Source organism: Vreelandella sulfidaeris (assembly GCF_042429665.1).
Taxonomy (GTDB): Bacteria; Pseudomonadota; Gammaproteobacteria; order Pseudomonadales; family Halomonadaceae; genus Vreelandella.
The window spans coordinates 1-55,725 of sequence record NZ_JBHMAC010000009.1 but is presented as its reverse complement, the minus strand read 5'-3'; the positions used below and the strand labels follow the sequence as shown (position 1 = coordinate 55,725).

The 55,725-nt window shown below is 53.2% G+C and carries 56 protein-coding genes and 2 pseudogenes (1 of these 58 only partly in view); 36 read left to right on the top strand and 22 right to left on the bottom strand.

What is annotated here, in order from left to right:
• Positions 1–1,454, top strand: partial view of a complex I subunit 5 family protein gene (locus tag ACFFLD_RS04360; RefSeq protein ID WP_386037106.1) — the 3' portion only. It extends 343 nt beyond the left edge of the window; the window shows 1,454 of its 1,797 coding nt (coding positions 344–1,797); its start codon lies off the left edge, out of view; the stop codon is at positions 1,452–1,454.
• Positions 1,455–1,490: 36 nt separating this feature from the next.
• Positions 1,491–2,471, top strand: a complete 981-nt coding sequence (locus ACFFLD_RS04355; protein WP_386037103.1) for a YihY/virulence factor BrkB family protein — start codon at positions 1,491–1,493, stop codon at positions 2,469–2,471.
• 82 nt (positions 2,472–2,553) lie between these two features.
• Here the strand turns inward: ACFFLD_RS04355 and ACFFLD_RS04350 are convergent, their stop codons facing one another.
• Together ACFFLD_RS04350 and ACFFLD_RS04345 are read right to left on the bottom strand one after the other, a co-directional pair.
• The gene (locus tag ACFFLD_RS04350) at positions 2,554–3,963 is read right to left on the bottom strand and encodes a PhoH family protein (protein ID WP_386037100.1); all 1,410 of its coding nucleotides are present in this window, start codon (positions 3,961–3,963) and stop codon (positions 2,554–2,556) included.
• A 193-nt stretch (positions 3,964–4,156) separates the two neighbouring features.
• Entirely contained in the window at positions 4,157–5,026 is an 870-nt protein-coding gene (locus ACFFLD_RS04345) for a LysR family transcriptional regulator (RefSeq protein ID WP_386037097.1), read from the bottom strand.
• 115 nt (positions 5,027–5,141) lie between these two features.
• On the opposite strand from ACFFLD_RS04345, the gene ACFFLD_RS04340 reads away from it, so the two are divergent.
• Positions 5,142–6,008 (top strand): cation diffusion facilitator family transporter, encoded by an 867-nt coding sequence (locus ACFFLD_RS04340; protein WP_386037094.1) that lies wholly within the window; start codon positions 5,142–5,144, stop codon positions 6,006–6,008.
• A gap of 116 nt (positions 6,009–6,124) precedes the next feature.
• On the top strand, positions 6,125–6,397 hold the full coding sequence (locus ACFFLD_RS04335) for a hypothetical protein (protein ID WP_386037091.1): 273 nt from the start codon (positions 6,125–6,127) through the stop codon (positions 6,395–6,397).
• A gap of 114 nt (positions 6,398–6,511) precedes the next feature.
• On the opposite strand, the gene ACFFLD_RS04330 is transcribed toward ACFFLD_RS04335, so the two are convergent.
• Positions 6,512–6,697: a DUF3008 family protein gene (locus ACFFLD_RS04330; RefSeq protein WP_386037088.1), complete on the bottom strand. Its 186-nt coding sequence runs from the start codon at positions 6,695–6,697 to the stop codon at positions 6,512–6,514.
• Between the two features lie 206 nt (positions 6,698–6,903).
• On the opposite strand from ACFFLD_RS04330, the gene ybaK reads away from it, so the two are divergent.
• From ybaK to ACFFLD_RS04300, 6 genes and pseudogenes are all read left to right on the top strand, one after another.
• Positions 6,904–7,371, top strand: coding sequence for a Cys-tRNA(Pro) deacylase (gene ybaK, locus ACFFLD_RS04325; RefSeq protein ID WP_386037085.1), 468 nt, complete (start codon positions 6,904–6,906; stop codon positions 7,369–7,371).
• A gap of 122 nt (positions 7,372–7,493) precedes the next feature.
• The gene (dbpA, locus tag ACFFLD_RS04320; RefSeq protein ID WP_386037082.1) at positions 7,494–8,891 is read left to right on the top strand and encodes an ATP-dependent RNA helicase DbpA; all 1,398 of its coding nucleotides are present in this window, start codon (positions 7,494–7,496) and stop codon (positions 8,889–8,891) included.
• A gap of 98 nt (positions 8,892–8,989) precedes the next feature.
• Positions 8,990–9,865: a PA4780 family RIO1-like protein kinase gene (locus ACFFLD_RS04315; RefSeq protein WP_386037079.1), complete on the top strand. Its 876-nt coding sequence runs from the start codon at positions 8,990–8,992 to the stop codon at positions 9,863–9,865.
• 195 nt (positions 9,866–10,060) lie between these two features.
• Positions 10,061–10,231: pseudogene (locus ACFFLD_RS04310) on the top strand (AbrB family transcriptional regulator); the annotation flags it as partial.
• A 98-nt stretch (positions 10,232–10,329) separates the two neighbouring features.
• Positions 10,330–12,240, top strand: coding sequence for an ABC transporter ATP-binding protein (locus ACFFLD_RS04305; protein ID WP_386037076.1), 1,911 nt, complete (start codon positions 10,330–10,332; stop codon positions 12,238–12,240).
• Positions 12,241–12,270: 30 nt separating this feature from the next.
• Entirely contained in the window at positions 12,271–13,278 is a 1,008-nt protein-coding gene (locus tag ACFFLD_RS04300) for a zinc-dependent alcohol dehydrogenase family protein (RefSeq protein WP_386037073.1), read from the top strand.
• Positions 13,279–13,420: 142 nt separating this feature from the next.
• Here ACFFLD_RS04300 and ACFFLD_RS04295 read toward each other — a convergent pair whose 3' ends face one another.
• Positions 13,421–13,687 (bottom strand): hypothetical protein, encoded by a 267-nt coding sequence (locus tag ACFFLD_RS04295; protein WP_386037071.1) that lies wholly within the window; start codon positions 13,685–13,687, stop codon positions 13,421–13,423.
• Positions 13,688–13,875: 188 nt separating this feature from the next.
• Here ACFFLD_RS04295 and ACFFLD_RS04290 point away from each other — a divergent pair, with 188 nt between their 5' ends.
• Together ACFFLD_RS04290 and ACFFLD_RS04285 are read left to right on the top strand one after the other, a co-directional pair.
• On the top strand, positions 13,876–15,036 hold the full coding sequence (locus ACFFLD_RS04290) for a hypothetical protein (protein WP_386037068.1): 1,161 nt from the start codon (positions 13,876–13,878) through the stop codon (positions 15,034–15,036).
• Positions 15,037–15,073: 37 nt separating this feature from the next.
• Positions 15,074–15,928: a mechanosensitive ion channel family protein gene (locus tag ACFFLD_RS04285; protein WP_386037065.1), complete on the top strand. Its 855-nt coding sequence runs from the start codon at positions 15,074–15,076 to the stop codon at positions 15,926–15,928.
• A gap of 188 nt (positions 15,929–16,116) precedes the next feature.
• Here the strand turns inward: ACFFLD_RS04285 and ACFFLD_RS04280 are convergent, their stop codons facing one another.
• Positions 16,117–16,851 (bottom strand): YebC/PmpR family DNA-binding transcriptional regulator, encoded by a 735-nt coding sequence (locus ACFFLD_RS04280; RefSeq protein WP_386037062.1) that lies wholly within the window; start codon positions 16,849–16,851, stop codon positions 16,117–16,119.
• A 212-nt stretch (positions 16,852–17,063) separates the two neighbouring features.
• On the opposite strand from ACFFLD_RS04280, the gene ACFFLD_RS04275 reads away from it, so the two are divergent.
• A complete protein-coding gene (locus tag ACFFLD_RS04275) occupies positions 17,064–17,681 on the top strand; it encodes a LysE family translocator (RefSeq protein ID WP_386037059.1) in 618 nt (205 codons plus the stop codon).
• A gap of 60 nt (positions 17,682–17,741) precedes the next feature.
• A complete protein-coding gene (locus ACFFLD_RS04270) occupies positions 17,742–18,233 on the top strand; it encodes a glutathione peroxidase (protein ID WP_386037056.1) in 492 nt (163 codons plus the stop codon).
• A 17-nt stretch (positions 18,234–18,250) separates the two neighbouring features.
• Here the strand turns inward: ACFFLD_RS04270 and ACFFLD_RS04265 are convergent, their stop codons facing one another.
• Positions 18,251–18,637 (bottom strand): DUF7079 family protein, encoded by a 387-nt coding sequence (locus ACFFLD_RS04265; protein ID WP_386037053.1) that lies wholly within the window; start codon positions 18,635–18,637, stop codon positions 18,251–18,253.
• A 189-nt stretch (positions 18,638–18,826) separates the two neighbouring features.
• Here ACFFLD_RS04265 and fabV point away from each other — a divergent pair, with 189 nt between their 5' ends.
• From fabV to ACFFLD_RS04240, 5 genes are all read left to right on the top strand, one after another.
• Positions 18,827–20,023, top strand: a complete 1,197-nt coding sequence (gene fabV / locus ACFFLD_RS04260; RefSeq protein ID WP_386037050.1) for an enoyl-ACP reductase FabV — start codon at positions 18,827–18,829, stop codon at positions 20,021–20,023.
• Positions 20,024–20,075: 52 nt separating this feature from the next.
• Positions 20,076–20,291 carry a hypothetical protein gene (locus ACFFLD_RS04255; protein ID WP_386037047.1) on the top strand — a complete coding sequence of 72 codons (216 nt, stop codon included), beginning with the start codon at positions 20,076–20,078 and terminating at the stop codon, positions 20,289–20,291.
• Between the two features lie 204 nt (positions 20,292–20,495).
• On the top strand, positions 20,496–20,750 hold the full coding sequence (locus tag ACFFLD_RS04250; protein WP_386037044.1) for a hypothetical protein: 255 nt from the start codon (positions 20,496–20,498) through the stop codon (positions 20,748–20,750).
• 227 nt (positions 20,751–20,977) lie between these two features.
• On the top strand, positions 20,978–21,763 hold the full coding sequence (locus ACFFLD_RS04245) for a PRC-barrel domain-containing protein (protein ID WP_386037041.1): 786 nt from the start codon (positions 20,978–20,980) through the stop codon (positions 21,761–21,763).
• Between the two features lie 341 nt (positions 21,764–22,104).
• The gene (locus ACFFLD_RS04240; RefSeq protein ID WP_386037038.1) at positions 22,105–23,082 is read left to right on the top strand and encodes a GlxA family transcriptional regulator; all 978 of its coding nucleotides are present in this window, start codon (positions 22,105–22,107) and stop codon (positions 23,080–23,082) included.
• Between the two features lie 5 nt (positions 23,083–23,087).
• On the opposite strand, the gene ACFFLD_RS04235 is transcribed toward ACFFLD_RS04240, so the two are convergent.
• Positions 23,088–23,882 (bottom strand): SDR family NAD(P)-dependent oxidoreductase, encoded by a 795-nt coding sequence (locus ACFFLD_RS04235; RefSeq protein ID WP_386037035.1) that lies wholly within the window; start codon positions 23,880–23,882, stop codon positions 23,088–23,090.
• 275 nt (positions 23,883–24,157) lie between these two features.
• On the opposite strand from ACFFLD_RS04235, the gene ACFFLD_RS04230 reads away from it, so the two are divergent.
• From ACFFLD_RS04230 to ACFFLD_RS04205, 6 genes are all read left to right on the top strand, one after another.
• A complete protein-coding gene (locus ACFFLD_RS04230; protein ID WP_386037032.1) occupies positions 24,158–25,372 on the top strand; it encodes an aspartate aminotransferase family protein in 1,215 nt (404 codons plus the stop codon).
• Between the two features lie 38 nt (positions 25,373–25,410).
• Positions 25,411–26,475 (top strand): arginine N-succinyltransferase, encoded by a 1,065-nt coding sequence (locus ACFFLD_RS04225; RefSeq protein ID WP_386037029.1) that lies wholly within the window; start codon positions 25,411–25,413, stop codon positions 26,473–26,475.
• Complete coding sequence (gene astA, locus ACFFLD_RS04220) at positions 26,475–27,506, top strand: arginine N-succinyltransferase (protein WP_386037026.1); 1,032 nt, start codon at positions 26,475–26,477, stop codon at positions 27,504–27,506. The genes ACFFLD_RS04225 and astA overlap by 1 nt, the downstream gene beginning before the upstream one ends.
• Positions 27,507–27,574: 68 nt before the next feature.
• Complete coding sequence (gene astD, locus ACFFLD_RS04215) at positions 27,575–29,047, top strand: succinylglutamate-semialdehyde dehydrogenase (RefSeq protein ID WP_386037422.1); 1,473 nt, start codon at positions 27,575–27,577, stop codon at positions 29,045–29,047.
• A complete protein-coding gene (gene astB, locus ACFFLD_RS04210) occupies positions 29,044–30,411 on the top strand; it encodes an N-succinylarginine dihydrolase (RefSeq protein ID WP_386037024.1) in 1,368 nt (455 codons plus the stop codon). Before astD ends, astB begins: the two co-directional genes overlap by 4 nt.
• 200 nt (positions 30,412–30,611) lie before the next feature.
• Entirely contained in the window at positions 30,612–31,037 is a 426-nt protein-coding gene (locus ACFFLD_RS04205) for a GNAT family N-acetyltransferase (protein WP_386037021.1), read from the top strand.
• 78 nt (positions 31,038–31,115) lie between these two features.
• Here ACFFLD_RS04205 and ACFFLD_RS04200 read toward each other — a convergent pair whose 3' ends face one another.
• Positions 31,116–32,054 carry a DMT family transporter gene (locus tag ACFFLD_RS04200; protein WP_386037018.1) on the bottom strand — a complete coding sequence of 313 codons (939 nt, stop codon included), beginning with the start codon at positions 32,052–32,054 and terminating at the stop codon, positions 31,116–31,118.
• A gap of 86 nt (positions 32,055–32,140) precedes the next feature.
• Here ACFFLD_RS04200 and ACFFLD_RS04195 point away from each other — a divergent pair, with 86 nt between their 5' ends.
• Positions 32,141–32,623: a MarR family winged helix-turn-helix transcriptional regulator gene (locus ACFFLD_RS04195; protein WP_386037015.1), complete on the top strand. Its 483-nt coding sequence runs from the start codon at positions 32,141–32,143 to the stop codon at positions 32,621–32,623.
• A 42-nt stretch (positions 32,624–32,665) separates the two neighbouring features.
• Here ACFFLD_RS04195 and ACFFLD_RS04190 read toward each other — a convergent pair whose 3' ends face one another.
• Entirely contained in the window at positions 32,666–33,538 is an 873-nt protein-coding gene (locus ACFFLD_RS04190) for a LysR family transcriptional regulator (RefSeq protein WP_386037012.1), read from the bottom strand.
• A gap of 88 nt (positions 33,539–33,626) precedes the next feature.
• Here ACFFLD_RS04190 and ACFFLD_RS04185 point away from each other — a divergent pair, with 88 nt between their 5' ends.
• Positions 33,627–34,379, top strand: a complete 753-nt coding sequence (locus ACFFLD_RS04185) for an NAD(P)H-dependent oxidoreductase (protein WP_386037009.1) — start codon at positions 33,627–33,629, stop codon at positions 34,377–34,379.
• Positions 34,380–34,475: 96 nt separating this feature from the next.
• On the top strand, positions 34,476–34,931 hold the full coding sequence (locus ACFFLD_RS04180) for a GNAT family N-acetyltransferase (protein WP_386037006.1): 456 nt from the start codon (positions 34,476–34,478) through the stop codon (positions 34,929–34,931).
• 39 nt (positions 34,932–34,970) lie between these two features.
• Here the strand turns inward: ACFFLD_RS04180 and ACFFLD_RS04175 are convergent, their stop codons facing one another.
• Positions 34,971–35,339, bottom strand: coding sequence for a winged helix-turn-helix transcriptional regulator (locus tag ACFFLD_RS04175; RefSeq protein WP_386037003.1), 369 nt, complete (start codon positions 35,337–35,339; stop codon positions 34,971–34,973).
• 150 nt (positions 35,340–35,489) lie between these two features.
• Here ACFFLD_RS04175 and ACFFLD_RS04170 point away from each other — a divergent pair, with 150 nt between their 5' ends.
• The 3 genes from ACFFLD_RS04170 (at position 35,490) to bluB (ending at position 37,486) form a co-directional block, all read left to right on the top strand.
• The gene (locus ACFFLD_RS04170) at positions 35,490–36,101 is read left to right on the top strand and encodes an NAD(P)-dependent oxidoreductase (protein WP_386037000.1); all 612 of its coding nucleotides are present in this window, start codon (positions 35,490–35,492) and stop codon (positions 36,099–36,101) included.
• 13 nt (positions 36,102–36,114) lie between these two features.
• Positions 36,115–36,585: a nuclear transport factor 2 family protein gene (locus ACFFLD_RS04165; RefSeq protein ID WP_386036997.1), complete on the top strand. Its 471-nt coding sequence runs from the start codon at positions 36,115–36,117 to the stop codon at positions 36,583–36,585.
• Positions 36,586–36,811: 226 nt separating this feature from the next.
• Complete coding sequence (gene bluB / locus ACFFLD_RS04160) at positions 36,812–37,486, top strand: 5,6-dimethylbenzimidazole synthase (RefSeq protein ID WP_386036994.1); 675 nt, start codon at positions 36,812–36,814, stop codon at positions 37,484–37,486.
• 70 nt (positions 37,487–37,556) lie between these two features.
• Here the strand turns inward: bluB and ACFFLD_RS04155 are convergent, their stop codons facing one another.
• Complete coding sequence (locus ACFFLD_RS04155) at positions 37,557–38,945, bottom strand: sensor domain-containing diguanylate cyclase (RefSeq protein WP_386036991.1); 1,389 nt, start codon at positions 38,943–38,945, stop codon at positions 37,557–37,559.
• A gap of 266 nt (positions 38,946–39,211) precedes the next feature.
• On the opposite strand from ACFFLD_RS04155, the gene ACFFLD_RS04150 reads away from it, so the two are divergent.
• The 4 genes from ACFFLD_RS04150 (at position 39,212) to ACFFLD_RS04135 (ending at position 42,977) form a co-directional block, all read left to right on the top strand.
• The gene (locus ACFFLD_RS04150) at positions 39,212–39,691 is read left to right on the top strand and encodes a GNAT family N-acetyltransferase (RefSeq protein ID WP_386036988.1); all 480 of its coding nucleotides are present in this window, start codon (positions 39,212–39,214) and stop codon (positions 39,689–39,691) included.
• A gap of 188 nt (positions 39,692–39,879) precedes the next feature.
• Positions 39,880–40,107 carry a hypothetical protein gene (locus tag ACFFLD_RS04145; protein WP_386036985.1) on the top strand — a complete coding sequence of 76 codons (228 nt, stop codon included), beginning with the start codon at positions 39,880–39,882 and terminating at the stop codon, positions 40,105–40,107.
• Entirely contained in the window at positions 40,100–41,593 is a 1,494-nt protein-coding gene (locus ACFFLD_RS04140) for a sodium:solute symporter family protein (RefSeq protein ID WP_386036982.1), read from the top strand. Before ACFFLD_RS04145 ends, ACFFLD_RS04140 begins: the two co-directional genes overlap by 8 nt.
• A 76-nt stretch (positions 41,594–41,669) precedes the next feature.
• Positions 41,670–42,977, top strand: coding sequence for a DUF2252 domain-containing protein (locus ACFFLD_RS04135; RefSeq protein WP_386036979.1), 1,308 nt, complete (start codon positions 41,670–41,672; stop codon positions 42,975–42,977).
• Positions 42,978–43,004: 27 nt separating this feature from the next.
• Here the strand turns inward: ACFFLD_RS04135 and ACFFLD_RS04130 are convergent, their stop codons facing one another.
• The 3 genes from ACFFLD_RS04130 to ACFFLD_RS04120 all read right to left on the bottom strand — a co-directional run bounded on the left by ACFFLD_RS04130 (position 43,005) and on the right by ACFFLD_RS04120 (position 46,578).
• Complete coding sequence (locus ACFFLD_RS04130) at positions 43,005–44,828, bottom strand: GGDEF domain-containing protein (RefSeq protein WP_386036976.1); 1,824 nt, start codon at positions 44,826–44,828, stop codon at positions 43,005–43,007.
• Positions 44,829–45,031: 203 nt separating this feature from the next.
• Positions 45,032–46,081 (bottom strand): SPFH domain-containing protein, encoded by a 1,050-nt coding sequence (locus ACFFLD_RS04125; RefSeq protein WP_386036973.1) that lies wholly within the window; start codon positions 46,079–46,081, stop codon positions 45,032–45,034.
• A gap of 2 nt (positions 46,082–46,083) precedes the next feature.
• Positions 46,084–46,578, bottom strand: coding sequence for a nodulation efficiency, NfeD-like protein (locus tag ACFFLD_RS04120; RefSeq protein WP_386036970.1), 495 nt, complete (start codon positions 46,576–46,578; stop codon positions 46,084–46,086).
• Positions 46,579–46,774: 196 nt separating this feature from the next.
• Here ACFFLD_RS04120 and ACFFLD_RS04115 point away from each other — a divergent pair, with 196 nt between their 5' ends.
• Positions 46,775–47,491: a trimeric intracellular cation channel family protein gene (locus ACFFLD_RS04115; RefSeq protein ID WP_386036967.1), complete on the top strand. Its 717-nt coding sequence runs from the start codon at positions 46,775–46,777 to the stop codon at positions 47,489–47,491.
• 138 nt (positions 47,492–47,629) lie between these two features.
• Here ACFFLD_RS04115 and ACFFLD_RS04110 read toward each other — a convergent pair whose 3' ends face one another.
• The 8 genes and pseudogenes from ACFFLD_RS04110 to ACFFLD_RS04075 form a co-directional block, all read right to left on the bottom strand.
• Positions 47,630–48,700, bottom strand: a complete 1,071-nt coding sequence (locus ACFFLD_RS04110) for a hypothetical protein (protein WP_386036964.1) — start codon at positions 48,698–48,700, stop codon at positions 47,630–47,632.
• 193 nt (positions 48,701–48,893) lie between these two features.
• Entirely contained in the window at positions 48,894–49,964 is a 1,071-nt protein-coding gene (locus ACFFLD_RS04105; protein ID WP_386036961.1) for a hypothetical protein, read from the bottom strand.
• Entirely contained in the window at positions 49,961–50,320 is a 360-nt protein-coding gene (locus ACFFLD_RS04100) for a hypothetical protein (RefSeq protein WP_386036958.1), read from the bottom strand. Before ACFFLD_RS04100 ends, ACFFLD_RS04105 begins: the two co-directional genes overlap by 4 nt.
• A 113-nt stretch (positions 50,321–50,433) precedes the next feature.
• Complete coding sequence (locus ACFFLD_RS04095) at positions 50,434–51,474, bottom strand: tetratricopeptide repeat protein (RefSeq protein WP_386036955.1); 1,041 nt, start codon at positions 51,472–51,474, stop codon at positions 50,434–50,436.
• Complete coding sequence (locus ACFFLD_RS04090; protein WP_386036952.1) at positions 51,464–53,917, bottom strand: hypothetical protein; 2,454 nt, start codon at positions 53,915–53,917, stop codon at positions 51,464–51,466. Before ACFFLD_RS04090 ends, ACFFLD_RS04095 begins: the two co-directional genes overlap by 11 nt.
• A 312-nt stretch (positions 53,918–54,229) precedes the next feature.
• Positions 54,230–54,688: a hypothetical protein gene (locus ACFFLD_RS04085; RefSeq protein WP_386036949.1), complete on the bottom strand. Its 459-nt coding sequence runs from the start codon at positions 54,686–54,688 to the stop codon at positions 54,230–54,232.
• The gene (locus tag ACFFLD_RS04080; RefSeq protein ID WP_386036947.1) at positions 54,675–55,508 is read right to left on the bottom strand and encodes a DUF4123 domain-containing protein; all 834 of its coding nucleotides are present in this window, start codon (positions 55,506–55,508) and stop codon (positions 54,675–54,677) included. The genes ACFFLD_RS04085 and ACFFLD_RS04080 overlap by 14 nt, the downstream gene beginning before the upstream one ends.
• A pseudogene (locus ACFFLD_RS04075) lies at positions 55,493–55,725 on the bottom strand (type VI secretion system tip protein VgrG); the annotation flags it as partial. The gene ACFFLD_RS04080 and the pseudogene ACFFLD_RS04075, both read right to left, overlap by 16 nt.

Sequence of the window (55,725 nt, the reverse complement as noted above, 5' to 3'; positions counted from 1 at the left end):
ATCAGGATGCTCAGCGGCGCCTGCTGCGTTTGGCGCTGTTTTGGCCGCTTACCTTGCTGGGCAATGTGCTGTTGATCATTGCCCAGGATATTGCCAGCTTCTATTTAGGCTTTGCGCTGATGACCTTCGCCGCTTACGCCTTTGTGGTGCATAACGGGACGGCCGAGGCTCAGCAGGGAGCCAAGGTGTATCTGATCATGGCGGTGGTGGGTGAAGGGCTGATCCTTGGCGGTTTTTTATGGGCGGCCGGTGAGGCCAATACTTTAATGCTGCAAGGCGTGCGGGAAAGTATTTTGACCGCTGAGCAAGGCGCCTGGATGGCGGCGTTGCTGTGTTTGGGGTTGGGCGTAAAAGCCGGTGTGATTGGTTTACACGTATGGCTGCCACTGGCGCATCCGGTGGCACCGGCGCCCGCCAGTGCCGTGCTGAGTGGGGTCATGATCAAAGCTGGCCTGCTGGGCTGGATAAGTATTCTGCCCTTAGGAAATGCGCAGGTATCAGGTGACTTGGCTCAGTTTGGCACCATCATGCTGGTGGCAGGCTTGGCCGCTGCCTTTGGCGCCGCCCTGTATGGGGTTTTTCAGCGTCATCCTAAAGCCGTTTTGGCCTACTCAAGTATTAGCCAGATGGGCATGATGACAGCGCTGGTGGCGATGGGGCTGGTAGCGCCAGAGGTATGGCCCATGCTATGGCCTGGCCTGGTGCTATTTGCCGCCCATCACGCGCTGGCGAAAGGCACGCTGTTCATGGGCACCAGCATCAGTGAGCATTTACCCCGCTGGCCGCTTCCGTTGGTATGGGCGCTGCTGGCACTGCCGGGAATCTCGTTAGCGGGTACTATCGGTGCTGGCATGATCAGCAAGTGGTCAGTGAAAAGCCCGCTGCATGAAATACATTACGAAACCCTGATTAAGCTGCTGAGCTGGGCAGCCGTAGGGACGGCGGCGCTGGTGTGCGTAGCCCTTTGGCGTCAGTGGCAGCAGCGCCAGAAAGGGGGCAGTCATCACTGTCAGTGGGGCGCATGGCTGGCAGGCATAGTGTTGGCTCTTACCACACCGTTGTGGTTGCCGCTGCCCGCTGGCAGCATCGAGATGCCGCCGATGAAAGAGTGGCTAAGTCTTATGTGGCCATTGCCGGTGGGTATTTTAGTGACCATGGTGGGCTGGCTGGTAACGCGTCCCCTTAACGCTGAGCCACCGCCTGCAGGTGATGCCTGGTGGCTTTATGCGGGTATCGTAGGCGCTGCACTAGTGCCGATAAAGCACGCAGCCAACCGCTGCGGACAGCTTAAAACAGCCAGTGTGGCCACCGCACAACATGCTGAAGAGAGAATAATGGGCCTTTTAAACCGACTATTGTCTGGTGAGACGTGGTTGCGTCACCATGCTAGTGGTTTGATGATGGTATTGGCCGTACTGCTTGCGGCACTACTTATGTGGGAGGGCCAACAATGAGACGTTTGTTAATAACGGCCTTAACAGGAAAACGCCATGGGTAAACGCGCGCGCGGACGCCACGCACAGATTCCCGGTGATATTCCCAAACGTGGCTGGCACGACATTGTGTGGCGGGTGGTACGAGCTGCGCGGCGTCATCGGATTACGATGCTGGCCGCTGGGGTAGCCTTTTATGCATTACTGGCGCTGTTTCCGACTATTGCGGCGGTCATTTCCCTTTGGGGATTGTTGTTTGATCCCTATGAGGCAGGTCAGCAACTCAATGAAATTAGCCGCTTTATGCCGCCCGATGCTGCCAACCTAATCGATCAACAGGCCCAGCAGGTAGTTGAAGGCGCTAAGTCAGGTAGCTTCCTAGGCGCTTTGGCCGGACTGTTGATCGCCATGTTTATCGCTTCTAAAGGGGTAGGGGTTCTGGTGGTGGGGCTTAACGTGGTGTATGGCGAAAGCGAACAGCGTAAGCTTTTTTACCGCACCCTATTACTAACGGCATTAACCTTTGGGTTGATTTTTATGACCCTGGTCTCGCTAGGGTTCATTGCCATTGTGCCGGTGCTGGTCGAGGCGTTGGCGATTGCCCCACCATTGGATAAAGTGCTTCAGTGGATGAGATGGCCTGCGCTGCTGCTGTTGATGAGCGTTCTGATCGCGCTGCTATACCGCTATGCGCCATATCGGCGTTCTGCTCAGTGGAACTGGCTCAGTTATGGCACGCTGCTGGCGACGGCCATGTGGCTACTTGGCTCTGGTGGGCTTTCTCTCTATGTGCGTTATTTCGCGACCTTTAGTGAACTCTACGGATCATTAGGGGCGGTAGTGGCGCTGATGCTGTGGTTTTGGCTGTCGGCCTTCGTTGTGCTGTTCGGTGCCGAAGTGAACTGCGAGATGGAGCGTCAAACTTATAACGATACGACCATCGGGGAGGAGCGGCCGTTAGGAGAGCGTGAAGCCTTTGCGGCGGACACCATTGGCGCACCGTGGCAGGACCCAACAGAAAGCAAGTCTGACGACTAATTCACTTGCCTGAACTCGCTGATGGTGGGTGATGCTTGGTGATGTGCCTCCCACCACTTGCTGGTAGTGGGAGGCAACAAGGTTAGAGTAGCTCTTCCGCCGCCAGCGCCAGGCGTGATCGCTCAACGCTTTTCAGGGTGATATGCCCGGCATGGGGCCAGTCTCGAAAGCGCTCAACCACCGCCGCCATTCCGCAGGTATTGGCCGTTAGGTAGGGCGTATCAATCTGACCCACGTTCCCCAGGCAGACAATTTTGGTATTGCGCCCCGCCCGAGTGACCAGCGATTTAAGTTGTTTAGGGGTAAAGTTTTGCGCCTCATCAATGATTAAGAAGGTGTCATTCAAGGTTCGTCCACGCATAAAGCTCGGCGCACGAATCTGCACGCGTGACCCTATCAACTGCCGTGTAGCACCGTTGTCCCAGCTGGATTCTCCCTCTTCGTTGCGCAACAGGTTATCCATGTTGTCGTGAAAGGCCCCCATCCAAGGTGACATCTTCTCCTCTTCGGTGCCGGGTAAAAAACCAATATCTTCTCCCATCGGGATCGGGGCGCGGGTAAACACGATTCGCTCAAACAGCTTGGCATCCAACGTTTGTTGAAAGGCCGCTGCCAGGGTCATAAAGGTCTTGCCTGTGCCAGCATTACCGGCAATGGTGACCAAGTCTATGTCTGGGTCCATCAGTAGGTTTAACGTGAAATTTTGCCGACTGTCGTGGGCATGAACGCCCCACACGCCAGCATGATGGCGGTAGTTAGTGAGCAACTGAAGTCTGGCTGACGATGGCCCCAGCTCGCGCACGATCGCCTCGAATTCAGCGCCGTTTTCGCTATCCGAGACCAGCATACCTACGTGCCACTGGCGGGGCATTGAGCCGTTGAGTTGGTAGAACGTATGCTGTCCTACGCGTTCAACGCTGACGTCCACATTTAACGCTTCCCATAGCGATGCCCCATCATGGCCGGCTGAGGCGTATACCTCAGCCCCTTCAATCATGGCATCGCTGTCGGAGAAGGCACGATCGTTGAAGTAATCCTCAACCGGTACTTTCAGGGCGGCCGCTTTAACCCGTAGATTAATATCTTTGGTGATCAGGATGACCGAGGCATCGGGTCGTTCTTCGCGCAGGCGGCAGGTTTCCGCCAGAATACGGTTATCGGGACTGTCGTCGAGTGCATCAAGCAGTTTTAAATCGTTGTAGCATAAAAAGTGCAGGCGTCCTGTTTCGCCACTAAGCCGGGGGATCGGAATTCCTCGTTGAATCTCATCAAACGTCACTTGGCTGGTAAGATCAGAAAGCGTACGGCTGATTTGGCGAGCCGTGCGGGCAATTTCACGAATACCATTTTTGTGTTTATCAAGCTCCTCCAGGACAGTCATGGGGATAACGACGTCGTGCTCATCAAAGTGGTAGAGCGCGGTGGGGTCATGAATGAGGACATTAGTGTCCAACACATACAGCCGAGTGGCTTTCTTATCGAGTCGTACCATCGTTGGAATCACTCCTTGGTTGACGGCAACTTCGACACTGGCAGGTGCGTATGACGCCTGGATGACACTTGCCTGTGTCTCTCACGTGGCGCTTTCGGTCGTCTCCTTATTTAGCCCTTTTTACTAGCGTGGGAGGCTTTGGGGTTTTTTGCCACAAAAAAGATTTCAACGATGTGTCAGTGCCCATCACGACCTAGTGGAGGGTCGCTAAATAGTGAGCCACTTTATTCAACAATGCGGTGGCTACCACGCCGCGATTATCGCTTTCCACGTAACGGTAGTAGTGGCTATCCAGTACCAAGTCATGGTTTAGCGTGCATAAGCTACCTGCATCCAAGGCACTTTTGACCAGCGGGTAGGGCAGTAATGCCCAGCCGGTAGCGTTGATCACTGCGTCGCGAATCACCTCAAACATCGTCAGTCCCAAATAATTACCCGAAAAGAGTGCTTCGCTGACCAGCTTGTCGTCCTGCACATGGGTCAGGCACACCTGGGTGTATTGGGCTAAGTCATCACGGTTGACGCTGGGTAAACGACTAAGCGGGTGATGGGGCGCGGCCACCAAGCGCATACTCACGGGGGCGAGGTTGGTGGCGTGGGTAGTGATACCTTCGGCTGTGTAAAGACCAAAGGCAATATCCACCGTTTGACGCAGAACAAACTGGCTATGTTCTTGAGGGGGAACCAGGTAAACCGAGATGGCCGTTAGCGGGAATTGCTGTTTCAAGTCGTGCATGACGTGGCGCCAAAACGCTTCTGGCAACGCATCATCGCGGGCAATGCCCAACTGGCTTTCTACGCCTTGTAGATGCTGGTGGCAGTGCTTTTTGATGCGACTGACGCTGGTCAACAGGCGATAGCAATCGGGTAGTACGCTATCTCCCACGGCGGTCAGCGTTAGGCTGTTGCCTGAGCGCTCGAATAACGCCACGCCAAGGCTATCCTCCAATGCATTAACGGCAGCACTCAGCGTGCTTCGCTTGACGCCAGCATGCCGCGCAGCCGCTGCAAAGGAGCCATGTTCGGTAACATCGATAAAGGCCTGCACCTGTTCAGCACGCATAGTCATCTCGTCTTATGTCATGAGCGCCATGAAAATTGGCGCTGAGCGATTCGTTATTGTCATAACTCTTCACTATTATGGCCCACAATCAGACTAATGTGATGGAGTTATCCGCGTGACCCCCTTTGTTGCCGAGCGCCGTGCGCTAAGATTTTCAGCTATTTCTGCCAGCCTGTTTGCGTTCACCGGGCTTGTGTTAGGGCTTACCAGTGGTTCTATAACAATACTTTTTGACAGCGGTTATTCGCTGCTGAGTTTGGTGCTGGCGTCGCTATCACTTTTTGCACTGCAGCAGGCAAGAAAGCCAGCTGATGATCACTACCCCTTTGGGCGGCTGACGGTGGAACCGCTTGCTGTGCTGCTCAAAGGCGTGGTGATAGCCATGGTATGTGTCGTATCGCTGGTGTCTGCGCTATGGAGCCTGCTCGACGGTGGGCGACTCGTCACGCTGGATTTAGCGCTGATGTTTGGAGTGGTTAACGTGACCGGCTGTTTGTTGACCTGGTGGTGGCTGGCGCGCTACGCCCGTGTGGCGCGCTCTTCGCTATTGACTGCCGAACTGCGCCAATGGCAGATGGATACTTGGCTAAGCGCTGCCGTCATGCTGGGCTTTGCGCTCACTTGGGCACTCACAAAGTCGCCGTGGGCCAGCTACGCAAGGTTTGCAGATCCGGTGATGGTATTGATTATCGCGGGTTATTTTTTACCTATGCCGATCCGCATGGTACGGGGCGCGCTGCGTGAACTGATGTTTGGTGGCTCAAGCGGTAGCGTACGACGTGACGTGGTGGAGGATGTCGCTGACTTTGATGTCACGTCTGACGATGTTCGGCTGGCCCAGGTAGGCAGTTTCCTAATGGTCGATATCCAACTCGACAAGCAGCAGTTCAATGACGCGCAAGAAATTGTCGATAGTGTAGAAAAACGCTGTAAACGGCTAAATCTTCGCCCCGTTACCAGTCTTACCCTGGTAACCAACTGAACGCTGATAGCTTACCAACGTGAGTAATTAACTTGACGTAGTGATAAAGCCAATGCTATTTAGCGCTACCGACGATTGGCGTCGGCCACTATTGTTTTGTTGAGGGTTGTAAAAACATGCCATTGCGCCGCTGTTTACCCGTACTGCTGCTGACCGCTATGGTCGCTGGCTGTGCAAGCTCTACCGTTGCTCCAAGCTACACTACTGAAAAGCCTGACGTTATGCGTATCGGTGGAGAGCGTCCCGCGAACCGCGACTCAGTCGTTGAAAGCGCTGGCTCATTCTGCCTTGAGACCGCTGAACGCTGGAACGAGCATGGCCGTTCGCCCGATGGACAAGCGCTATGGGCAAAAGACACCCTGCGTAAAGTGGTGCCTTGCAAGCAGTAGCCTCAACCAAGATAGCTTCAACCAAGTAGCCTTAAACATCGCCAGCTATATGCTGGCGATGTTGTTTTGTCAGTACAGGTTTAGTCATCACGGGTTTCGTCGCCACCGGCACGATCAATCGTCTTTCTTCTGTTGCTTGCCTTTGCGTTTCGTACCCGCTATATCCTCAAGCTCGCCCTCGCTCATTGAGTCATACATCTGTTTAGAGGGGCCATAAAGCTCGCTGGGCTTGGTGTCGCCCCGCTTGGCAGAAAGCGCTGCACCGGCGGCTTTTTGTTGTGCTTTAGAGTGGGCTGGCATGGCAGGTCTCCTTGCGGTTAACGTCCTTTGGGTTACTTAACGCTTCAGCTTAGCAAAAGCAAATGGGCTTTCCAGGCGTTAACAAATAACGTGCCTAATGTTCTCGCCAGTTGACTTTCTTTCGACTGTCGCGCTATTAACGTAATAGCACGCAACGTGTTTCGCAGTACCCTCACAGCATCACTGTCGTTAACAAAGAGAGCGATATGACACCGGCGATTAATAGTGCCAAACATGCAGGATTTGCTTTTCAGTTACATGAGTACGAACAAGATGCCACGGCGCCTTCCTATGGGTTAGAAGCGGCGGAGAAACTGGGCGTCACGGCTGGGCAGGTATTTAAAACCTTAGTCGTCAAATTGGATGGTAAACAATTAGCAGTTGGGATTGTGCCGGTAACCCATCAGTTGGGGTTAAAGCAGATCGCCAAGGCCGCCGGGGCGAAGAAAGCCGCCATGGCACAGCCTGATGAGGTGGAGCGCGCTACCGGCTATGTGCTAGGTGGCGTAAGTCCCTTGGGGCAGAAACGGCGACTGGCTACCTTCATCGATCATTCCGCCGAAGACTTCGCCAGTATTTATGTCAGTGCCGGACGACGAGGGCTCGAAATTGAACTGACCCCGAAGGATTTAGCGCTCTTGAGTCAGGCCACTTTTGCACCGCTGGCAACGTGATGGCGGCGCAGGCCACGTCACTTTCTGGTATGGTGCCGTAACGTTTGTGCGTCGCTTGCCCTCCAGGGGCGCACGCTGTGTTTTCGAAGGCCGCCTACTTGTGGCCCAAGCAAGGTAATATCGTGTCTGATTCCTCTTTCTCCTCGTTAGCGTTGCCGCAAGCTTTGCTGAGCAATCTAGCGTCCCTTGGCTATCATGAAATGTCGCCGGTACAGGCGCAGAGCCTGCCACCCATGCTAGCTGGACGCGATGTGCTGGCGCAGGCGAAAACTGGCTCAGGCAAAACGGCAGCCTTTGGGTTGGCGCTACTGGCGCAACTAAAGGTAGAGAGCTTTGCCGTTCAGGGGCTGGTGCTTTGCCCCACCCGGGAACTGGCCGATCAGGTCGCGGAAGAGGTGCGTCGTTTGGCGCGTGGCATGGCGAATGTCAAAGTGTTGACGCTCTGTGGCGGCGCCCCGTTTGGTCCTCAGCTCGGCTCTTTAGAACACGGCGCCCATATCGTGGTGGGTACGCCTGGCCGTATTGATGAACACTTACGTAAGGGCTCGCTCAGCCTGGATTCGCTCTCCATGCTGGTATTGGATGAAGCAGACCGTATGCTGGACATGGGGTTTCAGGCAACCATCGATGACATTATTGCCGACACTCCGAGCGACCGCCAGACGCTGTTGTTTAGCGCAACGTTTCCTGATGAGCAGGCCTCGGGCGGCTTGACTCAGATGACCCGCGGCGTGATGCGCGAACCGGTAACGATAAAAATCGCTGACGTTCACGATGCCAGCACTATTCGCCAGCATTTTTATAGCATTAAGGATGAAGAGGCGCGCTTTGATGCATTACGCCAACTGTTATTGGTCTATCGGCCAGATAGTAGCGTGGTGTTTTGCAACACCAAGCGCGAAACCACGGGGGTAGCGGAGCAGCTAATCGCTGCTGGATTTAGCGCCTTGGCTCTCAATGGTGATTTAGAGCAGAAAGATCGCGACCGCATTCTGATCCTGTTTGCCAACCAGAGTGCGTCTATTCTGGTCGCCACTGATGTTGCTGCTCGCGGCTTGGATATTGCTCAACTGGATGCCGTGTTCAACTATCAAATTGCCCGTGAGCTTGATGTTCACGTGCATCGGGTAGGGCGCACGGGTCGCGCCGGCGCCAGTGGCATCGCTTGCACGTTGGTAACGCCCAAAGAGAGCTATCGACTTGAGCGTTTGGAAGGATTGCTGGAACAGACAATCGCCACTGAGCCCTTGCCCAGCTCAAAGGAGGCGATCCCCTTCGAACCGCTGATGGCGACGCTGCAATTAGCTGGCGGCAAGAAAGATAAATTGCGCCCTGGCGATATTCTTGGTGCGCTGACCAGTGAAGGCGGACTGCGCGGCGATCAAGTCGGCAAGATCAAGGTGCTGGCGCGCAGCGCCTATGTGGCTGTCGAGCGGGGAGTGATCCAGCAAGCTCAGGCCAAGCTTGAACGTGATAAATTAAAAGGGCGGACTTTCCGCGTTCGCCGTATTCGGTATTGAGCCGTTGTATATTTAGTCATCGTTTATTGAGCCAATGTGTATTGAGCTTAGATAGCAATGATAAAAGAGTCAGTAAAGAGGAGCCGACGCAGCTAACCATGAAAATCCCTAAACGATTACAGCCCCTGGTCGATGATGGAATGATCGACGAGGTGCTGGTGCAGCTAATGAGCGGTAAGGAAGCTCAGGTCTACGTGGTGCGCTGCGGCGAAGATGTACGTTGCGCGAAGGTGTTTAAAGAGGCAAAGCAGCGGAGTTTTAAACAGGCCGTTCAATATCAGGAAGGGCGTAAAGAACGTAACTCTCGGCGAGCCCGAGCCATGGCTAAAAAAACCCGTTATGGCCAAAAAGAGCAAGAGCAGGCGTGGCTCAACGCGGAAGTCGATGCACTCTATCGACTAGCCTCGGCCGGGGTTCGTGTGCCTGAACCCCATGGCTTTGTAGATGGCGTGCTGCTGATGGAAATGATCAGCGACGCTGAGGGTAACGTGGCGCCGCGCCTTGATGAAGTAACCCTGACCCAGGAGCAGGCGATACGCTATCACGCCAAGGTCATTCAAGACGTAGTGCGCATGCTTTGCGCCGGCCTGATTCACGGTGATCTGTCAGAGTTCAACGTGCTGGTCGATGCCGACGGCCCCGTCATCATTGACTTGCCCCAAGCCGTGGATGCTGCCGGAAATAACAGCGCGGCGGCCATGCTTTATCGCGATGTCGATAATATGCGGGCTTACTTTGGTCACTATGCACCGGAATTGCTTAACACCCATTACGGGAAAGAAATGTGGGCGCTGTATGAGTCTGGCGAGCTACATCCCGACAGCAAGCTCACCGGCCACTTCGACTTCGACACGCATATTGCTAACGTGGATGAGTTGATGGAAGTGATCGATGACGCGAAAGAAGAAGAAGCCGAACGTCAGGCCCGCATGCGCGATGACGACGATGATGGCGAGATCCCCCAGCCATATTGAGCGTTGCCCGATAGCGTTTGTCTTCGTGAATCTATATCGTTAGCAGGTTAACTGCCTTTGTCAGCCGGGCGTTTATTCAGCCCGGAAGTAGACAAACAGGGGAGCAGCAACGGGGATTAAGTCGCGGGACAGATGTGACGGCTAGGATGGCGAGACGAGCGTCAGTCTATAGTAAAGCCTTGACAACATCGCTGACTGGCGATGCTGGCACTTTCGCCCGGAGGGATAGGTGAAATGGCCATTTTGGCAGTGACGCTCAACATTGACCCGGTGTTCGTCGCTTTTCATCACCTACAGCGCATGGTCACGCGCATGATGGTTGCACCTTTTTGGGCACGCTGGCTTGTTCGACGGGCGCCGGCTTGATCTGATGATGCCAATCGTTTCGGCTCTTCCAGCAACCTTCTTTCTCCAGCCGCCTAGTCTATCGTTCATTCCAATGCCAGTAACGCAAGGAAACTCACATGCTCTCGCGTGTTTTACAGCCGCTATTTCGTTACTTTGAAACGCGGATCAATCCCTATCCTGAAGGTGAGGTTGCAACGCCACCCCGAGGCTTGGTGCCGTTTATTGTGCATTTCTCTCGGCCCATGCTGCCGTTGTTGTTGCTGATGACGCTCTTCACGGGGCTTGTGTCGGCCGCTGAAGTGGTGTTTTTCAACTACATGGGCCAGCTAGTTGATTGGCTGGGCAACGTTGAACGGGCAGGGTTTTGGGACGAAAACGGTCTATGGCTTTCAGGCCTTGGGCTATTGGTGCTGGTTGGCCTGCCGCTCTTGGTATTGCTCCAGTCACTGGTGACGCATCAAAGTATTTTCGGCAATTACCCCATGATTGGCCGGTGGCTATCGCATCGGCACATGCTGAGTCAAAGCCTGGCCTTTTATCAGGATGAGTTTGCCGGACGGGTCTCGCAAAAAGTGATGCAAACGGCGCTAGCGATCCGTGAAACCGTCACCAAGGTAATGGGGCTGCTGGTATATGCGCTTGTCTATTTTACCGGTGCCGCTTTTTTGCTGGGGCGGGCGGATATGCTGCTGCTTATCCCGCTGGCGCTATGGCTAGTGGGTTATTTAGCCATTATGCGCTTTTTCGTGCCGCGCCTGCGTGATGTCTCCATGGCTCAGGCGGATGCACGGGCGCAAATGACCGGTCGTGTGGTCGATAGCTACAGCAATATCCAGACCATCAAGCTATTTGCCGATACTGAGCGCGAACAGCGTTATGCCCGTGACGCTATGGAGGGGTTCTTGGACACCGTCCATCGTCAAATGCGCTTAGTCACGGTGATGAGCGTGGGACTCACGTTGCTGAATACCGCACTGTTGGTGGGTACGGCGGCAATGGCGATTAGCGCCTGGTATTTGGAAGCTATTTCGCTGGGGGTGCTGACGATCGCCATCGCATTAGTCATGCGTATTCGCTTTATGTCCGATTGGATTTTATGGGAAGTGGCGGGGCTGTTTGAAAACATCGGGACTGTTCAGGACGGCATGAATACCATCGCCCGCGACCCCACCGTGCGTGATGCACCAAACGCACCACCGCTGGAAGTGCCCCACGGTGAGATTCACTTTGACGCCATGCGGTTTGGCTACGAACAGGCCAAAGGCGAAAGTAAAACCGTGTTTGATGGTTTAAACCTGACAATTGCGCCCGGCGAGAAAATTGGCCTGATCGGGCGCTCTGGGGCGGGTAAATCGACACTGGCCAATCTATTGCTGCGTTTTTACGATGTGAAGGGTGGGCGGATTCTGATCGATGGGCAAAACATTGCCGAGGTCACGCAAACCTCCTTGCGTCACCAGATCGGCATGGTGACCCAGGATACGTCACTGCTACACCGCTCTCTGCGCGACAACATCCGTTACGGTAGTCCGCATGCGAGCGATGAAGACGTCTGGAACGCAGTATGTCGTGCCCACGCCGATACGTTTATCAATGAGCTGGTCGACCCAAAAGGACGCCGGGGCCTGGAAGCACATGTGGGCGAGCGGGGCGTGAAGCTGTCGGGCGGGCAGCGTCAGCGGATCGCGATTGCCAGAGTGTTGCTCAAGAATGCGCCGATTCTGGTGTTGGATGAGGCTACCTCTGCGCTGGACTCTGAAGTGGAAGCGGCGATCCAGGAGCAGCTCGATACGCTAATGGAAGGCAAGACGGTGATTGCCATTGCCCATCGCCTTTCTACCATTGCCATGCTCGACCGACTGATTGTGGTGGACGAAGGGCGCATTGTCGAAACCGGCACGCACCAGGAGCTTCTGGCGAAAGAGGGTATTTATGCCAGTTTGTGGCAGCGTCAGTCGGGCGGTTTCTTGGGGCTGGACGTGTCAGAAGAAGCATCGTCTGCTAACGTTACTTCCACATACACTTAGTAAAAAACACTGCTTCATAGGAGGTAATCAATGCAAGTCATTACATTGCAGCAGCCAGGCGGGCTAGACAACCTCAAGGTACAGCAGGTAGACGAACCCGGCGAGCCTGGCGCGGGCGAAATTCGCGTGCGTCTGCACGCAAGCTCGCTGAACTTTCATGACTATGCCGTGGCCGCTGGCATGATCCCGACCGAAGAGCATCGTATCCCCATGGCGGACGGTGCCGGGGTGGTTGAAGCCGTCGGTGAGGGCGTCAGTGAGTTCGCGGTAGGCGATCATGTGGTTTCGACCTTTTTCCCTCACTGGCTTGAAGGCCCCGCTCGGGTGGCCGATTTTCGCACGACTCCAGGCGACGGGGTGGATGGCTATGCACGTGAGCAGGTCATTCGTCCCTTCGAGTGGTTTACTCACCAGCCTAAAGGCTATAGCCATGCAGAATCGGCCACGCTGACCACGGCGGGCTTGACCGCTTGGCGTGCATTGGTGGTTGATGGCGGCATTAAAGCGGGTGATCGTGTGCTGGTCTTGGGTACCGGTGGGGTGTCCATTTTTGCCCTGCAGTTTGCCCGTATGATGGGAGCCACGGTCATTGCGACGTCGTCGTCCAATGAAAAATTGGCGAGGCTGCGCGAAATGGGCGCTGAGCATACCATCAACTACAAGGAGACGCCGGAGTGGGGTAAGCGAGTCAAAGAGTTAACCAATGGTGAAGGCGTCGACCACATAGTGGAAGTAGGTGGCCCCGCGACGCTGCCCCAGTCTATCGATGCCATTAAAATTGGCGGTCATATCGCGCTTATTGGCATACTCACTGGGCGTGAAGGCGATATCCCCACCGCCAAGTTGATGGCTAAACAGGCGACCTTGAAAGGCCTCATTGTGGGAAGCCGTCGCCACCAGATCGAAATGGTTCGGGCGCTCGAAACCCTTGATATGCATCCGGTTATTGATCGTGAATTCCCGCTTGCTGACATTGCCGATGCATTTCGCCATCAGGAAGGCGGCAATCACTTTGGCAAGATTTGCCTGACGTTTTAAGTATAGAGGCCAGCAAAGAAAAGAGCAGCCTTGGCTCATGCCTACCCAGTGATAATGGTTCTTATACTGGATCTAGATATGAGTGAATGACGTGAGTTAGCGACCTGCACGCCTTGTAGACCAAGGCGTGCAGGAAGCAGCATCAATCTGGCAAGCGGCTATAAACCACTCCTTTTACTTCAAGCTCCAGTATTTCAGCGTAAGGCACAGTGACCCCTTCAACGTCGCCCGGCGTGCGTTGGCTGTTCTTTATGTCGGTTTCCGGGATCACTTTAACGCCGAGTAGCCCCACGTGCTGGATTCTGGCACTAAAGCGATTGCCCTCATGCTCAATCAGTAGCCGCTCTCCGGCAATACACTTTTCAAGCTTTTCGTGCAGCTCTTCTTCGCTTACATGAACGACACTCATCGCTTTCTCCTTTAGCGCTGGCGATAGCGTTTGCTATAAAACAATTTTGCTGTAAGACAATAGTCGATTCAGTGCACTATCCACTATCCATGAAGACTTTATTTTAGACCATAAGTTCGTTTAAGGGGGTAGCCGCAAGGCGGCCCGTGATAAAGTAAATATTTAATGTAAGCCATAGGAAATGATTTATGGGGGCAACGCCATCATCAGACGATACGCCGTTGTGGCGGGTCGTTGAGCTCGATCAATTTCATACCCCCGAACAGACCGAAGCAAGCCAGTGGCGACGTTCGCTGCGTTCGGCATCGACGTGGTTGGCAGGCAAAAAAGACACCGAACAGCAGGTGAAAACAGAGAGCGAATTACGAGCGCTGCCGGAAGTGAAGCTCGAACATTTAGTCCCTCCCATCGATTGGACACTGGCAGCGAAAGCCTTAGCGCATGCGCACAATGACGTGGATGAAGACGTACCGGTAACCTTTTTTATTTCACCACCTTATGGCGGCCATGCGTCGGTGGTGAGTCATTGGGCCAAAGCGCATCAAGCGGCGGTTTTGCCAACCCCTACGCTTAATGAACTCGGCGAAGGTAGCACCGAATGGGTAGAGCGCTACGCTAGCCAGCGAACGTGGGCTGTCCCTGCTCTTGAGCGCCACTTTTTACGCCATACCCAAGGCATTCAAGGCGTACGTGAATTTCTTGAGCGTGCCTTAAGCGGTCGGTTGGGGAGAGGTGTCATTGGCTGTAATAGCTGGACCTATGCTTATCTTCAGCAGGTGATAGGCATCGATGGCGCGCCGATATTTACACTGCAGTCGATGGAGGGGGAGCAGCTTGCCCGCTACTTCGCTGCGATTGCACACCATAACGGCGAGCGTCCGCGGGTTTATAGCACTCGGACCGGCAATCAAGTGCTCGACGGGTCAGCGCCCAAGTCCGATAAGAAGGATAAAAACCCCTATCAAGAGTTACAGCGCTTGGCCGCTCATTGTCGTGGTCATGTGGGCATCGCTTGGCACTATTGGCGCGAGAGACTGCGTGAGCCAAAGGCTGACAGCGACGAGGGATTGTGGATGGTGGATGCGCATGCTGAAGCAGAGCTCTCTCCCAATACCGGTGATATAGCGACGTTGGTGCTGCATGCACTATTGATTCACGGGGGGCTGGATGATCATTCCCTGGGGGAGGTGTTACCGTTCTCGCACCATGAGGCGCTTAATGCAAGATTAGCCTTGCAACGCAAAGGGGTTGTTGCAAGCTATGACGGGCGGTGGCAGGTCGCGCCACTAAGCCACGCAAGTGTTCGCCAATTATTAGCATCGCGCAATTATCTAATAGATCCTCTTTAACTAGCCTGCTTTATGTGACTGGCCTGCGGAGGCACTCATGGAAGAAAAATCTAAATACGCGAAACTGTTTAACGATTTTGACAGTCAAGCGCTGATCAGCCTGGGAAGCGTGCTGTTGATAGCCGTGGTGCTGATTATTTTCAGTCAACGGGGGCTTAACTGGATCGCCACTCGGTTACATGGTCAGCTGCGCTTTCGCATTTTCGCCCTGGTACCACTGACGCGCTTGCTAATTTTGATTACCGCGCTGGCGATTATTGTACCCATTGTCATCGAGCCGTCGCTTCAGAATATGGTGACCCTGCTGGGGGCATTAGGCTTAGCCATTGGCTTTGCGATGAAGGACTACGTCAGCAGTCTCATTGCCGGTGTCGTATCGGCAATCGAGCTTCCCTATCGTCCGGGGGATTGGGTCGATATTGAAGGCACCTATGGCGAGGTGAAGCATGTGGGTTTACGCACCGTCGATATCCAAACCCCCGACGATGATTTAGTGGCTGTGCCCCATTTGAAGATTTGGGAGCATGCCATCTATAACGCCAATAATGGTGGCACCAGCCTGCAGTGCGTGACTAGCTTTTATCTACATCCAGAACATGAGGCTGGTTGGGTTCGCAAAGCGTTGCGCGACGTAGCGTTGACCAGCGCCTATCTCAAGTTCGACCAACCCATCATTGTGATAGCCGAAGAGAAACCCTGGGGGACGCACTACCGAATACGCGCCTATCCGGTAGACCCCCGCCAGCAGTTTCTGTTTATTACCGACCTCACCGTGCGTGGTAAAAGAGTACTGTCTGAGGCGGGGGTGCAATCAGCTATGTTGCCACCGGATGCAGCGTTGGATGCTAACAACGAGGCGGGATCCTCTTACTCAAGGAGCAGTGAGTACTAGGCTTTGTCTGAAAAGCCGGCGAGCGAAGGCCAGACAAGACAAAAATCGGCGAAAAGACGAATCGGACTCGCGCACGAGTTTACAGGTTGTAAATGAGTACTTTGATCGGACTCGCGCACGAGCCGATTTTTAACGCCGTATGATCGAGCACAGCCAGTTTTCGAACAGAGCCAGTTTTCGAACAGAGCCTAGTGGTCGCTGGATTCCGGAAGCTCACCGCTGTGAAAGACGTTTTGCACATCGTCTAGCTCGTTGAGCATGCCCAAAAACTTTTCAAACATAGCGACGTCATCACCTTCCAGTGGTGTCGTGGTTTGAGGCAGAAACTGAATTTCGTCAGCCTCAAAGTCAACCTCACCGAACGTATCCAGCAGCGCCTGCTTGGCTTTAGCGTAATCGGTGTGGGGCGCGAAAACTGTAATGCGCTCGGCTTCCTGCTCAATGTCGGTGACATCGACATCTGCTTCCATCAAGGCTTCTAACACGGCCTCTTCATCGCTGCCCGCGAAGGAGAAAATGGCGCAGTGATCAAACATATGGCTGACACTGCCGGGCGTACCAATTTTGCTCTTGGTTTTGGTGAAGCAGCCGCGAACGTCGCCAAAGGTGCGGTTGGGATTATCAGTAAGGCAGTCGACAATCACCATGACATTACCGGGGCCAAACCCCTCGTAACGCGCGGCAGCAAAGTCTTCGCCGCCCGCACCGCTGGCTTTGTCGAGTGCTTTATCAATCACGTGAGAGGGCACCTGATCTTTCTTGGCCCGCTCCATTAAACCGCGCAGTGCTAGGTTGCCGTTGGGGTCGGTACCGCCCGCTTTCGCGCAAACGTAAATTTCCCGTCCATATTTGCTATAGACCTTGGTTTTCGCATCGGCCGTTTTGGCCATCGATTCCTTACGGTTCTGAAAAGCCCTACCCATGTTGCCGTCCTATGTTAACCATACCCTCTCGCCGATAACGGGGTGGCTGAGGGTTTTTGAAAAAGAGAAAAGAGTGAAAACAACAAATTTTACCCAACAGCGTACCATGCTAACAGCGTTATTTATGATGCAGGTCCCAGCCTTACTTAGCTTGGCGTATACTGGCCGCCAGTTCACTGTTGTTAATATCGACCCTGTAAGGAGAAACAGGCATGCCGCTGTCACACTGGCTATCCCTGGCCGCTATCTGTGCGATGGGCGCGATGTCGCCCGGGCCAAGTTTGGCACTTGTGTTGCGCCATACACTAGGTGGAGGACGCTTTGTCGGCATGATCGCGGCGGTATGTCACGCCTTGGGCGTGGGGCTTTATGCACTTCTTACCGTGTGGGGACTAGGCGCGTTAATCGCCGGATATCCACTGCTGTTCCAACTGATTACCTGGGGCGGTGCCGCTTACTTGGCGTGGCTTGGTGTGAAAGCACTAAGAGCGGGAAGAACGGGCGCCTTGCACCCGCAGGCGGTAGTGACTAATCGCCAGCAGGCCGCCAAAGAGGGCATACTGGTCGCACTGGGCAATCCGAAGCTCATCCTGTTTTTTGTCGCGTTGCTGAGTCAGTTCGTCACGCCGGAGATGGGCGTGTTGGCCAAAGCCATCATTGTATTGACGGCGATGATCATCGACGGAGGATGGTACGTGTTGGTAGCGGTGGCGCTCTCGCATTCCAGCGTTCTGCCATGGTTGCAACAGCATGTCGCCTGGATTAACCGTATCACAGGGATACTGCTGATCGCGTTGGCACTTAGAGTGGTTGCCGGGCCGCTGGTGTAAAATGGTTCGCCGTGGCATGGTAATACGCATGCCGTTTAGGGTTTTGTGGGGCTAAGAGTGATGCAAATTTACGACCAAGACTGCCGTACACACCAAGGGCTGCCGTTTAACCTGCGCGCACTTCGCGGTCAGGTGCTGTTAGTCGTCAACGTTGCCAGTCAGTGTGGTTTTACCCCGCAGCTAGGTGAGCTTGAAGCCCTTTATCAGCGTTACCGAGACCGGGGGTTCACCGTCATTGGCTTTCCATGTAATCAGTTTGGGCGCCAGTCGCCGGAAAGTGCTCAGGCGTTCTGCCAGTTTGGCGAACAGACGTTTGGCGTCAGTTTTCCGCTAATGGAAAAAGTTAACGTGAACGGCAGTCGTGCCCATCCCTTGTTTGTCTGGCTCAAGAAAGAAGCGCCCGGCGTGATGGGGACGCAGCTTATTAAGTGGAACTTTACTAAATTTCTGGTGGGGCGCGATGGTAACGTGATTGGCCGCTTTGGCCCCCGTGATCACGGGCGTCCACTGCGTCTGGCGCTGGAACAAGCCCTCGACCAATCTTATCCATAACGCTTTCTACTAACGGTTTATAGCTGCTCACCTCGCGCTACCGCTACACGGCTCATTAATGCATTCCAGCGGTGGCGCACCATCATGGTAGTCAACCCTGAAAACAGCGCCCAGCTTTTACGCCGCCAGCCTTTTAAGCGTAGGTTGTGGTTCACTAATTGCTGCATTAGCTTGCGGTCATCGAATTGTCGCCACTCACTGGCAATCGACAGCTGATGGCGTGACATGACGGGCGCCATTTCTAGCCGAAACATCCACTCCAGTTCGTTAAGGGTCAATTCGTGGCGCTGCACCTCTTCGACCATACGTGCGTAGTCTCGCTCGCTGGGCTCACGGTCAAGCCACAGCGGCGCCAGCGCTAGCCATAGATCTCCGCGTTCATCTACTAGCTGCTGTGCATTCATGGTCGCCTCATTAGGGAAGTTAGTGCTCAAACCGTTATCGTGACGCGAAAGCCTTCGTATCTCAAGCGTGAACAATAGCCCAAGAGCGGACAGGGCGCACGGAGACAGCTAGAATGGCCCCACTGAGCCATGACACTGTCTTGCTAAGGCAGTGTGAATAACCAAATCAATCCGATAACGAGGTTCGCTGTGATTATTAAACCCAAAGTACGCGGCTTTATTTGCACCACCACTCACCCTGTTGGCTGTGAGCAGAACGTTCTTGATCAGATCGAAGCTACCCGCGCCCGTGGTCTGAATAAGCAGGCAGGGCCGAAGAAAGTACTCGTGATTGGGTCTTCAAGCGGCTACGGTCTGGCGGCACGTATTACCGCTGCGTTTGGCTATGGTGCCGATACGCTCGGTGTGTTTTTTGAAAAGCCAGCCACCGATAAAAAGCCTGGCACCGCAGGATGGTACAACAGTGCGGCCTTCGACAAGTTTGCCAAGCAGGAAGGGCTGTATAGCAAGTCGATCAACGGCGATGCGTTTTCCCATGAAGCACGCCAGAAAGCCATCGAGCTCATTAAGCAAGACATGGGCGAAATTGATCTAGTGGTCTACTCGCTAGCTTCGCCTGTGCGTAAGTTGCCTGACAGTGGGGAACTGAAGCGTTCTAGTCTGAAGCCGATTGGCGAGACCTACCGCGCGACCGCTATCGATACCAATAAAGATGTCATTATCGAAGCGGAAGTAGAGCCTGCCACCCAGCAAGAAATCGACGACACTATTACCGTGATGGGTGGTGAAGACTGGGAGCTTTGGATGGCGGCGCTTGACCAAGCGGGCGTGCTGGCGAAAGGCGCACGTAGCGTGGCGTTTAGCTACATTGGCACTGAAATCACGTGGCCAATCTACTGGCATGGCGCGCTAGGCAAGGCTAAAGAGGATCTGGACCGTGCTGCAACGGCCATCGACAATAACTTAAAAACCGCCGGTGGTGGCGCCAATGTAGCAGTGCTGAAATCCGTCGTTACTCAGGCCAGCGCGGCTATTCCTGTGATGCCGCTCTATATCGCCATGGTGTATCGTATTATGAAAGAGCAAGGGTTGCATGAGGGCACCATCGACCAGCTAAACCGCTTATTTGGTGAGCGACTGTATGGTGGCGACATGACGACCGATGACGCAGGCCGTCTGCGTTTGGATGACTGGGAATTGCGTGATGACGTCCAAAACGCGTGCCAGGCGCTCTGGCCAAAAGTAACCAGTGAGAACCTATTTGAAATTACCGACTATGCTGGTTATAAGCACGAATTCCTGAAGCTGTTTGGCTTCGAACGTGATGACGTAGATTATGATGCCGATGTTGACCCTATGGTTGAGTTTGACGTCGTGGATCTTTAAACCTTACTTAGGCGGTGCTCCCGTCTGATCGACCGGAACGCAGGAGGTGTTTATGGATACTAAGGAGAGCAAAACCCCGGAAGAGAAGAGAGATCATATTATTGGTGAGCGTATACCTGAAGATTTTGAAAACTCTGAACCCCATCTTCAGCCCGAAGCCAAAGAGCCACCCAGCAAGATGTATAAGCTACTCCCGCTGGTGATTGTGGTGCTGGGTATTATTTTGATTGGTTTCATCGTTTTAGGCATTATCAACGCGGGTAATTAGCGATATTAACCTTTCAGTATTTTATGCCGGGCCTGGAGCCCGGCATTTTTATTTAGCGACGTGAGATAAGCACGTTGGTTCGTGAAGAGAGCGTTTAGCCATAACAACCGTTGTTAAATTTAGCGTCTATATTGGTAAGTGAAGCGATGTTTTGCTAAACCGCAATCTTATAAGCAATGAACGTATTACTCATTAGGAGGAAGCATGACACGGATAGCCAAAGTGGAGCCTGTCAGTAAGCAGCAGGACAACAGCATTATTGTCTCGGGGTGGCGTGTCGTCGATGTGACATTGGCTGATGCCCCTCGCGAAATCTCTCAGCATGAGACTGAACCTGAAGCCATCGAGGCAGCTCGCCGCTTTGAAGCTGAAAGCTCTCAGGAGCCTGGTTCTCAGCCTGATGATACCCAGGATTACGATGCATCAGACGCTCAAGCGGGTAAGCGTTTTCCTTCATAATTGCTTGCTTGCCATACTCGTTATATAGCTCATTAAATATATAGTTCATTAAAATGAGCAACAGCCCAGACCATAAACACCGTTTTAATAAGATATCGTGGCTCATCATTTCGTGTTGATTTTGATGTTTGTTAACTTTTGCTAAAGATCGGTTCTATTTTTGGGTTTGTACGCTTTATTGAACTAGCTTTTGGTATGTACGCCAACGCAAGGAAAGGAGAAGTAATATGAAACGGACAGCATTAGCGATTGCTATTGGTGCAGTTAGCATTGGTTTAAGCAGCCATGTTCTAGCTCAAGAAGTGGATCAGCAAGATTCTGAGCGTAATGCTCAAGTAACAACACAGCAGCAGGACATGGGGTCGCAAGAGCAGCAGTCCAGCACCGACAACACGCGGGATATAACGGTTCAGCAAGAACCTGCCGAAGTGGAAGTGCAGCAAGATAAGCCCGATATCACGGTCGAGCAGTCTCAGCCGGAAGTAACTATTGAACAGCCTGAGCCAAACGTCATTGTTGAAGACGCAGAGCCAAACGTCACTGTTAAGCAAACGGGCGAGCCTGACGTGACTGTTGAGCAGGCGGAAGATGCTGAGGTTGACGTCAATCAGGATGAGCAAGAGCAAGATCGTCAGCAAAGCGATCAAACCCAGCAAGATAACCAGACTGATCAAAACAACCAGGAAAACTCACTGATGTCACATCAGGTCAGCGATCTGGAAGGCATGACAGTGATCAATCAGGAAGACGATGAGATCGGTGATGTTCAACACATCGCTAAGCATGATCAATCTGGCGAACTATTTGCTATCGTTTCGGTAGGCGGTATCTGGGGGTTCGGCGCAACAGACATTGCCTTGCCTTTAAATAACATGCAGCTTGAAAACGATCAGCTCGTTGTTAACACCGACTATGGCGAAGATGAGATCGAAGATTCGTCTAACGATTATCAGGAAGACGAGTACAGCCCTGTTGATGGCAACATGATGCTATCCGAGGCACAGCAGCAGTAATCAACATGCCATTATTAATAGAGCAAGATAACTAGGCGCCGCTTAGTTAACCGTTCTGTGTGGTATGACTGACGAGGGCAAGGCGAATACGCCTTGCCCTTTTTGTCGGTGCCATTTTTTCTACCTTTGTCGTTTCTAGACTCTCTCCCTTCGCGACGGCTGACGTTCCCCCTAGAACTTTTCCTCCTAGAACTTTCCCCTTGGATTAGTACTTAAATTAGTACCACTGCGACGTGTTTTTTTACCTATGGCTAACAAGCACTGCCTTCATGGTGGCATTTAGGTAAGATGGGTATTTATTTACGCCGATGGCGGTTTTTCATGCAGCTCAGTCAGTTATCATGCAGCACAACCCTTTAGTAACGCCAACAGCACCCCTCCGGCGGCGGATAGCCTTTCTGCTGTTGCCTGGGTTTTCGTTATTGACCCACGCCAGTGCTCTTGAGCCGCTGCAAATGGCAAACCAGCTTAGTGGGCACATGCTGTACCAAACCGTCACGCTAAGCCTGAACGACGAACCCGTACGCAGTGGTGCTCAGCTCTCCTTGATCGCTGAGCATGAACTCAGTGCCGCGTTAAGCCCGCTTGACCTGCTGTTCGTTTGTGCCCCTTCACCGCTGCCATACACGCTTCCTGCAAAGCTCAATGAGTGGCTGCGTGGGCATCATGGACGCGGAGTCGCGTTGGGTGGTTTAGCCGGGGGGACTGAAGTGTTAGCCCGCTGTGGGTTGCTGGAAGGCTACCGTGCGACATTGCCATGGCAGCGCTTCGATGCCTTTGCCCAAGCCTACCCACAAGTGACGCTTTCCCAGCAACTGTTCGAGATCGATCGCGACAGGTTGACCTGTGCTGGCGGGACTGCCGCAATGGATCTGATGCTGACCTTGATTGGCCAACATCATGGCGCACGCTTGGCGGAGCAAGTCTCAGAGCTGTTTGTGTGTGACCGCATCCGCTTGGCAGACGAGCGTCAACATGTGCCGCTGCGCAGCCGTTTAGGCCACGCACCACAAAGCCTGGTTGATGCTGTCACGCTTATGGAGGCCAATATAGAAGAGCCGCTCTCGACGCTTGAGCTTGCTGAACACCTGGGAATTTCCAGGCGTCAGTTGGAGCGGCTATTTAAGAAGTACCTGCAGGCGGTGCCTAGCCGATACTATCTCGACTTACGTTTGCAGGAGGCGCGTAAGCAATTGCGTGATAGTGACCGGCCAGTAGGCGATATTGCATTTGCGACGGGGTTTTCTTCCGGCGCGCATTTTTCTACCGCCTATCGCCATCATTTTGGTATGACACCTCGAGAAGAGCGTCTAGCTTAGATAGATCAGGTTAACGTATCCACAATACCGCCTTCTACTCGCAGAGCAGCACCGGTAGTCGCGCTGGCTTGAGGGGAGGCGGCATATACGCACATATGGGCCACTTCGTCGGGCGTCGCTAAGCGCTGAATGATGGATGTCGGACGGTTCTCTTTGACAAAGCGTACTTCCATCTCTTGTTGTGAGATGCCTTGTTTATTAGCCATCTCGCTGATCATGCTGAGCACGCCTTCTGAGCGTGTTGGCCCCGGCAAAATCGCATTGACCGTTACTTGGGTGCCGCTGAGTGATTTGGCCAGCCCCCGTGAAATGGATAACAGCGCTGACTTGGTCATGCCGTAATGCACCATCTCGGTGGGAATGTTGATACCTGATTCGCTGGATATAAACTGAATACGGCCCCAGTCGCGCTCACGCATTCCTTGGGCGTAATGGCGAGAAAGGCGCACCGCACTCATGATATTAATGTCAAAAAACTGCTGCCAGGTGGCATCGTCGACCTCAAAAAAGTCTTTCGGCTCAAAAATACCCACGTTATTAATCAGTATATCGGCATTCGGTTGCTGCTCTATTAAAGTTTGGCAACCGTCGGCGGTTCCTAGATCTGCCGCGACTCCTTGCACCTTGGCGTGGGCGGTCTCTTTTTTAATGGCCGCGATGGCGTCGTCAACCCGTGCCTGAGTGCGTCCAGTGACCACCACGCTGGCCCCGGCGTCGGCCAGGCCCTGAGCAATAGCGAAGCCAATACCTGCGGTTGAGCCTGTAATAATGGCGTGTTTACCGCTCAGATCAATCTGCATCGGTGGGTCTCCTCTTTGCTATGTATCAATATCTCGTTAAGTATCAATATTTCGTTAAGTATCAGTACCTGGCGATAGGTTGTGTCGGCAATATTAGTGACGTCAGGTTTTATCGCTTGCTAACAAGTATGGGGGCCTTCTAGCCTTCTTCAAGGCGTTAGCGCGGCTGGCTAGACGCCGCTATTCATAATTTACCGTCCCATTGCTGAAAGCGGGTGAGCTGGTTAGCCCTTTATACTGTTTTCATTACTTCCTTTTACTGGAGATAGCGTCCCATGACCCATACCCCAAGCCGTCAGGATTTTGACCACTACATGACGCCTAACTACTCCCCGCAACAGGTTATTCCCGTGCGCGGAGAGGGGAGCCGCTTGTGGGATCAGCAGGGGCGCGAATACATCGATTTCGCTGGTGGAATTGCGGTTAACTCCTTGGGTCATTGCCATCCGGTACTGGTCAATGCGCTAAAGGAGCAAGGCGAAAAGTTGTGGCATCTATCCAACGTTTATACCAACGAGCCAGCATTGGCGTTGGCTAAAACGCTGGTCGAGCGCACCTTCGCTGATAAGGCTTACCTTTGCTCATCCGGTGGTGAAGCCAATGAAGCCGCGTTAAAGCTTGCCCGTCGTTTTGCGGTAGATCACTACGGTGAGCAGAAGGACAAGATCATTTCCTTCAATCAGTCCTTCCATGGTCGCACGCTGTTTACGGTTAGCGTAGGCGGTCAGCCTAAGTACTCTCAGGGCTTTGGCCCGGTACCGGGCGGCATTTTACATGCTGATTACAACGATCTGGACAGTGTTCGCAACCTGATGGGGGACGACACATGCGCGGTTATGGTGGAGCCGATGCAGGGTGAGGGCGGTATCGTGCCCGCTACTCAAGAATTCCTTCAAGGGCTGCGTGATCTGTGTGATCACCACAACGCGCTGCTGATATTTGACGAAGTACAGACAGGGGTTGGCAGAAGCGGTGAACTTTACGCGTATAAAAACTATGGGATTACGCCGGATATTCTGACCAGTGCCAAATCTCTGGGCGGCGGTTTTCCCATTGGCGCCATGCTGGCCACCGATGCGGTTGCCAAATCGTTAACGGTTGGCACTCACGGTTCCACCTACGGCGGTAACGCGCTCGGCTCAGCTGTCGCGTTAGCCGCGGTCGAGTTTATCGATACACCGGAGGTGCTGGCGGGGGTTCAAAAACGTCATGAGTTATTCCGCGAACATCTTGAAACGATCAACCGCAAGCACGGTGTGTTCAAGGAAATACGCGGTATGGGACTACTGATCGGCGCCCAGATGTCGGATGCGTTCGAGGGCCGTGCCAAAGACATTCTGCCGCTGGCCATTGAAGAAGGGCTGATGGCACTGATTGCCGGGCCCAATGTGCTACGAATGGCGCCTTCTCTGGTGATTCCTGAGGCGGATATTGCCGAAGGGATGGCCCGCCTGGAACGCGCCATTGAGCGGCTCGTTGCACAAGCATGAGTGAGCAACACGCTGCATCACCAAAGGGAGCATCTAGAATGCTGGTAATTCGACCGGTTGATGTCGCTGATCTGCCAGCGCTGGAACAGCTAGCGGAGCATGCGGTGCCCAGGCTGACCAATCTCCCTGCTAACCGGGCGCGGCTGGAAGAGCGCATTGCGCGCTCTCAAGAGGCGTTTAATGGTCAGATAGAGTACCCCGGTCACGAGCATTATACCTTCGTGCTGGCGGACGATAGCAGCAAGGAAGTCCTGGGCACCGCGACGATCCGTGCCCAGGCGGGCGCCAATGAGGCCTACTATACCTATCGCCAGGAAACGCTGATTCACGCTTCCCAGCAGTTGAATGTACGCCGCGAAGTACAAACATTGGCGCTTTCCCATGAGGTGTCGGATGCCACGCTGCTGTGCGCATTTTCTCTGAATCCCCGTTATAAAGGCACCAGCGCCGAAAACCTGCTACGTCGGGCACGCTTGATGTTTATTGCCCAATACCCTGAGCGTTTTTCGCGAATCCTGGCGGTGGCGTTCCCCGGCTATTTGGATACCCGCGGTGAGTCGCCGTTTTGGGAAAGCGTAGGGCGGCATTTTTTTGCCCGCAGCTTTCAGGATATCAACCACATTGCGGGGGTACGCTCGAAAAGCTTTATCGCTGAAGTGATGCCCCAGTTTCCGCTTTATTTACCGCTATTGACGCCTCATGCGCGCGCCGCGATTGGCCGTGAACATCCCGCCCACGAAGCGGCGCTGGACGAAATGCTGGCAGAGGGCTTCGTGCGTTCTCGACACGTCGACATTTTTGACGCCGGGCCAATTGTCAAAGCAGAGCGTGAGCGGCTGGAAACCTTTCGTCGTGCGGCCTGGCATCCGGTACGCATTCGGCCGGAGCATGCCTTGCCCGATGCTGAACCGGCCATGATCGCCAATCAAAAAGTCGCCGATTTTCGCTGTATCGTCGCGCGTTACGCGTTGTCTCCGACTGGCCAGCTGATGCTGTCTGCAGAGCACGCAAAGCAGCTGGGCGTATCTGAAGGGCGGGCCGTGCTCGCCGCACCGCTAACGTTACCTACCGCGTTAGATACGCTCGATGAAGGAGAAATGTAATGCGCATTCGACCCATTGCTCGCGGTGATTTGGACGGGCTCCAGGCGCTTGCGCAGCAGGCAGGGGTAGGATTTACCTCGCTGCCTGACAACCGTGAATTTCTGGCTGGAAAGATTGAAGCGGCGGCGAGTGCCTTTGAAGAACGTACCCCGGTGGATGACCGGCTCTACTTCTTTGTGCTGGAAGATGAAACGAGTGGCGATCTCGCTGGTTGTTGCGCTATCGAAGGCCAAGTGGGGCGCGAAGTGCCGTTTTATAACTACCGGCTGGGCACGCTGGCGCACTCTTCCATCCAACTGGATTTGCACCGCACGATCGATACGCTGTTTTTAAGCTCCGATCATACGGGGGATGCTGAAGTCTGTTCGCTGTTTTTGCGTCCTGAGTACCGGGGGGAAGCCAACCGCCATTTGCGCAATGGGGCGCTGCTTTCCAAGGCACGCTGGCTGTTCATCGCCCAGTTCAGGGATCGCTTTCCGGCCAAGGTATTGGCCGAAATGCGTGGCGTTTTTGATGACAATAACGTCAGTCCCTTCTGGGAAAGCCTCGGCAAACACTTTTTTCCCATGGATTTCAGTGAAGCGGACCGCCTTACCGGCCTGGGGCAAAAGAGTTTTATCGGTGAGCTAATGCCTAAGTTCCCGATCTACACCACCTTTATGGCGGAAGAGGCGCGAGCCTGCATCGGTCAGGTACATCGCCATACGCGTCCGGCCTTGGAAATGCTTAAAAAAGAAGGGCTGCGCTGGGAAGGTTATATCGATATTTTCGACGGCGGACCCACCGTGGAAGCCTATATCGACGATGTGCGTGCCATACGCAACTCACGGCTCTGCCAAGTGGAAGTGTCCTCCACTGCCAGCCAGGAGAGCGTCAGCCGCTGGCTGGCCGCCACCACTCACATGCTGAATTTTACCGCCAGTTGGGTAGGCCGAGCGCCCAGCAATGACAACACCATCGTGCTTAGCGAACAGGAAGCAAAGCGCCTGAACGTCGCCACCGGTGACTACCTGCGCCTGCTGGAAACCTAAGCGCCGGTACTAAGTCTACGGTGCTAGGTCTACGGTACTGAGCCTACGGATAAGGAAAGGAGATGATGATGCACGCCCAACAGCAGCAACTGATTAACGGTGCCTGGGTAACGGGCGACGCCGAGCCGCTGAGCAAGCACGATCCTGTTTCTGGCCAGCCACTATGGCAGGCAGCGACTGCTAGCGAAGAGCAGGTCGCAGCAGCTGTCCAGGCCGCCCGGAACGCCTTTCCAGGCTGGGCGCGCACGCCTTTTACCGAACGTCAGGCGCTGGTTGAGCGGTTTGTCGAGGTACTAAAAGCAAACAGTGAGGCGTTGGCCGTCGCGATTGCCTCAGAAACGGGCAAACCGTTATGGGAAGCGCGCACCGAGGCCGGCGCGATGGTGGGCAAGGTAGCGCTCTCTGTAAAAGCGTATAACGAACGAACCGGCGAGCGGGAAAAGGCCGTAGGCAGCGCCCATGCCGTCTTGCGTCATCGCCCTCATGGCGTCATGGCGGTCTTTGGTCCCTATAACTTTCCTGGCCACCTGCCCAATGGGCACATGGTGCCCGCGTTACTGGCGGGCAATACAGTGGTGTTCAAGCCCAGCGATCAAACGCCCCTGACGGCTGATTTAACGCTGCAGTGTTGGCTGGAAGCGGGGCTGCCCGCTGGCGTTATCAACTTGGTGCAAGGCGGTGTGGCTGTCGGCCAAGCGCTGGCAGGCAACCCCGATATTGATGGCTTGCTGTTTACCGGCAGTGCCAAAGTGGGCGGTATGCTGCACCAGCAGTTTGCCGGTCAGATGAATAAAGTCCTGGCACTTGAATTGGGCGGCAACAACCCGCTGGTGGTCAAGGATGTCGACGATCAACGCGCCGCTGTGCTGACGATACTGCAGTCAGCGTTGCTCTCCGGTGGTCAGCGCTGCACCTGCGCCCGCCGCTTGATGGTTCCCCAGGGGGACGTGGGCGATCGGTTAATCGAGGCGCTCTCGGAGGCCATTGCCAAACTGCATGTGGCCGGACAATTCGAAGAAGCGCCTGCGCCGTTTTATGGCGGGCTGGTGAGTGTGGCTGCCGCGGATGGCCTGCTTAATGCCCAGGACGCGTTAGAATCCATGGGTGGCACAGTGATTAACCGTATGCAGCGGTTGAAAGAGCACACCAGCCTATTAAGCCCTGCGCTGATCGATGTTACCGGGTTGGACGTGCCCGATGAGGAGCATTTCGGCCCACTGCTGAAAATTCATCGTTATAGCGACTGGGATGAAGCCTTGGCGCTTGCCAATAACACCCGCTATGGGCTTTCTGCAGGGCTGATTGGTGGCGATCGCGCCGATTGGGACGATTTTTTGCTGAAAATTCGGGCGGGTATTGTCAACTGGAATCGCCAAACCACCGGCGCCTCTGGCGATGCCCCCTTCGGAGGTGTGGGTGATAGCGGCAATCATCGCCCCAGTGCGTATTACGCGGCGGACTACTGCGCTTATCCAGTGGCTTCCATGGAGGCCGACACTCTTGAAATGCCTGAGACGCTACCGCCAGGGGTGAGCTTATGAGCAATGAGCGTCTTGGCAGCATTCAGGAAGTCAATTTCGACGGCCTGGTCGGTCCGACCCATAACTACTCAGGGCTGGCCGTGGGCAACGTGGCCTCGATGAGCCACAGCGGCTTGGTATCTAATCCCAAAGAAGGCGCGCTTCAGGGCCTTTTAAAGATGAAGTCGTTAATGGAGGCGGGTTACGCCCAAGGCGTACTGCCGCCTCAGCAGCGCCCGGACATCGGTGCGCTGCGCGATTTGGGCTTTCGCGGTAGCAATAGCGAGGTTCTGGCTCGCGCCGCACTACAGGCGCCACAATTGCTGCGCGCGGTGTGTTCCGCGTCCAGCATGTGGACGGCGAACGCCGGTACGGTGACACCCAGCATAGATGCGCCGGATGGTCGCGTTCATTTCACCCCGGCCAATTTGCAGTCGAGCTTCCACCGGTTTCTTGAACCGCAAACGACTGGCCGGGTGCTCCAGTCGATTTTCCGGGATGAACATCACTTTGCCCATCACCCGGTACTGCCTGCCACGCCCGCGTTTTCTGATGAAGGTGCAGCCAACCATACCCGCCTGGGTGGTGAATATGGTGAACTGGGTGTGCATTTGTTTGTATATGGCCGTCAGGCATTTGGTGACGTGCGTAGCGGCGAGCGTGAGCCCCAGCGCTATCCCGCCCGCCAGACTCTGGAAGCCAGCCAAGCGGTAGCTCGCCAACACGGGCTTACCGATGCGCAAACCGTCTTCGCCCAGCAGCACCCGGACGCGATTGATGCGGGCGTGTTTCATAACGACGTGATTGCGGTCGGCAACGGCCCCGTGCTGCTCTACCACGCAATGGCGTTTCTCGATGAAGAGGGCACGCTCGATGAATTGCGTGCCAAAATGACCACACCGCTGATCCCCGTGCGCGTACCGGTCGAGGCGGTGAGCATGGAAGACGCGGTCGCATCGTATCTCTTCAACTCCCAGCTGCTCTCCAATCCTGATGGCACCATGACACTGGTGGTGCCCGGCGAATGCCAGGAGCGCGAAGCAGTATGGCGGACTATCCAGGATCTCATCCTGGCGGGCAATAACCCCATCGGCGAGGTGATGGTCAAGGACGTTAAGCAGAGTATGCGCAACGGCGGCGGCCCTGCCTGCCTGCGCCTGCGGGTCGTGCTGACGGATGCTGAGCGCGAAGCACTCACCGGCCGCGTGCTGCTTAATGATGCGCTATACAACGATCTAACTGCCTGGGTGAATCGCCACTACCGCGACCGCCTTGCTCCCGACGATCTGGCTGATCCACAGCTGGCAGAGGAGTCGCTGGCCGCACTGGATGAACTTACCCAGCTTTTGAAGATTGGCTCGGTGTATCCGTTTCAGTTGGGGTAGGGAATATCTTAAGCAGTAAAATAAAACGCCAAGGCAATGCCTTGGCGTTTTGCATTCACGTATAGATAGGTAATCGTTATAGTGCTCGTATGAGGCCTGAATTCAACCTATAAGTGCATTACTCGCGATGACGACCCGGTGTAAATGCACTGCGAAAGCAATGCCGTGCACAGAAGCAAGGCAGCACTAGGAAGAGGGGTATGCAACTAACCATTAGACCGACGAGTGATAAAACATTTGCCGAAAGAATAATTCGTCAAAATATGTCTACTTACTATGAAAAGTTGGATATGCGCTGGGAGACAGCCCTGTTTGATAAACAGTGGGGTGCGCTAGATGGTTACGAATTAGTTATTAACGCTAGCCCAGTAGGGCTGTTATGCATCAATCACGATGAAACTGCTTACTATATTCGAGAACTACAAATTGATCAGAAGTGGCAGCGCCAAGGCTTAGGCTCAGCAGCCATTCGCTACACTGAGGAAACCGCCCAGCAGGCGGGAATCCACTTACTTCGCCTGCGTGTGTTTTGTATCAATCCTGCAATAGCGCTCTACGAGCGCATGGGGTTTAGCATCTTTAAAACTGAAGATAATACGCATTACATGCAGCGACGCCTTCTCTAACCATCAAAATAAGGTTGGTTAGCGGCTCCAGATGAGCCTCTCTACGTAGCGTCTTACTATGATCGTCGCTCCCTTCGTTTAGGCGGTTTTAGTAGGCGCCTGCTTTGCTTTACCAATATTGAGTAGGGCAATGCCTGCACCAATGAATAGGGTGCCGAGCAGTAAGCCCTCGGGGGCGGTTTCTCCTTGTAATAATATGGCGACTGGCACACCTACCACGGCGCCGACCGAACCTAATAGGCTCAGAAACACCGGGCCGCCGCTTTTCTGCAGCAGGAAAAGAAGTAGGAACTGGCCTGCGAAGACCACCGCCTGGACACCAATCAGCAAAAACGGAAGGGAGCTTTCTGCTGGAACGCTTAGTGAGAAACTCGGCAATAAACCCACGCTGAAAAGAATGATGGCTGCGGCGATGAGCATGCCCGGCGCCAGCGCATCGCTGGATACACCTTCTGGCCAGCGCAGGGTTCGGTAGAGGTTGCCGATGGCTAGCAGAACGGGGCCAATCAAAGCGAGGAGAATCCAGAGATAATCCGCATCTGGTGCGGAGAATTTATGGAAGGCCAAGGTCACCGCGCCTGCAAGTGCTGAAATAACCCCTGCTGCGCGCATCATCTGGAACCGCTCCATGTTTAACGTAAGCGCACCGACGTAGGTGAGTAGCGGAGGCAGCGTAATGATCAGTGCCACGAACCCGGCCCCTACATGAGGTATGGCTGAGAAAAAAAGCAGGTTGGCCCCCGCCACGCCCAGGAACGCTGAGATAGCGTAATACTCGATGGTGCGCACGTTAATCGGCGGTAGATTGCGGCGCAAGGCGGCGAGAACGAACAGAATAAGCGACGCCCCTGAAATTGACCAAAACAGAAACGCGAGCGCCGAGAGCTGCATTTCGCCCGCCAGTTTTGCCAAATTAGTCGATAGGCCGAGCAGGGCGCCACCGCATAACAGGTAGATCAACGGAGCAAGCCAGGCACGGCTATGCGAACGCGAAGAAGACATATCGGATAACGACATTAGCGGATTCTCATTGATGTATCTTGATGTCAAGGTATATAGCAGGAACCTTGACGTCAAGATAAAAAAACACGAGCATGCCTGTTATGGATCATGTCGATAGAATACTCACGCAGTGGCAGCAGCAGCGCCCGGACCTGAACGTGGCGCCGATGGGTACGCTTGGCCGTCTCAAGCGGCTTAACCACGTGCTTATGCGCGCCATGGAGAAGACCTGGGCAGAGTATGGGTTGAATGACTCAAGCTTTGACGTGCTGGCCACGCTGCGCCGGGAAGGGCCACCCTATGCGCTTTCGCCAAGCGATCTGATGGCTTCTACCATGGTGACCTCGGGCACCATGACACATCGGCTCCAGCAGCTGGAAAAAGCCGGATTGATTGAGCGCGTCAAGAATCCCGCTGACGGCCGAGGATTTCTGATTTCACTTTCCGACAAAGGGTTTGCACTGATCGATGAAGCGGTGGCCGCGCATGTGCAAACCCAGGCGCAGCTGATAAGTAGCCTTAGCCCGACCCAGCGAGAGCAACTCGATGGGCTGCTTAAGCAGTTCCTGGCAGGATTTGAATAGGTGTGAAGATTTCCAGCGCTACGACAACAGGCGAATAAACCATTACTGTTGTTGAATGCCTTCTGTTACTGCGGCCAAAAACGCGCGCACTCGGGCGACACGGCGTAAATCCGGGTGTGTCAGCAGCCAAAGCTGCGTCGTGAGTTCTTCAATCGGTTGACTCAGCCTCACCAGCGTTTTATCGGCATCACCAAGATAGCAGGGCAGTACTGCAATTCCCGCCCCGTGGCGCACCGCTAACTGCATTCCCAGCATACTGTCCAGCCGGTAGGTGGCGTTTTTATCCATCATCCACTTTTCAAGCGCTGCGTCGCCCATGTGTACATCCGGGCCTATCCAGTTTTCCGTTAACAAGGAGGCGGGTGCCTGCGGCAGTATTGTGGTTTTCCAGCGTTCCTGTTGGCCATAAACCGCTAGAGAGATTTCGCCTATTTGGCGGCCCACCAGGGTTTCGGGCGGCTTAAGAGTTGGGCGAATCGCGATGTCTGCGTCTCTTCGCGATAAGCTTTGCAGCTGATTTGAAATGACCACTTCCAGCGTAATATTAGGATACTGCTGGCGAAACGTGGTGAAGACAGGACACAGTAACCCGGCGAAAAGCGTGTCGGTGGTGGTGACGCGAAGGTTACCCGACAGCTTCAAATCCTGCCCAATGATTCGACGCTCAGCACTGTGAATCTCTTTCTGCACTCGTTCGCCCGTGGCTGCCAAGTCCTCTCCGGCAAATGTTGGAGTATAGCCATGGCGGTGGCGTTCAAATAGGGCGACGTCCAGGCGCTTTTCAAGCGCATTTAAGCGACGAAATACGGTGGCGTGGCTGATGTTTAAGTGCCGACTGGCGCCGGACAACGACCCTGTTTGAGCAATGGCGAGAACAACCTGTAGGTCATCCCATTTAACGAGCTGTTCATTCATGCAAAGCTGGTTCTCAAATTTTTAGAATATTGGCGCAGATATGAACAGAGTAGCCTGTTGTTAAACACACCGACAGGCAAGGTTAAATATGAATGTATTGATAGTAGTGGCTCATCCAGAGCGAGCTTCGTTCAACGGTGGGCTGGTCGATATCGCGGTAAGCCAGCTGAAAAGTGCAGGGCATTCGGTCGAGCTAGATGACCTGTATGCCGAACGGTTCGACCCGGTGGAGCGCGGGGAGCACTACGTACAACGTAGCAACAAAGACTATTTTGCCCCGCTTGATGAGCAGCGCCACCACTACAATGAAAAGGCGCTACCCGCTGATATCCAGCGCGAACTGGCAAGGCTTGAGTGGGCAGACCTGGTGATCTTCCAGTTTCCGTTATGGTGGCACGCCCAGCCCGCCATACTAAAAGGGTGGCTCGACCGCGTCCTGGTCTATGGCGGCCGTTACTCCAGCCGCATGCGTTACGACCGTGGCTACTTTCGTGGCAAACGGGCCATGCTCTCAGTCACCGCTGGCTCTCCTGAAAAAACATTTCAGCCCTTTGGCCGTGCGGGGAATATGACCGCCTGGCTATGGCCGATGCATTCATCGCTTTACTATGTTGGCTTTGATGTTTTGGCTCCACAGGTAAGCTATGGCGTGCAGGGTGGCGGCATTGAGTATCAGAAAGAGGATGTGCTGCGCGAACACCTTGAAGCCTGCAAACAGCGCTGGGCTGCGCGTTTACTGCAATGCGAGCGCGAAAAGCCGATACCGTTTGCCGGATGGGAGGATTGGGATAGTGAAGGCTTGCTGGTTGAAACAAGCCCCTGGCGCTGGCGGCTAGGCTAAGCGCTTGTCCTTTTGGCGTCTTGATAAAGGCTCGGCTATTCAATCTTCTGTACACTTGGCGGTCTTAAAATAACGCCACAGGTAGGAGGTGCCGGTATGTCCTTGAATTTTCGCTGGTCGCGATTCGATGAGCTTAGCACGCGCGATTTCTATGAGATTGTCAAAGCGCGCGAATCGGTATTTGTGGTGGAACAGCAGTGTGCTTATCAGGAAGTGGACGCGCTGGACCCGCTCGCCTGGCATCTATTGGCCACCGAAGACGGACAGCTGGCCGCGTATATCCGCCTGGTGGGGCCCGGCGACAAATTCGCAGAGCCCTCGATCGGCCGGGTAATGACCCTTAAAGCCTATCGCGGCCGTCAGTATGGGCAGGCGCTGATGCGCGAAGCGATTCGTTTTACCGAACAGACCTATCCGGGCCTGGGCATCCAGATTGGTGCGCAGGTCTATCTAACTACCTTCTATGAGTCTTTTGGGTTTGCAGCTGTTAGTGCCCCCTATGATGAAGATGGCATACCCCATATTGATATGCGCAAACCCGCCGTCGTGTAGCCGTTTATATCGACTCATGAAGTTTGCTGGCTTGCCGGGTCAAGACTTTCGATAAAACGTACGCGCTTCACAAATTGCTCGATGGTGAGTATCTGCCCAGGCGACCAACTGCTGCATTGGCTCAAGAAACGAACGGCCAAGCGGCGTCAGTTGATACTCCACCCGAGGGGGAACCTCCGCATAAAGCGTTCGCTGAATAAACCCATCCTGCTCCAGGTGCTTCAGCGTTTTCGAGAGCATCTGCTTTGATATATCGCCAATCACCCGGCCAAGTTCATTAAAACGCAGTGTGCCAGGCTCCAAAGCTTCGAGTACCAGCAAGCTCCACTGGTCGCCAATCCTATCCAGTACATCGCGAATGGGGCAGGGTTGCTCGAATATGAAGTTGTCAGTAACTTTTTTTTCCATTGGCTTATGCCCTCTTTTCCACGTTAGTCACTTCATACTGACCTAGTCGGTGAAAAGTGACTTCTTGTGCGGCTGTTCAACAGTGAATTATGCTCCAATTACGGTCTTGATTGTAGACCTGGTGTGCTTAACAAACCAGAGGGTTTTACCATGGCTAACATCGCGCTTGTTGGCGCTTCCGGCAATGCCGGTGCGTGTATTCTGAAAGAACTTGCTGATCGCGGACATAAAGTCACTGCGATCGCTCGTCACCCGGAAAAGATTAGTGAATTACCAGGCAGTTGTGCTGTTAAGGGTGATGCCCACGACCCAGTGGCACTTGCAGAGGTGTTAAAAGGCCACGATGCCGTCATCAGCGCAGTGCCTTTCTCGACCAGCGATCCCGATAAGCTGATTGGTGCCGTCCAGCACGCTGGCGTGAAACGCTACCTAGTCGTGGGCGGTGCGGGTAGCTTGCTAGTAGCACCAGGAGAGCGTGTTATCGACCAGCCCGATTTCCCCGAAGAGTACAAGCCGGAAGCCTCTAAGGGAGGCGTATTTCTTGAGAAGTTGCAGCAGGCTAATGACCTGGAATGGTCGTTTCTATCGCCCTCTGCCGAGTTTGAACCTGGCGAGCGTACCGGTGTATTTCGTTTAGGCAAAGATGAGCTGCTGGTCAGTGACCAGGGAAGCCGTATTTCCTTCGAAGATTACGCGATTGCCTTGGTGGATGAGCTTGAGAAGCCTCAGCATATTCGTGAACGTTTTACCGTTGGTTATTAACAGGAGCCTACCCATGTTTAAGAAAACTATTTTATCAGTGTCAGCATTGCTACTCTCTGCCTCGCTCTCGAGTGGCGTCTTGGCCCAAGCCAACGAGCGCGATGTCGCGGCCGAAGAAGCCAATAGAGAACTGGTAGTGACCTTTTATGAGCGTTTTTTCAATGCGCATGAAACCGAAGAAGCGGCAGAGGTGATTGCTGAAGATTATATTCAGCACAACCCCGATGTGCCGGATGGCAAAGAACCGTTTGTCTCTTACTTTACCGGTTTCTATGCCGATAACCCGGAATCTCAAGCCCGTATCGTACGTAGCGCAGCGGATGGTGACTTGGTCTGGCTGCACGTTCACTCTACCAATGGTGAAGATGACGCTGGTGAAGCCGTGGTGGATATTTTCCGCGTTGAAGATGGCATGATTGTCGAGCACTGGGATGTCATTCAGGCCGTGCCGGCACCTTTCGCCAACAACAATACTATGTTTTAAACAACACCAGGTTTTAAACAACACCAGGTTTTAAATCGGCGCCATGCTTTTGTGACAAGAGGACGTTCTAAGACAACATGAAGTTCTGAGAAAGCACCCTGTGCTTAGAAAGCGATTGAGTTTTATCAATCGAGCCGATGTAGGATATGTTGATGTGTTTTGTCTGCCTGCCTGGACCTCCCAGGCGGGCGAATACATGCCCTCATGACAAGGCTTGGCCTGCATAATGACGACTGGTAATAACGCTTTTTCCGAGACAGAACGACGCGGCGTCTACCGCGCCATTCATGAGCGACGCGATGTGCGCTCGCAATTTCTTCCCGACCCGATTCCGTTGGATGTGCTTGAGCGTCTTCTTCAGGCGGCCCATCACGCTCCTTCAGTCGGGTTTATGCAGCCCTGGGACTTCATCGTCATTGAAAGCCGAGAGGTGAGGGCGTCGATCCTGGCATTGTTCGAGCAAGAAAACGATAAGGCCGCCGAGCGTTATACTGGCGAGCGTAAGAATCTTTATCGTGGACTCAAGCTTCAAGGCATTTTGGAAAGCCCTCTCAATCTCTGCATTACCTGTGATCGCCGTCGGGGCGGCCCCCACGTGCTGGGGCGCAACAGCATCATGGAGACCGACCTGTTCAGTACCTGCTTGGCGGTCCAAAATCTATGGTTAGCGGCTCGCGCTGAAGGCGTCGGGGTTGGCTGGGTAAGCATTCTTGATCAAGCGCAGCTAAGTAAAGCTCTGAACCTGCCGGAGCATGTTTATCCGGTTGCCTATCTCTGCCTGGGTTATGTGAGCGAGTTTCTGGGCCAGCCTGAGCTTGAAGCCAAAGGTTGGCGTGAACGGCTACCTTTGCACGAGCTGCTGCATGGTGATACCTGGGGGAGGCCACTGAACCCTAGTTGATAGGAAGACGTCTATATCGCGGCCTTGCTCTTTATGCCTAGCCCTTTATGCCTTGCTCTTTATGTATAGCTCATTTGCGTCTTGGGTTGCTGCGCTGGCTCTTATCTTTGTACATGCGCTCGTCTGCCAGCGCAAACACCTGCAGAGGAGGCGCCTCGCTGGAACTGGCGAATCCCAAGCTCAAATGAAGCGCTAGCTCTACGCGTTCATCAATAGCGGTGTCAATGGTGCAATGCTGGTCGGGCAGGTTTTCCCTGATCCGGTTAGCCATGCGCTTGGCTGCTGTCAGGTCGGCAGAGGGAAACAGAATGACGAACTCGTCGCCGCCGTAGCGCGCCAGGATGTCACTGTCTCTGCAGTGAAGTTGCAGATAATGGGCAACGCTCGAAATTAGTTGATCGCCTGCCACATGCCCATAATGGTCATTCACTTCTTTGAGCCTGTCGACATCCATCATCAGTACAGCGAAATCCAGGCTCGGCGTCTTCTCCTTGCCCTGAATACTCATTTGCAGGGCCGATTCAAAGAAGCCTCGGTTATACACACCGGTGAGCCCGTCACGCTCAGCGGTTTTTTTCAATTCCAGATGTAGCAATTTATTTTCGGTAGCGGCCGCCAGTTGGTCGGCAAATAGGGAAAGTATTTGCTCCAAGGCATCGTCTCGGTTGGGAGCTTTCATTATTAGCCAACCTTCATACAAAATGAGACGGCCCTCCATGGACATAACATATAGATTTTCGCCTTCATCTATGGGTGGCAACGTGTCTGGCTGATCCTTTTGTCCGTGAACGCTGGCAAATAGCTGCTTTATGCGTTGTTCATCTTTTAGCGTTAGCCCCGCAGTAGCTGCATAACGTGTCACTTCACAACGTTGCCGTTCTTGTAAAAAGATAGCAAAGCCGTAGTCGGGGAAATGAGCATTTAGATTACTTAAGGAGCCATCCAACAGGTGATCGATAGTGGTCGCGCGATTGGCCACTGTCCCAAGCTCAAGTAGAGCGTGAAAGACTCGGTTCTGAAACTTGATTTCGCCAATGCTACGGCCGATCTGGCGATTCTGACTGTACGTGACACGACCTATGGTTAAAAAATAGACGACTGCTCCTGCCCATTGGTAGATGTCTAAGGTGTTGCTGACATAGGGACGGAAATTGAAACCCGTTAGAGCGCTTCCAATGAAGGCGGCGGCAGTAAAAAGTACGGCTGAAACAAGCATCTTTCGTACACCGCCGACCACTAAATTGTTCATCAAGCAGGCAAGCCCAATGGTGATGGTGGCTAAAACGTAAAAATCCAGCACGCTGCACCAAAATCCAAATAGCAGGCTGTCGTAGAGGAGATTTCTGAATTCGGCACGCTTAGAGTTCTGGGCATTTGCCGCAAGTGCATAGGCGACTGCGGGCCATAGAAGCAGCAGCAACCCAGGCAGGATAAGTGTCCAGCCGCTGCCTTCTACCACGGCAATCCATACGGTTAACCCGAAGGTATGGCAAAAGGCAAAAATTCGCGGCGCAATGGTTGCCATTGCAAGACGATGTGTGCGTCTTAATGAAGGTTGCATTCGTGAGTCTTTATTCAAAGTTATTTAATTTACACTAGCACTTAAGAGGTTAAGAATCCTGTATTCAAATGACTTGCGGAGTGTGTATACATTATCAACGCTGGCCTGCCTTACCCTATATCGCTACTATATTTGCTTGTGCTAATAAAGATAGGGCCCTATTCATGCCAATCGGTATCACCCTCCAGCGGCTAAGAGCCGACGATCCTAATGCTGACGTAGTGGCAGGCTGGACATTCGCAGCCTGGGGAAATTTGTATCCAGGCAACACGCTGGCCCAGGCCATTAAGGATACCCGACACCAGTGTGGTGAAAGCGGCGTACCTTCTCTTTTTGTTGCGATTCATGGAGAAACCCCGGTAGGCACTGCCTGCCTGATTGCCAATGACATGAGCACGCGCCCGGCATTGACCCCCTGGCTTGCCTCGTTGTTTGTCGTGCCTGAATGGCGCGGCCAGGGTATTGCCTCTGCGCTGGTTCGACGAGTGGAGGCTGAGGCCCAGGCCTGCGGTCTAGAGCATTTCTACCTGTACACTCCTGACCAGCAGGCGCTCTATCAGCGATTAGGCTGGCAAGCGGTCGAGGATGTTGAGTATCGTGGCGAGCATGTGACGATCATGCGGCGCCAGCTAGTCAGTACATGAGCACCTGGTGAGTTAAGGCTACACAAAATAGCGGGCATGCAACGGCGTGCCCATGGCAGGTAGGCTTTATAGTCGATACTGGCCTGCCCGCTATACAAACTCATTGCGCTTCCTTGCGCTGGCGCCTTCTTTCACGTTCCTCTCTAACGTTCTGTAAAATGAAACAATAAAACGATTGGAGAATCTTTATGCATCGCTTTCTGGTACTGCCTACCACCCGGGCGGGGTGGGGGCTGATGATTGCTTTTGTGGCACTGGTGGCGATGGGAATCTGGCCGGTAATTGGTTGGGTCAACCGGGCGACCTTGGTCTTGGGCCTGCCGCTAATGGTGGTGTGGAGCTATCTAATTATTTTTGCCTGCGTCGTCGTGATGCTAATCGGCAACCGCATTGTGGAGCGCGACGACCATGAATAGTCCTTGGCCACTGATAATTACCTTGACCTATGTCGCCATCGCCATGTTGATAGGACTGCGCGCTAGACGACGGGGCACCAATATGAACAGCCTGGAGGAGTGGGGCGTGGCCGGACGTAGTATGGGCCCGGTGACGCTTTACCTGCTCATTGCCGCCGGTAGTGTCAGCGCCTATACCTTTATGGGCGCCCCGGGCTGGGCTTACTCAAAGGGTGTGGCAGTCTTTTATGTGGCCACTTATCTCGCTTACCTTGCGCTGATCGCCTGGTACTTTGGCCCCAAGGTTTGGCAGTTCGGCGCCGAATTTGGTCACGTTACCCAGGCAAGCGCGATAGCCGACCGCTACCAGAGTCCGGTGCTTGGTGGGCTAGCTGCCCTGGTAATGGCCATTGGCTCTATTGCCTATGCGGTGCTACAAACTATTGGCTCGGCGTATATTCTGTTTGTCATGAGCGGCGGTTTGATTCCGGTTTGGGTGGGCGTGGTGCTGGTGCTGGCCTGTATCGCTGTTTATCTGTATGCCAGCGGGCAACGGGCGATTGGCCGTACCAATGCGTTCCAGGGGGTGCTGATGCTGGTGGTTGCCTGGGCGGTAGGCCTGTGGGCGGTGCACAATGCCACCGGCGGGTTGAACTTTACGGGCGTGTTTGGGCGCATCCAGGCTGAGCATCCTGAGTTCTTGACCCTGCCTGGGGCAGGGGACGACATGAGCTACCGCTTCTGGACCACCTCAATCATCGTCTCGATGTTCTCGTTCATGCCGCCGGTATGGACCCAGTGGATGAGCGCTTCTTCGGCACGCACCATCCGCCGCAGCGCGACCTGGCTACCCACTTATTACGTGGTGATATTGCCCATGGTGATTGTCGGCTTTATCGGGATTTTTTCGCTGCCTGAGCTGGCCCGGGCCGATACCGTGGTACTCGAATACGCCATGCAGCAACTACCGGTGGTGCTGGTGGGGTTACTCGGCGCCGGTACACTGGCGGCCGCCATGTCTTCCAGCGAGCCGTTTATCCACTCCGTATCGCTGTCATTAAGCAAAGACGTGCTTCAACCGCTGCTTACGCTTTCAAACGCGACGACCGGCAAACTGGCGCGGCTGATGATTCTGCCCATCATGGCGTTGGTCATCGCCCCGTTAGCCATTGCCGAGCCGGGCAGCTTGGTGATGATTCTGTTGGTGGGGCTGGGATTTGCTTCACAAGTGCTGCCAGCGTTTATCGGTATGTTCTTCTGGCCCCGTGCATCACGGTTAGGCGTCATGGCAGGCATCGTGGCGGGCTTTCTGGTCACCGTTGCGTTTACCACGCTGTGGCCGCATCCGCTGGGGATCCATGCCGGTTTCTGGGGGCTAATGATCAACCTGCCGGTCTTTATAGCGGTGACGCTGATAACGCCTGCCACTCAGGCTGAGGTGGTTGAGCGCTTCTTTCGTATCGCGGCCCCGCGTGGCTTGACGCGTCTAGGCAAGCCGTTGTCTTAATCTTTTAATGTTTATCGTTTACGCTGGCTGAAGACAGTTTTCACGCATCAACACTTGTATCAACAAAGGCAACGCGATGAGCCATGCACTGACTGGACACAACCGCCCTCAGCAAGTGATTGAGGCTATTGATCAGGCTAATAAGGCGTTGGCCACGGCAACACGCCAAGCTAAGTACGCCAAGATGGCGGCATCTCCCTATCGGTTTTTCCGTGGCAGTAACCATCTTTACTGGCATGACGTTTGGCACGATTGGCGTTTTGCGCTTTTTGGTGGCTGGCCTGAAACCCAAACATGGCTACAAGGAGATGCGCACGTCTATAATTTTGGCGCCTATGGTCACCACGATGACCAAGTGCGCTATGGCATGGATGACTTTGATGATGCGTTGATTGGCGACTATCAATACGATGTGTGGCGCCTGGCCATTAGCGTCGTGTTGGATGGCCGCGAGAATGCTGAGCTGGATACCAAATCGATCAATAAAGCGTTGAAGGCGTTGATAGAGGGTTACTATAAAACGCATGTTGAAGATAAACCCATTCATGCTGTAACGCTCGACAGCGCCAGTGGTCCATTAAAGCCCTTCATGAATAAAGTGGCCGATAAGCAAAACCGCGCGCGTATGCTCGAAAAATGGACGGTTCTGGATGAGCATAAAGGCCGTCAGTTCGCCGAGCGGCCTGGCAAACTCGCCAACTTGCCAGCCGATGTGGCCAGCCAATTGCGTCGCTTAATTGAACAGGAGTACCAACAAACGCTTCAACACGCCATCAAAGAGAGCGATCCTCACCATTTTCGTGTCAAGGACACCGCACGACGCTTAGACGCAGGCACCGGTTCGTTGGGGACAGAGCGCTATTACGTATTGATCGAAGGCGGCGTTGAGCATGAGCATGATGACATCATTTTAGATGTCAAAGAGCAGGTAATGCCGGAAGCATTTCATCTAATGACCAAAGCACAGCAGCAGGCGTGGCGTAAGTTGTTTCCTAATGAAGGCATCCGTCATGCGGCGGCCTTCCATGCCATTGCCGAGCACCCTGATGCCTATCTCGGCTGGTTAACCATGAACGGCAAGGTATTTTCGGTTCGTGAACGCTCACCTTTTAAGAAAGACTTCCCTACGCATAAGCTATCGGGCGCTAAGTCGTATCGAAAGCTGGCCAAGCAGTGGGGAGAGATTCTTGCCCGCGAACACCTGCGCGGAGCGCAGTCGCTTAATCAGGGTGACCCAACGCGGTTTGCTAAAGCCGTTGGTCAGCGATTAAAAGGGCGTGAAGAGCAGTTTGTCGGTGTGATTGCTACCTTGGCGGTAGCGTATGCTGATTGTGTTGAGCAAGATTATGCCGTGTTCATCGATCACTTTCTGGCGACGACGTAAATGCTTCAAGGCGGTCAGTGATGATGGCTATTCCGGTTGCTCGTTGCCTAGGGTAAAACCCTGTGTTTCAACCGACTCAGCCCACATGGCGCAGCGGTTACGGCCGCTGCGTTTTGCGTTGTAAAGCGCTTCATCCGCAAGTTTAAGAAGTTGTTGCGGGTCATGAGTGTGGTCTGGATAGGAAGCCACGCCACAAGAGAGGGTGATTCTCCCCAGTGATTCGCCATGATAATAAAATGACTGCTGCGATACTGATGTTAGTAAAGCATTGGCGTAATTGTCAGCCACGGTTAGCGGAGTCGTTGATAACAGGACGACAAACTCTTCCCCTCCAACACGGCAGATCACGCCCAGGTCTCCAAAATGTTGTTTGAGCATTGAGGCGATGTCTACCAGCACCGCATCACCAGCAGCATGACCAAAGTGGTCGTTGACGTGTTTAAAATAATCGATATCCAGCATTAGCAGCGATAGTTCACTTTTACGCTGTTGGGCTTCATGACACGCTTGTTCGAATAGCAGGTTGAAATGGCGTCGGTTATTCAGACCGGTAAGGTAGTCTTCAAACGAGAGACCTTCTAGCTCTTGAACGAGGCGATCAAGTTCTGCTGTGCGTGCCGCTACTTGATACTCAAGCGTTTCGTTAGCGGTCGAGAGCGCTAGCTGTATACGGCGATAATGGCATAAAGAAATGGCGGCGTTAGCGAGCGTGAACGCCAGTATCCCGTAGCTAAGTGAGATGGGCCGCCACGAAATAAAGCCATGGGCGACAAGCATATCGGCAACCAAAAGTGGCGCGAAAAAGGCAAAACTCAACACCAATAAACGTTGCTCAAGCGTGAGCTTAGGAAAACGCAGCAGCGCGAGCACTACCATAATGGGAAGTGATACAGCCAGCAGGACATCGAACACCGGAAAAGTTATCGAGAGGCTAATCGCACCCATCTGTACCAAGCCAATGGCAAACACGAAATAGGCTAAATGTAGCTTCCAGAGGCGTGTTAGCCACCGCTTGGGAGCGCCTTCCAGCCAATGACTTAACAGTAATGCAAGGGCCACAGGAAGCATATAGTAGCTGCCTGCGCGCAGGGTATCCCAGGCCAGGGCTCCTTCGGCAATTAATTGACGCGCAGGCGTCTCTGCAATCAGCATCAGCCCCGAGGCGTAGGCAAATAGTGCGATCGCTCCAAAGCCGCGCCGTTCAGGCCCTATTACCATAAAAATGGTTGCCAATAGCGCTAAGACCAATACCAGCGCGCTGACGGCTAAATCCTGCGTCGATTCATGGATGACCTGCTTTAGTACATCAAGGCGCTCCATTATTTTTACTTCGCCCCAAAGGCCGATGCTGGTGTAGTAGGAGTAAAGGCGGAAGGTCAGTACTTGACCATTAGCATCTGACGGTAAATTGATAATGTGCCAGGGCCAGCCCGCAAACGCGCCCCGTCCCTGCTCATCAAATTCACCATACTGATAAATCAGTTGATCGTTTAGGTAGGCCTGGCCGATCAGATTAATGCTGGTGATGTAAAGTACAGGATCATTCCATTCCCCAGGAGGCAGCTTGGTTCTTAGCCAAAGATGCTCGTGGTCCCCTCGTCCTGGTGGATTGGAAGGCGACGTGACTGATTGCCAGCCGCTGACATCGCTACGTAGCCAAAGCGGCAGGCCATTCACATCAACGGGAGAGTCTCCCCAGCGATACTCCCAACTATTTAGCGGTTGTTGAGGCGGGGTATGGGCTTGTAGTGTCTCGGAATACATCAGTGTGGCAACGATCACCATTAGCACCATGTAATGGCACAGTGTGTAATCACGTAACCGCATAAGGAGAGGGCTAAATGCTGACAAGCGGTCCTTCCTCTGATGAAAGTATCAACCGATTAAGCCATTTGATTGACCCAGTATGGTGCAAAATACCGAGGGTTAGCCTAGTTTAACTAAAAAATGAAAGAGGTGATTAAGGGTTCTTCAACGCTTGGTCGCGCTTTAAAAACTAGATAAAAACGCTGGGCCACCAGGGCCCAGCGTGCATGAAGATACTGATGCAATGGTTAGTGACCGCTAGAGGCGCCACCGATTATCCCGCTGCGTAAATCGCCTTCATGGGTACGGTTCTTGAGATGGTTCGCTACGGCGTCGTCCGGCGATCCGGCCATTTCACGGAACATACCCATCGAGCCAAGTAGCGCTGAAGATTCATAGGGCACGAATACGCGCTCGCCATCTTTCGCCATATTGGGTAACACTTTGATATAGCTCTGACCGAGCAGATAACCCACCACCGTGCGTTTATTCTCTTCACTGTCGCCAATGGCGTTCAGAACCAGCTTGATAGATTCCTGCTCACCTTGAGCTCGCAGGATCGCTGACTCCTTGTCGCCCTGCGCATTGAGAATGGAAGATTCACGCTGGCCTTGGGCCATGGCAATGGCGGCCGATTTTTCGCCTTCTGCTTCTGTTACCGTGGCGCGTCGCTTCCGTTCAGCGGCCATCTGAAGGCGCATGGCGGTTTCCACCTCTTCAGGCATTGCAATATCCTGCACCTCAACCCGAGAAATCTTGACCCCCCATTTAGACGCAGGCTCTTCCATGGCGGATTGAATCTCGTTATTCACTTCCGCCCGCGATTCAAACAGCTTATCCAGTTCCATTTTGCCGACCACGGAGCGCAAGGTAGTCTTGGCCAACACTTCTACCGCTTGGCTCATGTTCGCGACCTCATACACAGCTCGCTTAGGGTCGATGATCTGGTAGTAGAGCGCGCCATTAATACGCACCGTGACGTTATCGGTGGTCACTACTGGCTGGCCGGGGAAATCCATGACGGTTTCGCGACGATCAATACGGGTTTCGTCAGAAGTGATCGCAGTGTACTCCTCGCCCATTTTGCGATAACGCAGCATGGTAATGGCGCGAGGCTGCTCTATAAACGGAATGATAATATTGATGCCACTTTCAAGAACCCGGTGAAAAGAGCCGAGACGCTCAACGACCATGACTTCGGATTGACGAATAATGATCAAGCCTTTGGAAATGATGATGACCGCAATAACGACGATAATAAGGCTGATTAACAAACCTGGGCTAATGGGTAAATCCATGGTTAAGGTTCCTTGCGGTGAGAGTTATCTTGTTCAGGCATGATATCGGCAGGCTGATGTAGCGTGACCAGGGCAGTGGTACCTTCAAAGCGTCTAAACACGACCGATGTTCCGCTGGGAAGCTCTGTTTTGCCACTTTCCAGTACCCTTATTCGGTAAAAATCGCCATTGATTTTAACCCCGGTGGCGTCATCAAAATCGCGGCGAAGTGTCGTGTAGTGGTTACCTTTCTCCACACCCGTGCCCGTGGTGCCGTAGGCCACGCCGCGAGGGGAGAAACGGGGTCGGATGATCATCACGCAGACAGGCACCAGAACGCCGGTAAAAACGCTCATGCTCAGCAATTGCCAAGGGAGTGTTAACCCCAGCATAGTGACGGTAGCGGTAAGCGCGGCCGCTATCCCCAAGGCAAGTAATACCATTGCACCGGAGGTTAACTCTGCCAAACTCAGCAGCAGAGCAAGTACCAACCAGCTATATGCCGGGCTCCAGTCCATAGCGCCTCCTTTTAAAAAGTTATCTTAACAGCGTACCTGAGAGGGAGGGTTAAGTCTTCTTAATTAGTGGTCGTATAAGCAATAATAATTAACTGCTTTAATGCTATCCTGCTTGCTTCAATAACCGTTGGACGGCTTTTAACTCTATTGATTTGAAAATTCAGTCTGCTAAACGATAGCTCACAAGGAGAAGCAGGTGTCGGGCGTAGTGTATTGGCTGGATATGACAGGTGTTATTGTGTTTGCGCTGTCTGGGGTGATGCTGGCGTGCCGCTCACGTATGGACCCGATAGGTATGCTGGTATTGGCCGCAGTAACCGGCATAGGTGGGGGTACCCTGCGTGATTTAATGCTGGGCATACGGCCGGTTTTTTGGGTAACCGATCCAACCTACTTGTGGGTAATTTTAGCGACGGTAAGCGTATCGCTGGTCGGGTTTCACTATATCCACCGCCTTTCGCGTGGTTTTTTGCCGGTGGCCGATGCTTTCGGACTGGCACTGTTTACCGTGATTGGCACCCATAAAGCGCTATTACTGGGAAACGGGGGGATGGTGGCGGTGTTGATGGGGATGATGACGGGGGTAGCAGGTGGCATGATTCGTGATGTGCTTGCCCAGCGGGTCCCCATGGTGCTGCGCGAGGAGATTTACGCCACGGCAGCCATGGCCGGGGGGATCGTTTATGTGGTGATGCAGGCAGTCGCGGCGCCGCTTATTCTGGCGATTGCGGCTTCCATCAGCGTGACGCTTGGTTTGCGGTTGGCAGCCATTCACTGGCACTTGGCGCTGCCGGTATTTGCCTGGGTCACGGTACCGCCTAAAACACATGACGATATGGCAGCTCCGCTGTCGACCCCAAAAAAAGCCAAAGAGCGCGTCAGGATGATTCGCCGCGAACGAAAACGACGCTAGAAGCGGGCAGGGCGGTTCGCTTCCCGCCAGCGGTCAAACCAGCGGCGTGGTTGAATTGCGCCCTCTTATGGCCCAAATTTCTCGGGAAAATAGGGGAGAGGAGGCTCCAAGTTAAGCCAATCATGCAACAGTAATCACTTATATCGTAGTTGCCGCATTTTTTGCTTGATAAGCCGCCATCTCGATCTTGCCAAGCTGAGGTGTGAGTTTGCAGCGCTGGCGATTCCAAGGGAAATCGACTTGGGCTTGGCGCTTTGCTGCCCCTTCATTTGCTTTCCATGTTTCTAGATCAAGGTCTCGCCAGTATCGAGGATCGCGCCCGGCTTGCCGGTCATGTTCAGCCGTGGTGGGGTCAAGGTGGCGAAAGGGCTCCAATCGCGGAACATCGGGTAATGGCTGGCTGACGTCCATATAGCGTTGCAGCATGTCCCACGTCGCGCGGACTTCATGCTGATGATCCACAATGGCACTGAGCGATGTCTGGTTGAACTGCTTACCCGTGTAGCGGTGCACGAACATCAGCCGGTAAAAGATACCGCCCCGTTGAACCACTCGCTCGACATAAGCATCAAATTCTACAAAGTGCGCAACGAGCGGTGGCTTTTTCTTGCCTTGGGCAAAGCTCATCATACCCGTTTGGCGGTTGAGTTCACTTTGGCGGTTTTCCATATAGCTATGGCCTTGCTTAGCCAGCAGCCCTTTCAAAGGTTTTGCAAGATAAGCGCCGCCTCGAACAAGACCGTTCATAACTGATTGACAAGTATAAGCCCCGATTATTCCAGCGGCTAAAACCCCTCCTCCTAAAATCACTAGTGCGACAAACATTCCAAGAAGACCATTATATTCAAAAATAGGGTTTAGAATCCTAGTAGCCAACCAGTAAGGAAGAGTTAAGAGTAAAAAGAAATATAACACTGGAAAGGCCATTAACAATATGGACAACCCTAACTGGCTCTTTATAAAGAGTATCCGTTGATGGGTCCACCACCAAGCATCTGATTCATAGAATTGCTTATCTTTTTGCTCCATATGCTGAACCAACTCTGCATCTGCACAGGCCTGCTGATAGGGATCGATATAAGCATAATCACCAAAAGGCAAAAGCTCTTCGCCTACGCGTCCTCTTTTCTTAGGCGCTTCCGGCAAGGGGGGGATTGTTTCGCTTTTATAAGCACCTGACGTATAGGTAGAGGAAGCAGCTTTATTCATACTTTAAATTCTCTGGTATACCAATACTGCGGATCCTGCTGATTACTGAAGTAGCGTATTAGAGCGCTAAAGGGGTTATCGACAGTAGAGTCAGCACGTTCGGGAAAAGAGCCATGATCTTCTTCGCTATACGCTTCATATTGATCCAGCATTGGCGTGGGCAGCACCATCTTCCCTAGTCCTCTCTAGTAACTTATGTCGCTGATGCAGCATTTTTTGCCTGATAAGCCGCCATCTCGATTTGGCCAAGTTGAGGCGTGAGCTTGCAACGCTGGCGATTCCAAGGGAAATTGACTTGGGCTTGGCGCTTTGCTGCCCCTTCATTTGCTTTCCATGTTTCTAGATCAAGGTCTCGCCAGTATCGAGGATCGCGCCCGGTTTGCCGGTCATATTCAGCAGTAGTGTGATCAAGGTGGCGAAAGGGCTCCAATCGCGGGATATCTGGTAATGGCTGGCTAACGTCCATATAGCGTTGCAGCATGTCCCACGTCGCGCGGACTTCATGCTGATGATCCACGATGGCACTGAGCGATGTCTGGTTGAACTGCTTACCCGTGTAGCGAAGCACGAACATCAGCCGGTAAAAGATACCGCCCCGTTGAACCACTCGCTCGACATAACCATCAAATTCGATGAAGGGAGCAATGAGTGGCGTCTTTTTCTTACCTTGGGCAAAGCTCACCATACCCGTTTGGCGGTTGAGTTCACTTTGGCGGTTTTCCATATAGCTATTGCCTTGCTTAGCCAACCACCTATTCAAAGGTTTTGCAAGATAAGCGCCGCCTCGAATAATGCCATTCATTACAGACTGGCAGGTGTAGGCACCTATGATTCCAGAAATCAAGACACCGCCACCAAAGATAATTAGCATCGAGATAAATCCTATTACTCCACCATGATCCAATAGGGGGCGCAGTAGGTTAAAGAATAACCATAAAAAAAAAGCTTGTAAAAAAACGAAATATAAAACGGGGAATGCCATTAATAATGCTGATAGCCCTAATTGGCTTTTGATAAAGCGTATTCTTAGATGATCCCACCACCAATCATCTAATTCATAAAATTGCTTATCTTTTTGCTCCATATGCTGAACCAGCTCCGCATCCGCACAGATCTGCAGATAGGGGTCGATATAGGCATAATCACCAAAAGGCAAAAGCTCTTCGCCTACGCGTTCTCTTTTCTTAGGTGCTTCCGGCAACGGGGGGATTGTTTCGCTTTTATAGACACCTGACGTATAGGCAGAGGAAACAGTTTTATTCATACTTGAAACTCCTCTGTATACCAGTACTGCGGCTCCTGATCCTTGCCGAAGTAACGTATGAGGGCTTCAAAAGGATTAGCGACGGTAAGACTATTGCGCTCGGGAAACACCCCATGATCTTCTTCGCTATACGCTTCATATTGATCCAGCATTGGCGTAGGCAGCACCATTTCACTTAACTCCCATTTAACAAGTGCCTGCGGATACCACTCCATCGCCTCCGTGGTCATGCCCAACATATGCTGACGCCGCTCTGACTCTCCCATGTAATACATGGCTTCTACATCGCCAGCTTCAGCGGCTTGACGCAAATAAGGCATGGCGTCTGTAGAATGTCCAATATTGTAAAGACGCATTCCTTCATCTTTAGCGGCCTGAATATTTGCTGGCAGTGCCCAGCTATTGATCGAATATAAGATTAGGGTAAATAAGGAGTATGCCCAACAGCTTGCTTTTGACATGCTTAAACTTAATACCCAAGTCGAGGTGGAAACTTTGATAGTGGGGGCTTTTTACTCAACCATTCTTCTGCAAGCTCTTCTCCTTCGAGCCGTTCATTTTTTGTTAATAAATCGTGTCTCAGATTTAGACTTCTTCTAGAAGCAGTACTATCTAACTCTTGATTAATAGCGTAATAAATTGCCCAGCCTTTTATACGATCCTGTATAATGTTCTCACAAGTGGGGTCTTCACTGGGGTCTATGTAGCAGCTAGCTAAACGCATTCTTCCATTCAGATGACCTTGTTCAGAAGCCGCTATATACCATCCCATCGCCTCTGGATATGCTTCTCTCTTTCTCATTAATCCACCCAGGCTATTCATTGCAGGCACGTAATCTTGTTCCGCCGCTTGGCGAAGCCACCTTTCAGCAGCTGCCAGCCTTCGATTATTGGTAAAGTACCAGCCTCTGCCCTCCATAATTTGGTTACCCAACAGAGTTTGGGCTTCGGGAAGACCTGCTTCGGCGGCACTTTTTAGCCATTTGCTGGCTCGATTTGGAATGCCCAACACATGATAAAACCACGTCAATCGGGAAGAATGGAAACTGGAATAGATGTGGTACATCGCAAGCATTGCTTCGGGGTCACCGTCTTCGGCTTTGGGTAAGGTGGCATCCAGCGCCGCCTCTCTCCAACCTTCATTATCTTCTGGGCATCGATCACCCGCTATACAGGCCCCGCCTCTAAATAGATGAAGCATCGAATAGGGATCGCCTTGCTCAGCGGCTTTGAGATACCATTCCATTGCCTCCGTGGTCATGCCCAACATATTCTGGCGCCGCTCTGACTCTCCCATGTAATACATGGCTTCTACATCGCCAGCTTCAGCGGCTTGACGTAAATAATGCATGGCATCTGTTGAATGTCCAATATTATAAAGACGCATACCCTCATCTTTAGTGGCTTGAACATCCGCTGGTAACGCCCAAGTATTGAATGATAAAATCATCAACGTAACCAACACAATTTTATTGTATAACATATATTTAAATATCCATTTAATTTTCACGATAGCGTATCCGAGTTCCACGCCTTGTTGAATAAGCCTCACGATACTCGTCAATATCGGTACCTAATCGGCTAGAGATCGCAAAGTAACTTTGCTTTGCGTCATTTACTCCATTCTCGCCCTTGCCATCTCTTTGCATAAACGCATCTAACGCTTCGCGATTATGGCAGTAGGCTTCGACCCAAGAGGATTGACTACTGAAGTGGCCTGATTGGGTCATGCGCGCTACCGATCGTTCAAAAAGGTGTTTCGCGGCGTCACGATCAAAGTGGTCATCAGATGTATAGCCCTCCTCCAGCCACTCGAGGCAGTTGGCGATGGCAATTTGCTGTATATCAATCGCCTGTTTGTGTTCATCGGTTAAGCCATAACCCAACCATCCAGGCGAAGTTATCAGTGTATTCAGCAGAGGGCCTAATGCCTCAGGGGGAAGATGTTGCACCCATGAAGAAAGCTCAGAAGCTATCTCAGGGTTACCAGTTGCATCTGAAGCGATCAATCCGGCCCTATCACTCTGAGTCATCAGTTCATAAAGACGGCGAATGCCGTCAACACCCTGAACAGCCAGCAAGCCCACATCCAGAAGCGTGGTAGTTGCCAAGTAAGCGAGATTACTGAACCCTTCGAAGGCATCCTCGTCTACCCAGTCGACAAAGGCGTAATCGTTGTCACGCAAAGCTTGGCTTAACATCATCATCCAGAGGTTGAGCTGCTTGGGGTCCAATTCGATAGCAATTTGCCCTCCAGCACCGACACCCGCGACCAGTTTGGCACGGCAGTAAGCGACGAACTTGCCCTGATGAATGCCGAGACGCATGCCAAGCTCACCGCCAATACCGCCGTTAGCTTCCAGGCCCAGTACCGCTTTCCCTAAAGAGCGCCAACTTTCCAGACTGTTTTGCTGGGCACTGAGCGACAGCCAATCCTGATCGGCCAGTTGAGGCAACTGGCGGGTAAGGTCCATCGGAGGCTTCCAGCGCAGAGAACAGGAGGTTTGCATGCCGAGCGAAGCACCGGCGAACGCCTTGAGCTTCGCGCCCTCTGCCTCGCGCTCAGCCCACTCGGTACCTGTAATCTTGACACCCTTGTGATCGAAACTGAGCCCCGTTTGTGAGATAAGTGCAAGTGAAGCGCCAGCAAATCCTTTAGCCACGGCAGATATCTGCAATGAATAGCAGCCTAGATCACGCCGCTCCCCTTCATTTTCGCTTAATAGTGCGTAAAAAGGTTGTGCGCTGGCTTCCTCGGGCAAATGCAGAGTCCCCAAGCTGATCTCGCCTCGCGCCAGATTGAACTTACCTTTAATGGAAAGCTGCTGATTAACACCACCACTTACTTGGGCTCCTAGGTCACCAGGATTATTATTGACGCTACCCGATGCATCGACCTTGGATGAAGTATCTACTTCTTCCAGCTCAAACACTTTTAAAGTGGTATTGCGGTCAATCAACGTGACGGGCTCTTCAAAATGAATGCCCAACGCTTCGTTTAATTCGGTATGTGGCATTCCCACCAAACGTAACATCTGCGCTTGTGCACTGGCATCGAACAAGCGCAGCTTTTCTCGACTGGGACCAGTAAAGATGATTCTCTCTAAAGTATCTTTCCAGCGCTCTTTGGCATCGTCATCTTCTAGTGATTCAACGGTATGACCTTGCGATGCGATGGTTGAAAAAAGCTGATCCGGCAGGAAAAAGCCCAGCGGCTCTTCAAACCAATCGGCTTGCCGCTCTAGCCGTTCGCAACCTCGCCTCCCAAGCCAACTCGTTAACGCCGTTTCGTTGGCTTCCCATAATGTGGCGGGTAGTACGCCATCCTGCTCTAGGCGCTGTTCTAACCGCGTACGCTCTTCATCAGGCATTTCACGCATCAAGTGCCGCAAACTGACATGGCTCAAGGAGCGCGCGCCTAAAGGAGAACTAAACTCTCTAAGAGGGAAGTCGTTACGTACTAATACATCAATGGACTGACGCTGATATCCAAGCGCATGGCGCTGATCATCTATATCCGCGTTCCAAAAAAGCACCCTCTGTGGATACATTTGCGCTACCTGAGACTCGGCGAGTTCGTAAAGCGCATCCAGTTCGTCAGTCAGCTCTTGAAAGTCTTCCCGCTCTTGACTGAACAAGTGAAGGGGTAACTGCGCATTTCGGGCCGTTGCGGTCGCCCACTCAGATAATTTGTCTTCAACCTCATTGAAGAGATCAGCAGCTTCTTTTAATTTCATGTTGTAATAATCAAACGCATTCAGGCCCGGAGTCAGGCGCCCTTGCATACGCTTGGTGGTTGCATTGGCAAGAGCCCATTCGGGTGTCGCAACACCCAATGTGGCTAGCTTTAGAATACTCATTTGATATGCCGAAACCTCGGCACTTAACTGCTCGGCTTCTTGCTGAAAGTAATCGCCAAGTACATCACAACGTGAAGAATCCACTGGCGACATGGACTCACAATCCTCAAGAAAAGCCTGATACTCCGTCAACGCTTCCCGAACCGGTTTCAACTCCCCAGGATCCGATATAGAAATCACCTCACGAATAACTTGCTGACGGCATTGACGGTAAGTGTCTAACGCCTTCTCGATTTCCTCTTCCCAAGGGCCAAAGTAACGCCCTCCATCCAGTACGTAACCAGCCTCTTTAGCTTTTTCGGTACCTGTTTGGTAAAGCGCGTGTAGCTCAGATATGAGATGAGATTCCTCAGGGCGTGTGAGTCGGTCCCAGGCATACGAACCCGAGACAATGAGAGGGGAGAGTCAAAGAAACCCATTTTCAAGTAATGGTCGATATTCGCTGACTCGCCGGCCTGCATCGACCTCTTCGTCCTCGCTGCGATCTGCATTCAGTAGCTCAGCCAAACGCTCTAACTTTTGTTTTGCGCTTTGCCGTTCGCCATTATCCAGAAAGTTCTCTGGACGCGCCGGTAGAAAGCACTCGACAAGACCGGCGTCTTCTGCCAAATGACGAAGACGTTGCTCGGGGTCGTCTGTTGAAACCCAATCAGACAGCTCCTCCGATGCTTCATGTAAAGCGTCTGCCACGTCTTGCGTCAACAGCCAGAAATCCCCGGTACCGGTCAGGTAAATAATATCGGCCCAACACTTATCCTCGCAGACCATGCCTGAAGGCGATTCAACAGCGCCTTGGTAGGTTTCTGGTTCGATAGAGCCTAATACGAGTGGGGAGTTAGAACTACCTTGGCTATTGGCCGTCATGCAATTTCTCCACTGCTTTAATGCGCTGGATGCCTACTAGTTCTGACTCACTTAGTAGCTGTTCAACTCGCTGCCAGGCTGCTTCATCGGCTTGCTGAATAATGGGTAAGAGCCTAATCAAGTATCTGCCTTTAGTAATACCGGTATTGACACATACACTCAGACGTTCCACCCATTGATAAGGTAGCGTCGTAAGACCTTCACTTGAATGCTCACTCAGCCACCATGCCTGCTGGCTTTCTTTCAAAGCCACTTCCATCTCGGTGGTCAACTGCCATTCATCGAGTACGGCAGGAGTCGCGGCAAGTGGCTGCCAAACAAGCCATTGGCCTTGTGGCGTGGGCGTTGCTACCAGTTGAAACAGGCTCAACCAGTAGCTGTAAGCGTTGAAGGCGACGCTGGCAAGCAGTGCCATACACACGGCGGGCTGCTGTAGATTGATGAGCGACTTTCCGCCGTGCGGGTCATCTAACACAAACAGAGTACGCAAATGGTTGGCGATGCTTTGCAGGGTTTGGTCTGAAGAGGGAAGACACATCCACCCCAAGCGCTTTTGGCAGAGCGCTTCAGCGTAATGCCAAGCCTCGCTTCCTTGGTCGATTTCCACTAGCCACGGGCTTGCTTCTATAAGTGGTGAGGGCGAGGTTCCTGCAAATAGCGTCAAAAAATCCTGTTTGCCTGACAGCCCCAATAATGGCCTGCACTGCTCAGGCGAACGGCGTTGATCAAGCACTACAAAACCGCGCTTATCGGTTGTTAAGGCTGAGAGGCTATCAACGGCCTTAGAGCGTTCGGCGAGTTGGTTTAACCAGCCAGACATGGGCAGTCCTCACGGGTGCACTGGGTGTCATTGATCTTGCCGCACAGCGGCATGATGGCCGCCTCGCTTAGCTGGTAGTCCTTGAGCTTGGGCAGCGAGGTTGGCGGTATAGCCTCACTTACCTCCGCCACCGCATGCCCCGGCAGCAGTGGCCCTTCGGCGGCCTGGCCGGTGCCGTTGCCGGGGCTGCCGCCGGCGTTCACCTTGACGTTGGGGC

Coding starts and splice junctions, on each gene's coding strand:
- ACFFLD_RS04355 (WP_386037103.1), top strand. CDS start 1,491: ATGGGTAAACGCGCGCGCGGACGCCACGCACAGATTCCCGGTGATATT.
- ACFFLD_RS04350 (WP_386037100.1), bottom strand. CDS start 3,963: ATGGTACGACTCGATAAGAAAGCCACTCGGCTGTATGTGTTGGACACT.
- ACFFLD_RS04345 (WP_386037097.1), bottom strand. CDS start 5,026: ATGCGTGCTGAACAGGTGCAGGCCTTTATCGATGTTACCGAACATGGC.
- ACFFLD_RS04335 (WP_386037091.1), top strand. CDS start 6,125: ATGCCATTGCGCCGCTGTTTACCCGTACTGCTGCTGACCGCTATGGTC.
- ACFFLD_RS04330 (WP_386037088.1), bottom strand. CDS start 6,697: ATGCCAGCCCACTCTAAAGCACAACAAAAAGCCGCCGGTGCAGCGCTT.
- ybaK (WP_386037085.1), top strand. CDS start 6,904: ATGACACCGGCGATTAATAGTGCCAAACATGCAGGATTTGCTTTTCAG.
- ACFFLD_RS04315 (WP_386037079.1), top strand. CDS start 8,990: ATGAAAATCCCTAAACGATTACAGCCCCTGGTCGATGATGGAATGATC.
- ACFFLD_RS04305 (WP_386037076.1), top strand. CDS start 10,330: ATGCTCTCGCGTGTTTTACAGCCGCTATTTCGTTACTTTGAAACGCGG.
- ACFFLD_RS04300 (WP_386037073.1), top strand. CDS start 12,271: ATGCAAGTCATTACATTGCAGCAGCCAGGCGGGCTAGACAACCTCAAG.
- ACFFLD_RS04295 (WP_386037071.1), bottom strand. CDS start 13,687: ATGAGTGTCGTTCATGTAAGCGAAGAAGAGCTGCACGAAAAGCTTGAA.
- ACFFLD_RS04290 (WP_386037068.1), top strand. CDS start 13,876: ATGGGGGCAACGCCATCATCAGACGATACGCCGTTGTGGCGGGTCGTT.
- ACFFLD_RS04285 (WP_386037065.1), top strand. CDS start 15,074: ATGGAAGAAAAATCTAAATACGCGAAACTGTTTAACGATTTTGACAGT.
- ACFFLD_RS04280 (WP_386037062.1), bottom strand. CDS start 16,851: ATGGGTAGGGCTTTTCAGAACCGTAAGGAATCGATGGCCAAAACGGCC.
- ACFFLD_RS04275 (WP_386037059.1), top strand. CDS start 17,064: ATGCCGCTGTCACACTGGCTATCCCTGGCCGCTATCTGTGCGATGGGC.
- ACFFLD_RS04270 (WP_386037056.1), top strand. CDS start 17,742: ATGCAAATTTACGACCAAGACTGCCGTACACACCAAGGGCTGCCGTTT.
- ACFFLD_RS04265 (WP_386037053.1), bottom strand. CDS start 18,637: ATGAATGCACAGCAGCTAGTAGATGAACGCGGAGATCTATGGCTAGCG.
- ACFFLD_RS04255 (WP_386037047.1), top strand. CDS start 20,076: ATGGATACTAAGGAGAGCAAAACCCCGGAAGAGAAGAGAGATCATATT.
- ACFFLD_RS04250 (WP_386037044.1), top strand. CDS start 20,496: ATGACACGGATAGCCAAAGTGGAGCCTGTCAGTAAGCAGCAGGACAAC.
- ACFFLD_RS04245 (WP_386037041.1), top strand. CDS start 20,978: ATGAAACGGACAGCATTAGCGATTGCTATTGGTGCAGTTAGCATTGGT.
- ACFFLD_RS04240 (WP_386037038.1), top strand. CDS start 22,105: ATGCAGCACAACCCTTTAGTAACGCCAACAGCACCCCTCCGGCGGCGG.
- ACFFLD_RS04235 (WP_386037035.1), bottom strand. CDS start 23,882: ATGCAGATTGATCTGAGCGGTAAACACGCCATTATTACAGGCTCAACC.
- ACFFLD_RS04230 (WP_386037032.1), top strand. CDS start 24,158: ATGACCCATACCCCAAGCCGTCAGGATTTTGACCACTACATGACGCCT.
- ACFFLD_RS04225 (WP_386037029.1), top strand. CDS start 25,411: ATGCTGGTAATTCGACCGGTTGATGTCGCTGATCTGCCAGCGCTGGAA.
- astA (WP_386037026.1), top strand. CDS start 26,475: ATGCGCATTCGACCCATTGCTCGCGGTGATTTGGACGGGCTCCAGGCG.
- astD (WP_386037422.1), top strand. CDS start 27,575: ATGCACGCCCAACAGCAGCAACTGATTAACGGTGCCTGGGTAACGGGC.
- astB (WP_386037024.1), top strand. CDS start 29,044: ATGAGCAATGAGCGTCTTGGCAGCATTCAGGAAGTCAATTTCGACGGC.
- ACFFLD_RS04205 (WP_386037021.1), top strand. CDS start 30,612: ATGCAACTAACCATTAGACCGACGAGTGATAAAACATTTGCCGAAAGA.
- ACFFLD_RS04200 (WP_386037018.1), bottom strand. CDS start 32,054: ATGTCGTTATCCGATATGTCTTCTTCGCGTTCGCATAGCCGTGCCTGG.
- ACFFLD_RS04195 (WP_386037015.1), top strand. CDS start 32,141: ATGGATCATGTCGATAGAATACTCACGCAGTGGCAGCAGCAGCGCCCG.
- ACFFLD_RS04190 (WP_386037012.1), bottom strand. CDS start 33,538: ATGAATGAACAGCTCGTTAAATGGGATGACCTACAGGTTGTTCTCGCC.
- ACFFLD_RS04185 (WP_386037009.1), top strand. CDS start 33,627: ATGAATGTATTGATAGTAGTGGCTCATCCAGAGCGAGCTTCGTTCAAC.
- ACFFLD_RS04180 (WP_386037006.1), top strand. CDS start 34,476: ATGTCCTTGAATTTTCGCTGGTCGCGATTCGATGAGCTTAGCACGCGC.
- ACFFLD_RS04175 (WP_386037003.1), bottom strand. CDS start 35,339: ATGGAAAAAAAAGTTACTGACAACTTCATATTCGAGCAACCCTGCCCC.
- ACFFLD_RS04170 (WP_386037000.1), top strand. CDS start 35,490: ATGGCTAACATCGCGCTTGTTGGCGCTTCCGGCAATGCCGGTGCGTGT.
- ACFFLD_RS04165 (WP_386036997.1), top strand. CDS start 36,115: ATGTTTAAGAAAACTATTTTATCAGTGTCAGCATTGCTACTCTCTGCC.
- bluB (WP_386036994.1), top strand. CDS start 36,812: ATGACGACTGGTAATAACGCTTTTTCCGAGACAGAACGACGCGGCGTC.
- ACFFLD_RS04150 (WP_386036988.1), top strand. CDS start 39,212: ATGCCAATCGGTATCACCCTCCAGCGGCTAAGAGCCGACGATCCTAAT.
- ACFFLD_RS04145 (WP_386036985.1), top strand. CDS start 39,880: ATGCATCGCTTTCTGGTACTGCCTACCACCCGGGCGGGGTGGGGGCTG.
- ACFFLD_RS04140 (WP_386036982.1), top strand. CDS start 40,100: ATGAATAGTCCTTGGCCACTGATAATTACCTTGACCTATGTCGCCATC.
- ACFFLD_RS04135 (WP_386036979.1), top strand. CDS start 41,670: ATGAGCCATGCACTGACTGGACACAACCGCCCTCAGCAAGTGATTGAG.
- ACFFLD_RS04125 (WP_386036973.1), bottom strand. CDS start 46,081: ATGGATTTACCCATTAGCCCAGGTTTGTTAATCAGCCTTATTATCGTC.
- ACFFLD_RS04120 (WP_386036970.1), bottom strand. CDS start 46,578: ATGGACTGGAGCCCGGCATATAGCTGGTTGGTACTTGCTCTGCTGCTG.
- ACFFLD_RS04110 (WP_386036964.1), bottom strand. CDS start 48,700: ATGAATAAAGCTGCTTCCTCTACCTATACGTCAGGTGCTTATAAAAGC.
- ACFFLD_RS04105 (WP_386036961.1), bottom strand. CDS start 49,964: ATGAATAAAACTGTTTCCTCTGCCTATACGTCAGGTGTCTATAAAAGC.
- ACFFLD_RS04100 (WP_386036958.1), bottom strand. CDS start 50,320: ATGCGTCTTTACAATATTGGACATTCTACAGACGCCATGCCTTATTTG.
- ACFFLD_RS04090 (WP_386036952.1), bottom strand. CDS start 53,917: ATGTCGCCAGTGGATTCTTCACGTTGTGATGTACTTGGCGATTACTTT.
- ACFFLD_RS04085 (WP_386036949.1), bottom strand. CDS start 54,688: ATGACGGCCAATAGCCAAGGTAGTTCTAACTCCCCACTCGTATTAGGC.
- ACFFLD_RS04080 (WP_386036947.1), bottom strand. CDS start 55,508: ATGTCTGGCTGGTTAAACCAACTCGCCGAACGCTCTAAGGCCGTTGAT.